Here is a 57,671-nt window from a genome sequence, read left to right on the forward strand (position 1 = left end):
CTTGGCGGCGAGATCGCCGACCGCTTCGACAAGGCGCTGATCGCGCGCCGGCTGAAATTCACCGAGATCGCCGCGGCCGGCGTCTCCGTCGTCGGCATCGCGCTGTCCTCGATCCCGGTGCTGATGGCGGCACTCCTGATGTTCGGCATCATCTCGGCGCTGTTCGGGCCGATCAAATACGGCATCCTGCCCGATCACCTCGAGCGCAAGGAACTGCCCAAGGCCAATGCCTGGATCGAATCGGCCACCTTCGCCGCGATCCTCGGCGGCACCATTGCCGGCGGCGTCGTCTCCGCCGACGGCATCGGCGTCGCGGTGTTCGGGCCGATCATGATGGCCTTGGCCGTCGGCTGCTGGGTCGCCAGCCGCTACATCCCCGCCACCGGTTCGGCGGCGCCCAACCTTGCCATCGACAAGAACGTCTTCCGCTCAACCTGGCGGCAGGTCGCCGAATTGCGCACCGACACGCGCATCTGGCGCGCCGGCCTGATGACCTCGTGGTTCTGGCTGGTCGGCGCGATCGTGCTTTCGATCCTGCCGGCGATGATCAAGGATTCGCTCGGCGGCAACGAGATCGCCGTCACCGCCTATCTCGCCGTGTTCGCCGTCTCGATCGCCATCGGCTCGGCCATCGCCGCCTGGATGTCGCAAGGCCGCATGGTGCTCCTGCCCGCACCGGTCGGCACCGCGCTGATGGCGCTATTCGGTCTGCTTCTGGCGTGGACCATCTGGAGCATGCAGCCGTCGCCCCGGGCCGACACGCTCACCGCCTTCTTCGCCGGCCCGAACACCATCCGCGTCGCCATCGACCTCGCCGGCATGGCGATTGCCGCCGCCTTCCTGGTGGTGCCGACCTTCGCCGCCGCGCAGGCCTGGTCGCCGGAAGCGCGCCGCGCCCGCGTCGTTGCCGCGGTCAGCATCGTCAATGCCGGCTTCATGACGGTCGGCGGCATCCTCGTCGCCGCGATCCAGGCCGCCGGCGTCTCCATCGCCGGCATCCTGCTCGGCCTCGTCGTCGCCAACGCGATCGCCGCCTGGCTGATGCTGAAATTCCTGCCGACCAATCCGTTCCGCGATTTCGTCTCGATCCTGTTCCGCGCCTTCCTGCGGCTGGAGGTCGAGGGCATCGAGAACCTCAAGGCGGCCGGCAAGGCGCCGATCCTGGCGCTCAACCATGTCAGCTTCCTCGATGGCCCGCTGGCGCTGACGCTGACCGACGAGGAACCGGTCTTCGCCATCGACTACACGATCGCCCAGGCCTGGTGGATGAAGCCGTTCATGAAGCTTGCCCGCGCTTTGCCGCTCAATCCGGCGAAACCGATGTCGACCCGCACGCTGATCAAGATCGTGCAGGGCGGCGATCCGCTGGTCATCTTCCCGGAAGGACGCATCACCGTCACCGGCGGGCTGATGAAGGTCTATGACGGCGCCGCCATGGTTGCCGACAAGACCGGCTCGATGGTGGTGCCGGTGCGCATCGAGGGGCTGGAGAAGAGCTATTTCTCGCGGCTGACCTCACAGCATGTGCGCCGCCGCCTGTTCCCAAAGGTCAAGGTGACCATCCTGGAACCGGTGAGGCTCGAAGTCGCGCAGGAATTGAAGGGCCGCCAGCGGCGCGCCGCGGCGGGTTCCGCGCTCTATCAGGTGATGTCGGACCTCGTCTTCCGCACCCAGGACATCGACAAGACGGTGCTTGAGAAGATCATCGAGACGGCCAACGAGCGCGGCATGAAGGAACTCGCCGTGCAGGACCCGGTCACCGGCTCGCTGAGCTACGGCAAGCTGCTGACCGCCGCCGCCGTGCTCGGCGAGAAGTTCGAGCACCTCTATGCCGGCCAGCAGGCGCTCGGCATCATGCTGCCCAACGCCAACGGCTCCTGCGCGACGCTGCTCGGCGTCATGTCGGCCGGCAAGGTGCCGGCGATGATCAACTTCACCGCGGGCGCTGCCAACATCCTGTCGGCCTGCAAGGCGGCGGGGGTGCGCACCGTGCTCACCTCCCGCGCCTTCGTCGAGCAGGCGAAGCTCGGGCCGGTGGTGGAGGAGATCGGCCGCTCGGTCGACATCGTCTGGCTCGACGATCTGCGCGCCACGATCGGCCTCAAGGACAAGTTGCTCGGCCTGTTGCGCAAGACGACGCCGCGGGTGGCGCGCAAGGCGGACGATCCGGCGGCGATCCTGTTCACCTCCGGCTCGGAAGGCACGCCCAAGGGCGTAGTGCTCACCCACCGCAACATCCTGGCCAATGCCGCCCAGGCCGCCTCGCGCATCGACTTCCATTCGGGCGACAAGGTGTTCAACGTGCTGCCGATCTTCCACTCCTTCGGCATGACGGCAGGCACGGTGCTGCCGCTGATCTCCGGCGTGCCGGTCTACTTCTACCCCTCGCCGCTGCACTACCGCATCGTGCCGGAACTGATCTACGGGTCGAACGCGACGATCATCTTCGGCACAGACACGTTCCTCGCAGGCTATGCCCGCACGGCGCACCCATACGACTTCCGCTCGGTGCGCTACTGCTTCGCCGGCGCCGAGCCGGTCAAGGCCGCCACGCGCCAGACCTATATGGAGAAGTTCGGCCTGCGCATCCTGGAAGGCTATGGCGTGACCGAGACCGCGCCGGTGATCGCCATCAACACGCCGATGTACAACAAGTCGGGCAGCGTCGGCAAAATCATGCCCGGCATGGAATACCGCCTCGAGCCGGTGCCCGGCGTCGAGGAAGGCGGCAGGCTCTTCGTGCGCGGGCCGAACGTCATGGCCGGCTACCTGCGCGCCGAGAACCCTGGTGTGATCGAACCGCTGGCCGACGGCTGGCACGACACCGGCGACGTCGTCACCGTCGACGATGCGGGCTTCATCTCGATCCGCGGCCGAGCCAAGCGCTTCGCCAAGATCGGCGGCGAGATGGTCTCGCTGGCAGCCGTCGAGGCGCTGGCGGGCGAACTCTGGAAGGGCTCGCTGTCAGCCGTCGCCACGGTGGCGGACGCACGCAAGGGTGAGAAGCTGATCCTCATCACCGAAGCCTCCGGCGCTACCCGCGCCGACTTCCTGGCCTTTGCCAAGGCCAACGGCGCCATGGACCTGATGGTGCCGGCCGAGGTGCGCGTCGTGCCGAAAGTGCCGGTGCTCGGCTCCGGCAAGCTCGACTTCGCCGGCGTCACCAGGATGGTGCGCGGCGAGGACGAGCTGAAGGTCAAGGCCGCCTAAAGCGGATGTAAGAACAGGCCGGCGGAGACACCGGCCTGTTCATTGCTCAGGGAACTGCGGGAGCGCGTGCGCACGGTGGTGCACTGACGCTCCGGATCTGCTCAGGCCGCGTATCGTGCCATTGCGGGCTGCCTCGACCATTGCGCGTACCAGGTGTCGAACAGCTTGAGCTGCTGCTCGGCGTAGCCGCGCTGGCTGTCGCTCAGCGCGTCCGTCTCGTTGAAGTGCAGCCTGTATTCGGGATTACCCTTCAGCACCATCATGTGCTTGAAATAGAGCACGAGGTCCGGTCCTTCGTCGAAGGAAGACAGTACCGCCAGCGCCGCGTCCAGCTCCTGCGCCAGCCGGCGCGCTTCGGCATCGCCTTTCGCCGCCGCCTGGCTGAGGCCCACGAGATGGAGCACTTCCTTCGGCAGCACGTTGCCGATGCCGGTGATGGCGCCGGAGGCGCCGCAATTGACGAAGCCGTGGAAGACCGCGGTGTCGACTCCGATCATCAGCGCAACGTCGTCGTCGCGGCTGGTGATGTTTTCCGCCGCGTAGCGCAGATCCGCCGGGCCGCCGAACTCCTTGAAGCCGACCAGGTTCGGGTGTTCGGCGCGCAGCGCGAAGAAGAGATCGGCGCGCGTAGCGAAGCCGTAATAGGGGCTGTTGTAGATGACCGCCGGCAGGTCGGGCGCGGCGGTCAGAATCGCCTTGAAGTGGTGACGCTGCGCCGTCACCGACGGCCCGCGCGACAGAACGCGCGGGATCACCATCAGGCCGCGCGCGCCGACCTTTTGCGCGTGGGCGGCGTGCGCCACGGCGCTGGCCGTGTTGACGGCGCCGGTGCCGACGATCACCGGAACGCCCGCCTTCACCAGGCGCTCGACGCCTTCCATGCGCTGCGCGTCGCTGAGCAGAGGCCAATCGCCCATGGAACCGCAATAGACGACGGCCGACATGCCGGCGGCGATCAGCTCGCGCCCCTTGCGCACCAGCGGGTCGAAGTCGGGCAGGCACTCATCGGTGCAAGGCGTCATCAGCGCCGGCATGCAGCCGGAAAAAACGTTGGCGGTCATTCGAGGTCTCCTTGAGCAGGCATGCAGATTGACCAGTTTGGCCCGACGCAGCACCGCTTGCCAAGCGGATAGTCGAGGTCGATCGCATCCGCAGGCCGACAAACGCCCCGATCATTGCGGCTTCGCCGCATAAGGAGGTTCTGGCATGAAAGAAAAAGGCCGGGCGCGAAAGCGGCCCGGCCAAGAATGAAGGTCATAACCTTCAGAGGGGAACATCGCCCGGCGCAATGGGAGGAAAACACCGAGCGATGCCCCTTATTTGGGGCCTGAGCAGTGTATTTTCCACGAACGGAATTCCAAAAAAGATCGAAATCGCGAAAAAATCTCGCTCAATCACAGGGAATCGTCAGCTGGCGGCCGATGCTTTTTCCAGAAGGTCGGCATAATGACGCCGCGCCACGTCGGGATGCGACCGCAGCCGGCCTTTCAGCACATTGGTCCCGACATTGCGGAAGAGCGGATTGTCGGGGTCGCTGGCCGGGCCGCGCGCCTGGGTCGCCAGTTCCTCGGGCAGGTCGAGCAGCGGGATGGTGGCGTCGAGCCGGGCGCTGAAGAAGAACGGCACCGAAATCCGTTCGACGCCGGGCGGCGGCGTGACGACGCGATGCACGGTAGCCCTGAGATAGCCGTTCGAGGCGAGCTCGAGCAATTCGCCGATGTTGACGACGAGCGTTTGCGGGATCGGGTCGACATCGACCCAGCTGCCGTCATACTCGACCTGCAGGCCCTTGTTCTCGTCCTGCAGCAGAAGCGTGAGGAAGCCGCCATCCTTATGCGCACCGACGCCCTGGTCGTCGCCGGTGGCATTGCGGCCGGGATAGCACACGATCTTCATGCGATGGTTCGGTTCGCCGCGATAGATCGGATCGAAGGCATCCTCCGGCTGGTCGAGCGACAGCGCGAAGGCCTTGAGCAGCCGGATCGCCACGTCGGTCGCCTTGGCCTGCCAGGCAAGCAGCGCGGGCTTGAGATCGGGGAGCGCCGCGGGCCACTGGTTCGGGCCCTGCAGCCGCGTCCAGGCCGGCACGCCCGGCCCTTGCGCAATGGCCGCGCGTTCGACGCCGATGTCGAGCTGCTCGCGCCAGTCGGCCTTGCCCCTGGTCAGCTCGCCGCCGGCGCGCGTATAACCACGAAACTGCGGCGACTTCACCATTTCGATGCCGAGCTTGTCGGCCTCCGGCAAAGCAAAGAAGCCTCGCGCGGCGCCCAGCACCGCATCGATCTCCGGCTGGGTGATGCCGTGGCCGCAGAGATAGAAGAAACCGACATCGCGGGCGGCGGTACGCAGATCGAACAAGAATGTCCGCAGTTCCGATGCGCCCTGCTCCAGGCGATCGAGATCGAGAACGGGAATTATTCTGGGCATTGACAGGTTCCTCTTGGCGAGACTCGCGACCCCATGTCACGATGACATGGGCGTCATTGCGGGTGAAGAAACGTACCAACCAATCTCATTGCAAACGGAGGAAGCTCGCGCTCAATTCCCGGCCGTCGCGGCAAATTGCGTTCGTCCCTTGCGCCCCAGCCTCATCCGCGGTGATCCAGCCGCGCGACCAGCCTGTCGCCGATCCACTGGATGCCGCAGACGAGCACAATGAGCACGACGACCACCGCGACCATCACACTGGTTTCGAAGCGCTGATAGCCGTAGCGTATGGCAAGGTCGCCGAGACCGCCGGCGCCAATGGCACCGGCCATGGCCGAAGCGCCGACCAGCGTCACCAGCGTCACCGTGAAACCGGCGACGATGCCCGGCAGCGCTTCCGGCACCAGCACCTCGCGGATGATCGTCCAGCGGTTGCCGCCCATGGCGCGCGCCGCCTCGATCAGCCCGTGATCGACCTCGCGCAGCGACACTTCGGCGATGCGGGCGTAGTAGGGCGTGGCGGCGATCGACAGCGGCACGATCGCCGCCCAGGTGCCGATCGAGGTGCCGACGATCAGCCGCGTCACCGGGATCAGCGCCACCAGCAAAATGATGAAAGGAACCGAGCGGAAGCCGTTGATGATGGCGCCGAGAATGCGGTTGACCCAAAGGCTCTCGGCGATGCCGCCGCGATCGGTGGCGACCAGGGCAAGGCCGAGCGGCAGGCCGAAGACCAGCGAGATCAGACCGGACGCCCCGGTCATCAGCACCGTTTCCCAGATCGAGCGGATGAGGAGTTCAAACAGGACCGGCGACATGGCCAAGCACCTCCACCCGCGCGCCGCGGTCTTTCAGGAATGTCGTCACCCGCGCAAGATGCGCGGCCTCAGCGCCGGCAACGGCCAGGAACAGCGTGCCGACGGGTTGGCCTTGGACATGATCGACGCCGCCCTGCACCAGGCGGAATTGGCCTGGCACCGCCGCGGCAAGATCGGAAAGCAAAGCACCGCGCGCGGCCTCGCCGGCGACATCGATCCTAAGGATCGTTTCCGCGCCTTCGCCCGGAACCAGCCGGCTGGCGATCTCGGGCGGCAATTGCGGCCGGATGCCGCCGAGCAGGCTGCGGGTGATCTCCGATTTCGGGTTGGCGAAGACCTGCCAGACGGCGCCCTCCTCCACGATCCGGCCGGCATCGATCACCGCGACGCGGTCGGCGATCGAACGGATCACCTCCATCTCATGCGTGATGAGCAGGATGGTGAGACCGAGCTTGGAATTGATATCTTTCAGCAGCGCCAGGATCGAACGCGTCGTCTCCGGATCGAGCGCCGAGGTGGCCTCGTCCGACAAGAGCAACGCCGGTCGGGCAGCAAGCGCCCTGGCGATGCCGACGCGCTGCTTCTGCCCGCCCGACAGCGAGGCCGGATAGGCCTTGGCCTTCTCCGACAGGCCGACGAGCTGCAGCAATTCCGCCGCGCGCGCCAGACGCTCGGCGCGCGGTCGGCCTTCGATCTTCAGCGGCAGCGCGACGTTCTCCTCGACTGTCTTCGCCGACAGAAGGTTGAAGTGCTGGAACACCATGCCGATGCGCCGGCGCAACGGCTGCAATTCGCGCTCGCCGAGGCGGCTGATCTCGCGGCCCTCGATGAAGACCTCGCCGGAATCGGGCCGCTCCAGCCCGTTCAGGCAGCGGATCAGCGTCGACTTGCCAGCGCCGCTGCGGCCGATGATGCCGAGGATCTCGCCCTTCTTCACCGTGAGCGAGACGCCGTCGAGCGCCGCCGTCGCGCCGAACCGGCGCTTCAGATCGACGAGGCGGACAACATCTTCCCGCCCGATCGGCTGGATGTGGACCGGACCGTCGCGTTCGGCCGTGACATGCTGGTTCATCTCTATGTCCGTTTCAGTGTCGCACAAACGCGACGGCGGCCCGCTCAGCAGCGGGCCGCCTATGTCTGCCAGCCAGGTCCCGATCAATAGGCGCTGATCCCCGTGCCCTTGTAGACCTTGTCAAACTCGGCCTTGACCGCCTCGTTCTGGTAGGAAGCGACCAGCGTCTTGACCCAGGGTTCGTTCTCGCTGCCGGCCTTGACCGCGATGAAGTTGCGGTAGGGATTGTCGGCCACCGGTTCCTGCGCGATGCGGTTTTCGGGGCCGAGCCCGCTCTTCAGCGCCCAGTCGGTGTTGACCACGGCGGCGTCGAGATCGTCCACCGAGCGGCCGACGATGCCGGCGTCGAGTTCCTTGATCTCGAGCTGCTTCGGGTTGTCAGCAATGTCGGCGGTCGTCGCCAGGATACCGGTGCCGTCCTTGAGCTTGATCAGGCCTTCATGTTCCAGCACATGCAGCGCCCGGCCTTCATTGGAGGGGTCGTTCGGCACACCGATGACGGCGCCTTCCGGCAATTCGGCGACCTTGGCGTGCTTCTTCGAATAGAGGCCGATCGGCCAGACGGCCGTGTAGCCGACCGGCACGATGTGGTAGCCTTGCGTCTTGATCTGGTTGTCGAGATAGGGCTTGTGCTGGAAAGCGTTGGCGTCGATCTCGCCGCGCTCCAGCGCCTCGTTGGGCTGGGTGTAGTCGTTGAAGACCACAGCCTCGATGGTCAGCCCTTTCTTGGCCGCCTCGGCCGTGACGACGCGCCAGACATCCTCATCCTCGCCGCTGATGATGCCGACCTTGATCGACTTCTTGTCCTCGGCGAAGGACTGCGACGTCGCTCCGAGGCCGATGATGGCCAATGTCGTGGCGAGAAACACGCCAAATCCGGCGCGCCTGGTGATTGACGTAACGAGAGATTTTGAAGCGTTGCCGCGTTCGGACATGATGCGTTCCTTGCGATCCTGAAATCATTTTGGCCTGGCGGGATGCGAAGCCTCGATATCAGCATCACCAATGCTGCCCGGCTGGGCAAAGAAGCGCTTTTCCTCTCAAGCAGGACGCGGAAAATATTCTCTCAAAGATTTTATGACCTGGAGAACGCCGGCTGCTCGCAAGCCGGCTTTGATCTGGTGGAGGCCGAAGCGGTAAAGCTTACGAGGCTCGCTGCGCAACGCGCCAGCTCGATCGGCCATTCCCGCGCAAGCGGGGCACCGTCGGCAGGCCCCGGGCTTCCTGCACGCCGAAGCCCAATCGTCTCAGGCTGGCTCGCGCCAGGGCCGCATTGCTGTCGATGACGATCAATCCGTTCGTATCGCCGAGGCTGGCCGCCACCACAGACAATTCGGTGCAGCCAAGAAGCGCCGCATCGGCGCCGGCCAGCTGCGCGAGATGAAGCGCGCGCTCGGTCTCGGCCGCGGCTTCCGCGATCGACCCAGCCTTGACGAGCATGATCGCGCTGTCGACGCGCTCCTGAAACTCGGCATCCTGCGGAAGGCATAGGTCGAACCCCGCCGCCGATATCCTGTGCTGGTAGAAGCCGGAAACCAGCGTGCCCCGGGTTGCGAGGTTCGCAACCCGGCCCCGGTCCAGGCTGCGGCGGATTTCCGCCACCACCGCGTCGCCGATGTGGATGATCTCTGCCCGCGAGTTCGCCGCCAGCTTGTCGTACCAATGATGGGCGGTGTTGCAGGGCATGGCGATATAGTCAACGTCGAGCGCGTTGAGCGCCGAGACCGCGGCCGTCAGCGGCGCCAGCGGCCCGTCATGACCGGCCAGGATCGCTTCGGTCCTGTCGGGAAGTTGCGGCACGCTGAGGATGACGCAGGGCAAATGCTCGTTGTCGCGCAGCGCTTCTGTCATCCGGGTCAGCTTGAAGTAGAAGTCGGCCGACGCCAGCGGCCCGAGACCGCCGATGATGCCGAGCTGTGGACGGATGCTGTCGTCGATCATCGCGCGGGCTCGGCTTCGAGCTCTTGCGCGACGGGTTCATCGGACTGCGCCGTCTCCCTGTGGCTGGGCGCGATCAAGGCCGTGCTCGCCGCCACGGTGCAGACGCTGGCCAGCGTCATGAACGTATCGAGGGCCGCATCGACCGCGACGAACAAGGCAAAGGCCGCCTCGAAGGGAAGCTTCAGATAGCCGCACACGATGGACATCTGCGACAGGATGAGCAGGCCGGTCATCCCGCTGGTGGTGAGCGCGAGAAGCGCGGAGACGACGCCGACGAGCAGGAGGTCCGGGATTGCGAGCGGATGGCCGTAGAGCTGGGCGATAAACAGGGAGCCCGAGGTGTAGAACAGCGCCGGGCCTGTTCGCAGCAGTGCCGCCTGCAGCGGCACGAGCAGTTCGACCACCACCAGGTTGAAGCGCAGCCGCTCGCTCAGCAGATTGATGATCCAGGGCAGCGAGGCGACCGTGGAGCGCGTCGTGATGGCCACCATGAGCAGAGGCTGCAGGGTCTTGATCGTGGCCCAGTAGCTCCGCCGCGAGCGTATGGCGATGACGGCAAATGCGCCGGCGAGGAATGTCAGGCAGCAAAGGCCCATCACCAGCAGATAGCCGCCCATCAGCATCAGAGGCTTGGTACCGGTCGAGGCGGTCTGGTCCGCGATCAGGACGAAGGTTGCAAAGGGCAATCCCCAGACGAACCAGTTGGTCAGCACCGTGCAGGCCCTGTACACGGCGTTGAGCGCCTGCGACAGGCTGATGGACGAGGGCTGAGGGATTTTCCCCATCGCCAGCCCGAAGAGCAGGCAGAACAACAGGACCTGGATGGTCTGGCCGGAGGCCAGCGCGTTGAAGACGTTGTTCGGCACCAGATCCAGGAAGATCGAATGTCCGGCGTCCGGGTCACCGGTGGACGGGGGCGGCTGGAACGGGAATGCGAGATCGGTGGAGACGCTGCCCTGGGAATTGATGAACTCGCCGAGCTCGATGCGCGATTGCGGGTTCTCGATCTGGCCGGGCTTGAGAATCAGCGAATATGTGCCGCTGACCAGCACGGCGAGGAACGACACGACCAGTACCGCTATCCCGACCTTGCCGAGATAGCGGACCGATTTCGGATCCTGGACCATGGCTGTGATCGAGAAGATCACGGACGAGACCAGATAGGGCAGGACGACCATCTTGAGGAAATTCAGGTAGACCTGCGCCACGGGGCTGATCGCATGGGCGAGGGCCGGATAATAGAGTCCGCACAGGATCCCGGCCAGGATCATGATGATCGTCATCGCCGGCGAGCGCAGGATGCGCTTTGCCGCAAGGCGCCAATCGAAAGGCATGGGTGCGGCTACATCCGAGACGGCCATTGTCAGGCTTTGCTCCCCTGGCGATAGCGCGCGATGATCTCGTCGGTGTTGAGGACCTGCTGGCCGCGCGCCAGATCGAGATAGAGATCGACAAAGGCCGCCAGATGCGGATTGTCCGGCCGCACGCCGACCGCGATCGTGTCGACCTTGTCCGTCAGCGTGATCGAGCGCGCGACCACAGTCATCGATGGATCGTCGACCATCAGCTTCTTGATCTCGAAATCGTCGCGATAGGCGAGGTCGATCGTGCCGTTGCGGATCGCATCGATGACCGTGTTCCAGCCCGCGAAGCGCTGGATCGTGGCGTGTGGGAAGGTCGTGGCCGCATAGGCGGCGAAGGACGAGCCTTCGATCACGCCGATCTCGCCGGAGAAATCGCGGATGATCTGTTCAGGCGGCTTGCCTTGCGCGATGCGCGCCAGGTTCAGGCGGTTGGCGAGCAGCCCTTGGTGCAGCATCGCGTAGGGCCGCGAATAGAGGATCGAGCGACCGCGCTGAAGGGTGCGGCTGAGCTTGCCGATCGCCAGGTCCGCCTCATCCGAGACCAGCTTTTGCACCATGGCGTCGAAGGTCACGGCGGACCGGTCGAACACCGGTTCGACGCCAAGCTCCGCGGCTATGCCGCGCGCAAGGTCCATATCGATGCCGCTGTTTCCAGAGCCGTCGGCTGGAAAGAACGGATCCGAGGCGAAGGCCGGCATGGCAATGCGCAGCTTGTTGTCGCCGACGATGGGTTTTGGGACGTCTTGCGCCTGGGCCGGCGTGGCCACGGCTTGCGCCTGCGCGATCAGCAGCCCTCCGCCTCCGGCTGCAAACAGCGTGCGACGTGTAAGCGGCATGCCCATTCTCAATTCGTGCAGGAGAGCCGGACAACTGATCTGACTAATCCGCAGTATGCACGCCGAAGTTAAGTAAAGGTATCTTTTATTTTGCGCTTTTTTACATTGCAGATCGCTAAAATGACACCAGGATATATGCAGACTTGCTAAAATAACAAGTCCGCGGCAGGGCGCGTTGTTGCACGGTTCGTGCGATGGGTCGTCAGAACGTCTCGACCCAGGGCCTCAACTCGACCTCGAAGCTCCAGGCGCTGCGATGCTGGCGATGGACGGCGAGATAGGTCTCGGCGATCGCGTCGGGCGACAGGCGGCGATCCGGCCGGTCCGCTTCGGCGGCCTGCCCTGCCGGCTCGATCTGGCCGTCGATGATGAAATGCGCGACGTGGATGTTCTTCGGGGAAAGCTCGCGCGCCATCGATTGCGCCAACCCGCGCAGGCCGAATTTCGGCATGGCGAAACCGGCCGAGCCGGAGAAGCCTTTGAGGCTTGCCGTGGCGCCGGTGAACAGGATCGAGCCGGAGCCGCGCGCGAGAAGCCGTCGCGCCGCCTGCTGGCCGACCAGGAAGCCGCCATAGGCGCCGACAAGCAGGGCTTGCTTGACCGCCTCCGGATCGAGCTCGGCGATCGGCCCGCGCGTGCGGCCGCTGGCGTTGAAGACGGCGATTTCGAGCGGCCCTGCCTTGTCGGCCGCCTCGAACAGCCGCTCGACGGAGGCCGCGTCCGACACGTCGGTCTCCACCGTCAGCGCGCCTGTTTCCTTGGCCAGCGCGGCCAGCTTGTCGACATTGCGGGCGGCAAGGACGATGCGGAAACCCTCCTTGCCGAGAAGCCGCGCCAGCGATGCGCTCAGTCCGGAGCCGGCGCCCGCGATCACTGCGACATTGGCTGCCATGCGTTTCCTCCTTGAGGTATCTCGATGTCGAAGCCACAGGCTCGCGCCTTCGGCGACAAGAGGCAAGAACGTGGTTGCTCGATTTTCGCCATTTGGCGCAAAAGGCGGCCTGGATGGCCCCGGCGAAAGACTTGCCTGCCGGGCCGATCCGTCCGACACGTGGATGAAGGGCGATTCGAGGAACGACCATGGAACCAATCTGGGCCGTCGGCCTGATGACCGGCACGGTGCTGGACGGCAACATCGACGTGGCGCTGATCAAGACGGACGGCGAGCGCATCGCTGACACCGGCACCTATGCTCTGGCCCCCTACCCGCAATCGATCCGCGCCCTGCTCGAACAGACGCTGCGCCAGGCGCGCGCCTGGAATTTTGAGGGGCCGGAACCGGCGATCTTCCGCGAGGCCGAGGAGGCGCTGACACGCGCGCAATCGGCGGCGGTCAGGGACCTGGTCGAAAGCCAGGGGATGAGCATGGCCGATATCGGCATCGTCGGCTTCCACGGCCAGACCGTGCTGCACCGCGCGCCGCAGCCAGGCAGGATCGGCAGGACTCGCCAGCTCGGCGATGGCGAGCTGATGGCCTCGCTGCTCGGCACTAAGGTCGCCTATGATTTCCGCTCTGCCGATGTCGCGGCCGGCGGGCAAGGCGCGCCCCTGGCCGCCGCCTATCATGCGGCGCTGCTCAAGCAGGCGGACGTCAGCGGCGATACCGCCGTGCTCAACCTCGGCGGCGTCGGCAACATCACCTGGTGGGACGGCAAGGGCGATATCGTCGCCTTCGACACTGGGCCCGCCAACGCGCCGGTCAACGATTTCATCAAGGCGAAGGGCCTTGGCGAGATGGACCGCGACGGCAAGCTGGCCGCCGCCGGCAAGGTCGACGAGGAACGGCTCGCCAGGCTCCTGCAGCATCCGTACCTGACGAAGCCCTACCCGAAATCGCTCGACCGCTTCGACTTCACCGCGGCGATGGCCGACGGGCTCGGCGCCGAAGATGGCGCGGCGACGCTCACGGCCTTCACCGTGTCGGCTGTCGGCAAGGCGCTCGACCTGTTGCCGCGCCGGCCGAAGCGGCTGGCGGTGAGCGGCGGCGGGCGCCACAATCCGACGATGATGGCGATGCTCGAAAGCCGCGCCGGTGTCGAAGTCGTGCAGGCCGAGACGCTTGGATGGAAGGGCGACGCGGTGGAAGCGGAGTGCTTTGCTTTCCTCGCCGTGCGCGTGCTGCGCGGCCTGCCGATCAGCTTTCCGAGCACCACCGGCGCGCCCGAGCCGATGCGCGGCGGAAAGCTGGCTGGCTGATCAGGGCTGCAATTTCTTCTGCAGGAAGATGCGGCTGCGGCCGACCGGAAAATCCGGCAACTCGCCGAACGACTTGTAGCCCTGGCGCCGGTAGACCTTCTCGGCGGTCGGGTTGAAGGTGTCGATCCAGGCGCCGTGGCAACCGCGCGCGATGGCTTCCTGTTCGGCGGCGTCGAGCATGTTCGCGGCGCTACGCCGGCCGCGCAGCTTTTCGTCGACCCACAGCCACTGCACATAAAGCCAGCCCCAAGCGGTATAGCCGGAAATGCCGGCAACGATGGCGCCGGTTTCGTCACGCACGAAAACCGCGAGCGACTTTCGGCCCGACGCGCCGACATCGGCATCGTTGAAGGCGGTGAGGTTCCCGCTCAGGCAAGCGAGGTCCTGCGGCAAGGGCTCGGCCGTGACTTCCAGGGTCGTCTTCATCGCACTTTTTGCTCCGGCCGATACTGCGCCAAGGCATATCGAAGGACCCAAGGTGTCTGCAAGCCAGCCACGGTCCGCAAATAATTTCCCCGGCACGTATCCCGGAGCGCATCTCGTACGTCCTAGGAGCGTCGTCCACGCAAGCAGGAGAAACTTTGATGAGGAAATTGATCGTCGGCAGCTTCGTTTCGCTCGACGGCGTTATCGAGGCGCCCATGAACTGGGCATCGCCCTTCTTTGTCGGAGACGCGCTGGACCATTCCTATGAGAAGGCCGGCGAAGCGGAATACTTCCTGCTCGGCCGCGTGACCTACGAGCTGTTTTCCAGCCGGTGGCCGCAGATCCAGGGCAAGTATATGGACCGCATGAACGGGCTGAAGAAGCTGGTCGCATCGCGGACCCTGACGGAGGTCGGCTGGAACGCTTCCCTGATCGAAGGCGACGTCGCGACGGGTCTCGCCGCGATCAAGGCGCAGGACGGCGGCGATATACTGAAATACGGCGTCAGCCAGCTCGACCAGACCCTGCTCGCCAACAAGCTCGTCGACGAATATCAGTTGTCGATCGTGCCGATACGGGTCGGTCAAGGAAAGCGCGCCTTCCAGGATGTCGATCCATCCCTGCTCAGATTGGAGCTCACGGACACGCGCCGGTTCGAGAGCGGTGTCGTGACGCTGACCTATCGCGTGCTGAAATGATCTTGGCGCCCACGTATCCTTTTCCAGCGGCCATCCGTCTTGGAGTCGGCTGGCGATCATGCCGGCCGCCAAACACCGAGACCGTCGGGCCATGTTGAAGACCTACGCAGGAAGCTGCCATTGCGGCAAGGTGCGGTTCGAGGCGGATATCGACCTCAGCCGGGGGACCGTCAAATGCAATTGCTCGACATGCACCAAGACGCGCTCCTGGGTGGGGTTCGTCGGTCCTCAGCATTATCGGCTGATATCCGGGGCCGAAGCGCAGACCGAATATCAATGGATCCCGCCGGGCCGGGAGGCGCCCAGCATCCAGTATCACTTCTGCGCGACCTGCGGCGTGCGCATGCCGGCGCGCGGTGACGTTCCGGCGCTCGGCGGTATCGTCTACGCCATTCCGATGGCGGCTCTCGACCGGATCGACCCGGAGGAACTGGCGGCGGCGCCGGTGATGCATGTCGACGGCAGGCACGATCGCTTCGACCGAACTTCCGACGACATCAGGACGATGTAACATGGCTGACCTTGCCTCGCGGAAAGCGCATAACGGTGTTCGTCTCGCCATGACGATGCAGCCAAGACCTGAGCCCAGCGGGCTCTTCGACATTCGCTATGCCGCGTTCCTGGAGACGGTTGCGCATCTGCGGGAGCGGCTGCACCGCTATTGCACGCGCATGACGGGCTCGGCGCTCGATGGCGAGGACGTCATGCAGGAAACGCTGTTCGAGATTTATCGCAAGATCGAGACGATCGACGATCCAGGCGCGCTTCGTTCCTGGATGTTTCGAACCGCGCATAACCGCTGCATCGACTTCCTCCGGAACCGGCAAACGCGCCAGCGCGCCGAGGCCAATTTCGCGGTCGATGAGATCGTTCTGCCGGGCGAACCCGCGGGCCAGGGCGCCGATCGCGCCATCGAGCGGCTGGTGATCCACCTGCCGCCGAAGGAACGTGCCTGCATTTTGCTGAAGGACGTCTTCGACCATTCGCTGGGAGAGACAGCCGATCTCGTCGGGTCGACGGTCGGCGGCGTCAAAGCCGCGTTGAGCCGTGGCCGCGCCAAGCTGGCCGCGCTGCCGAGCCAGCCTGTCATCCGTTCCGAGCCTTCGCCGGATCCGCAGCTTTCACGACTGCTGACGCGCTATGTCGAACTCTTCAACCGCCGCGACTGGGACGGCGTGCGGGCATTGACCAGCGCCGACGCGCAATTGCGGGTGTCGGACTGCTTCAGGGGATCCTTGTCGGAGTCGATCTATTTCGTCGAATACGAAAAGGGTAAAGCGAATTGGCGGGTGGCGATCGGCGCGGTCGATGACGAGATCGTGCTGCTCGTGCTCCACCGCGGCGACGCGGGCTGGGAACCGGCCTATCCGGTCCGGATCGAAGCCGCCGACGAGACCGTCATTCGGATTAGCGACTATTACGCATGCCCGTGGCTGTTGAGAGCGGCGCGCATGGTTGCCATCGCGAACCCGAACTGACTGGTCAGCCGGCTGAGCGCCACGCCGCGGCGCCGGCCGCCACCAGCATCAGTCCGGCGGCGATCAGGGCGCAATTGGCGAAGCCGAGGCTCGTGTAGAGCGGGCCGAAGCCTGCCGTGCCGACGGTGACCGCGAGATAGGTTACCGCGCTGTTCAGGCCCATGATGGTGCCGCGCCGCGAGGGATCGAGCGCGGTGAGCCGCATGACCAGCACGTTCAGTCCGAAATGGTTGGCAAGGCCCCAGACGGCGATCGTCGCGATCAGCAGGCCGAAGCCGGTGCTGGCCAGGGCAATCGCGACATAGACAGCGGCGACCAGCAGATAGGCGAAGGGCATGACGCGGCGGGCGCCGAGCCGGTCTATGACGCCGTCGAGCAGAGCTGCCGCGCCGAAGCCGAGGCCATAGGCGATGGCCGCCAGGCCGTTGGCGCTGACCGGCTCGCCGAGGGCTTCATGTAGATGATCGCCGAGATAGCCGTAGACGCCGTAAAACGCGGTCATGAAGGCGCCGCAGGCGATGAGCAGCGGCAGGATGCCGGGAACGGCGAGCGCGCCGAGCGGCGACGGCGCGGGGCCGCTTTTCCTGGTGTCGTGCAACGAACTCATCGCCAGGCCGGCAACGGCGGTTCCCGCCAGCAACGCCACGGCGGCGAAGACGGCGCGCCAGTGGATAAGATCGGCGATAACGGCCGACAGCGAGACGCCAGCGACCATCGAAAGCGTCCAGCCGGTCAGCACCACCCCAATGGTGCCGCTCTCGCGGCCAGGCGGCGCGATCGCGGCCGAGCTGGCATAGATCGCCGGCATGGCAATGCCTGCGGCAATGCCGGCGACGAGCTGGGCCGCAACCAGCAACGCAACCGTCAGCGCCAAAGCACTGGCGACCAGCGCCAAAGCCAGCAACAGTAATGCGCCCTGCAGCATGCGGCGCGCGCCGATCCGGTCGATGTAGCGGGCAAGGAAGAGCGCGCTGGCCGACGTGCCGAGGCCGAAGGCGGCGGCAGCCGTCATCACCGCCGGCACGCTGGCGCCGAACGACGCCGCCACGGCGGGCGCGATGGGTCCCAGAACCAGCGAATTGGAACCGATGACGGCGATGCAGCCGGTCAGCAGATAGGCGGCGGCCGGGATCGACGCACGGGGCGCCTCGGTTATAATTGCTGATTGATTGGTGTTCGACATATCATCATAATGGCCGAATTAAATTCCGTATCAATGGAGAATTTCCATATGGACGCAGAAACAGATGACATTCAGCGGAACAAGCATCCAGCCCGCGAGGCCGACCCGATCGACCGAAAGATATTAGGCGTTCTGGTCGAGGACGCGACCATCAGCTACGCCGAGCTCGGCGAGCGCGTCGGCCTGTCGCCGCCGGCGGCGCATGAGCGGGTCAAGCGGCTGAAGCGAAGCGGCGCCATCCGCGCCACATCGGCGATCATCGATCCCAGGGCCGTGAAGAAGCCGCTGCTTGCCTTCGTGCATATCGACACCAGGGGCTGGGGCAAGACACCGGAACTGATGGCGGTCTCCAAATATCCGGAAGTCGAGGAGATGCACACGGTCGCCGGCGACACCTGCATGCTGCTCAAGGTGCGCACCGAGGACACGCGCGCGCTGGAGGGCCTGCTCGCCCGCCTCTACGACACGCCCGGCGTCACCTCGACGCGCAGCTATGTGGTGCTGTCGACCTATCTCGAGCGGCCGGTGCAGCCGGAGATCACGAGCGAATGGCCGGCGCCGAAGCATATGGCGACGCCCATGTATTAGGTCGCCGCCAGCTGATGGCGCCTGGAACGCGCCAGCAGATAAAACGCCGCGACATGCGTGATCATCAAAAGCGGCACGTAAAGGATCGGGATCGCATAGGTCGCGCCCAACTGGCCGGCGTGGCCGGGAAGGTCGAGCATGACGCCGTGGTAGTAGTCGCCGACAAGGTCGACCACGCCGACGACATTGAAGGCGACGACCAACGGCCAGAAGATCGAAGGCCTCGCCACCGCGAATAGCGCCAGCATGGCGAGCAGGCCGGTGGCGAAGTCGCCATAAGCGGCGAAGCTTGCGAAGCCAGGAGCAAGGTCGGGGGCGACCACGCCCGGAATGAGGAAGACGAGCCCGAAGAAGCGGAAGCTGTGCAGCGTGGCGATGGCGCGCTGCGCCTCGATCGGCTCCATCGACTTGAGCTTTGGCCAGATATAGGCGCCGAAGCAAAGCAGCCACGGCACATAGCCGAGCGCGAGATGGATGTTGAAGATTACGGCTGGTGTCATCTTCGCCTCCTCTCAAACCTTAACCGGAATGGCTTCGAACACCGCCGTCAGGATGCCCAGCCGTCCCTCCATGAGGTTGCGCCCGAGATTGGTGGCGAGTTCGGCAAACCCCTGCCCCATGACGACGCCGAGATTGAGCGAAGGCGGCGGGCCGGAGGCGCGGAGCTCGGCGAACCAGGCCTTGGCGACGGCCGTGTCGTCGCGGCGAACGAGCGTGCCGAAGCCGGCGGCCTCGATCGCATCGCAGGTGGCTTCGGCCGGCAGCAAAAAACTTTCGCCGGGCGTCTTCGCCCACGGAACCGGATAGTGCGGATCGCCGCCGTTGAGCACGACATCGAAGGTCGCGAATTTTCCGCCCGGCTTCAGCACGCGCCTGATCTCGCGATAGAGCAGCGGCCGGTCGGTGATGTTCATCGCCACATGCTGCAAAAGCGCGGCGTCGAAGCGACCATCTTCGAAAGGTAGTGCCAGCGCGCTGCCGGTTTCAAACGACACTTTGTCGTCCTGGCCGGTTCGCGCCGTCAGGTAACGCGCGGCCTCGACAAAGGGTTCGCTGAGGTCGACGCCTGTCACCTCGCAGCCATAGGTCGCTTCCAGGAAGCGAGCCGGCCCGCCGACGCCCGACCCGACGTCGAGCACCGACATGTCGGCGGTGATGACGGCAAGATTGGCGAGTTCCGCCGTCGCGGCCAGCCCGCGGGTGTGGAACTGGTCGAGGGTCGCCAGTTGCTCCGGCTTCAGCCTCTGTTGCTCAGGCCCAAACACCGCCAGTGTGGTCTTCAATCGATCGGTCAGGCCCGTCGCGCGGTAGTGATCGCGCACGCGGTCGAGTTCATCGGTCATTGCCATTTCCCTTCGGGTTTCCAAAGTCACGGAAGAAATACGACCGCTTTCTGCGAACCACTATCCGCGATAATGTCGATGGGTCATGAAGCAGAACTTCACAGTCAGGCACGGCGCGCTCGATGGCGTCGAAGCGTTCTTGAGTGTCGCCAGGCACCGCAATTTCCGCAAGGCGGCGGCCGAGCTTGCCGTCACGCCGTCAGCGATCAGCCAGGCGATACGAACGCTCGAGGCGCGCATAGGCGCGGCGCTCTTCATCCGCACCACGCGCAGCGTCGGACTGACCGAAGCCGGCGAGCGCTTCTTTGCCCGTGCCCGGCCGGCCTTCGAGGAACTGATCGCCGCGAGCGAGATCGCGCGCGGGATGGGCCAGCGACCGGCCGGGCTGTTGCGCCTTTCGGTGCCGCCGGCCGTGGTGCCGATGCTGCTGGAGCCGATGATCGCCTCCTTCTGCCAGGCCTATCCGGAGATCGAGCTGGAGATCGTCGCCAGCGGCGAGCTGGCCGATCTCGCCTCCGAAGGATTCGACGCCGGCATCCGGATGGGCGACCTGATCGCGCCCGACATGGTCGCGGTCCGGCTGACGCCGTCCTTCCCGATGGTGGTCGTCGGCAGTCCGCATTATCTGCGCCGGCGCGCGGCGCCCGAGCGCATCGAGGACCTGCGCGACCATGCCTGCCTGCGCCTGCGCCGCTCGAACGGCTCGGTCGCGCCCTGGTCCTTTGTCGACGGCAACAAGATCGTCGAGGCAATCGTGTCGGGACCGCTCATCGCGCATGATTACCCGTCGCTGCTCGGCGCGGCGATCCAGGGAGTCGGGCTGGCGCAAGTGCCAGGCCCGACCGCCGAAGCGCCGATCGCCGACGGGCGCCTGCAGGTATTACTCGGCCATTTCGCGGTGACCACGCCGGGCGTTTTCCTCTATTACCCGGAACGGCATCAGGTTCTGCCCAAGCTGCGCGCCTTCATCGATCACATCAGGCAGCCGGGTGGCCCTGCTCCTTCCCCGAAGCGACCGGGCAGACGACGGCAGAGCTGACGCTTCAAATCCGACGATTCACTGGGTCGCCTGTTACTGGGCCGCCTGCGTCCGCGGATATTCGAGCTGCATGGCGACGAAATCCGTGGTGCGCGGGCCATAGCGCGCCGCGATGTCCCTGAGTGTTCGGTCCAAAGCCTTTGCCGGCGGCATGTCCACCATGGTCTGAACCTTCCGGTCCGCCGGCCAGTCGGCGGCGACCCGATCCGGCAAGATGCGGATGCCGTCGCGGCTGACGGCGGCGCCGTCCTTGGCGGCAAAGGTGACCGCGCGGGAGCGAAAGGTCCGCGACCAGGCATCGGCCGCCAACGCCAGCGACACCTCGTCCATGCCTGGCGTCAGCTGAATGCCGAGCTGCTCATGATTGAAGAAAGCGAGCGTGTTGCCGATCGCCGTCAGCGCGAAAGGCCGCGTGAACTTGAAGGCGCCGCTGTCGTGGCGCGCATCCCAATGGTCGAGGCCGAGATCGTTGGCGACGGCCTCAGCCCTCTCGCGGCCGGCTATCGCCTCGATCAGGGTCAGCATCATCGGCATCGACGCGGTGATGCCGGTGGTGGTCGCGACATTCTGGTCGACGACATAGCGGCGGTCGGCGACATAGCGGATCGTCGGATGTTTCTGGCGCAATTCCTTCAGCGAATACCAATGCGTCGTCGCGTGCTTGCCGTCGAGCAAGCCGCTGGCGCCGACCACCGTGGCGCCGACGCAGACGCCGATCACCATGGCGCCCTTGGCCGACTGGTCCCTGATCCATTTCAACACGTCCGGATCGTCGTCGCGCATCATGGCGGGAACGATGACATAGTCTGCGCCTTGCGGATGCTGGGCATCGAACGCCGCCGTCGTCGCATCGGGCTCGACGCGCAAGGCCGGGTGCAGCTGCACAGGTCCCGGCCGGGTCGCCAGCGCCACGACATCGGCGACGTCGGCGCGGCGCAGGATGCCGTAGGGCATCAGATAGTCGGTGGTCTCGGTGCCTTCATTGACGCCGATGATCGCGATCAGCGGGCGCGGCCGTTTTGGCTTCAGCGCCGCGAGCGTGGCTTCGGCCTCCCTGGCGTCGATCGGCGGCTGCACCGCGGCCAGCGATGCCGAGGGCAGCGACAGCAACCAGACAGCGCCGGCCGCGGCTAAAATCAGGAGGATGCCCACGGCGCTCCACAACACGATACGCAGGCTCATGGCTCAATCCTCCCGATCTTAGACGCTTGAACGGAAGCCTAGCTCCGTTAAGTTTTGTCCGAAATGACATATATCGGGCAAAAACTGCCATGCAGCGGACAATAGGTATTGTCATCCATCCCGGCTTCCAGCTGTTGGATACCGCAGGGCCGGCGGCGGCCTTCGAGCTGGCTGAGCATTACTGTCCTGGGAGCTACCGGCTGGCTATGCTGGCGCCGGGCGGCGGCGAGGTCGAGAGCTCATCGGGCATGCGGCTTTCGGCACGGCCTCTGTCCGATGCGGGGCCGCTCGACACGGCCGTCATCTCCGGCGGCGAGATCATCCGTTCGATGGCGGCGGCCCAGGAAATCGTGGCCTGGCTGCGGCAGGCAAAGCTGCGCCGGACGGCCAGCGTATGCACCGGCGCCTATCTGCTGGCGGAGGCAGGGCTGCTCGACGGCCGCAGCGCCACCACGCATTGGTGGAGCACAGACGATTTCGCCCGCCGCTATCCGAAGGTGAAGCTCGATGCCGATCGCATCTTCATCCAGGACGGCGGCGTGTGGACCTCGGCCGGCATCTCAGCCGGCATCGATCTGGCGCTGGCCTTGATCGAGGACGATCTCGGCCCGGCGATCGCGCGCCGCACCGCGCAGCAGCTCGTGGTCCACCAGCGCCGGCCTGGCGGGCAGTCGCAATTTTCCGGCCTTGTGGAATTCGGCGGGCGGTCGGGCCGCTTCGTCGAGCTGATCGAATGGATGCGCGGCAAGCTCGCCGAGACGCTGACCGTCGAACGGCTCGCCGAACGCGCCGCGATGAGTCCCAGGCATTTCGCCCGCGCCTTCACTGCGGAGACCGGCACCACACCCGCCAAGGCGGTCGAGCGGCTGCGGCTCGAGGCGGCGCGCATGGCAGTGGAGACCAGCAACGCGCCGCTGGACCACATCGCCGAGGACAGCGGATTCGGCGATGCCGGGCGCATGCGCCGCGCTTTCATGAGGAGCTTCGGCCAACCGCCACAGGCGCTGAGGCGCGCGGCGACACGAAGGTAGCCCTGGCGTGCGCTATTTTCTCCCATGCCAGGAAAGGAACCTGTCTATCTCTTCCCGTTTGTCTTGCGACAAACCGGCAAGGAGCTTCTCGTCGAGATACCCTTTCCGGATCAGACTGGCAAAGACAACTATTAGCTGCGAGTAGCGATAATCGAACATCTGTTCAAGGCTTCGCTGTTGCTGCCGCAGGTAGTCTTCGATCTCCCACATGTCGGAAAACGTCGCCGCATCGCTGGCCTTCTTTTTGAATTCGGCCAGTGTCTTGCCGAGCGCCACCTCCAGCGCCTTATCGAAGGCGCTACGGGCGACCTTCTTCTCGGACGAAGACCATTCCAAGCTCATGCAATACCTCCCTGATCCTGCGGCCCAACCTCAGGCGCACCGCGAAGCCAAGACAACGGACACGGCATCACCCGGAGCGGGATGCGATCAGCGATTGAATCCGCTCGGCGTCGGCGGGTGTCGCGGGGTTGTAGACGATCATGCCGAGCTCGGGCCGCCCGTCAACGGCAAAGACCGAGAACTCCAGCTCGATCAGTCCGATCTCGGGATGCCGGAGGCGCTTCACGCCCTCGCCGTGGGCCGGAACGATGTCACTGTCGCGCCAGAGCGCCTCGAATTCCGGACTGATCCGGCAAAGCTCTTCGACGAGCTGGGTGATTTCCGCGCCTGCGCCAGCCCTCGTGGCATCCGCCCTGAAGGATCCGACCACGAAACGAGCGACACTTTGCCAGTCGTCCTGCGCATCGCGCACGCGAGGATTGCCGAACATCAGGCGCAGGATGTTGCGCTGCTCGCGCGGCAATTTGGAATAATCGGTCAGCATTGCCGCGGCTGCACGGTTCCAGGCCACCACATCCCAGGTCGCGGTCTTGATGATCGCCGGGCTGGGGTCCAAGGCGTCAAGGACGCGCTGCAGGCGCGGCGTCACGCTGTCGACGTTTCTGTAGCGGACTTCCGGCGGCCGACCGAGACCCAGCATGAACAGATGCTCGCGTTCGGGTTCGGTCAGCATCAGGCCCGCCGCGATGCGGTTCAGCACATCGGCGGACGGGGCGCCGCCCCGCCCCTGCTCCAGCCAGGTGTACCAGGTCGGGCTAATGTTGGCGCGCTGTGCCACTTCTTCGCGGCGCAGCCCTCGGGTGCGCCGGCGACCCGTGGCAAAGCCGAACGCCACGGGGTCGAGACGCATGCGGCGGTCGCGCAGAAAGGTGCCGAGCTTGTTTGCGGCCTGCTTGCTGACGGTCTCCTGGGGCATGGCGATCCTGTTGACTATTATACCATGATAAAGTCACTACTTTAACAGGATGAGTTATAGCGCAAATAAGGCCTCCGAACAACCACAGGAGACCCTCCCATGCGTGTATTCCTTACCGGCGCGACCGGCTTCATCGGTTCCAGGATCGTGCCCGAACTTCTTGCCGCGGGCCATCAGGTGCTCGGCCTGACCCGCTCCGACGCCGGTGCGCGGTCGCTCGTCACCGCAGGCGCCGAGCCGCATCGCGGCGACCTCGAAGACCTCGACAGCCTGCGCGACGGCGCGGCGAAATCGGATGCGGTGATCCACACCGCCTTCGACCACGATTTCTCGAACTTCGTGGCGAATTGCGAGAAGGACAAGCGCGTCATCGAAGCGCTGGGCGGGGCGCTCGCCGGCTCGGACCGGCTGCTCATCATCACGTCGGGCGTCGGCATGGGCTCCGGCGAGCACGGAGAACCGGCGAAGGAAGACGTGTTCAACACCGAACATCGGAACCCGCGCATCCTGTCCGAGCTCACCGGCCTGGCGATGGCCGAGAAAGGCGTCAAAGTGTCGGTGGTGCGGCTGCCCCAGGTGCATGACGTGGTGAAGCAGGGCCTGATCACACCGCTGGTCGCGCAGACGCGTGCCAAGGGCGTGTCGGCCTATCTTGGCGAGGGCCGCAACCGCTGGTCGGCGGCGCATGTGCTGGATGTCGCGAAGCTCTACCGCCTGGCGCTCGACAAGCAGGAAGCCGGCGTGCGGTACAACGCCGTCGCCGAGGAAGGGATTGCTATGCGCGAGATCGCGGAAGTGATCGGCGCGGGCCTCAACGTGCCGGTGGTCTCGCTGTCGCAGGAGGAAGCGGCCGACCATTTCGGATGGCTTTCCATGTTCGCCGGCCTCGACATGCCGGCATCGAGCGAATGGACGCGTGCGCATCTCGGCTGGCAGCCGACGGGACCTGGCCTCATCGCCGATCTGGAGCGGATGGATTATTCGCAAGCCGCCGCGGCTTAGGCGGGTTCCGGGGTGGTTCGACAATCCTGTCGAGCCGCCTCGACGTTGCAAGTTGGTTTAGGCGCGAAGCAAATCCGCCAGGCTGTCGGACTTCTCAACCTTGTCGGTGAGATCCAGTCCCGACAGCAGGTCGACCAGATGGCTGTTCATCAGCGCGGCCGCGTCGGCGCTGTTGCCGGCCTCGATCGCATCGACAAGCGCGTGGTGCGCATGCTTTTCGCAGGTGGCGTCGCGGCGCTTCCAGTAAAGCGCGATGATCAGCGAGGAATGCGAGACGAGGTCGCGGACGAAGTTGGTGAACACCGAATGCGCGGCGATCTCGGCAATGCCGACATGGAAGCGTGCCGACAGCATGATGGCGTCGCTGTCGCGGCCGTCATGCAGCGCCTCGTGCTCCTTCTCCAGATGCGCCCGCAATTGCGCGATGTCGGATGGCACCGCGGCCCTGGCGGCAAGGGCTGCCACCTTGGGCTCGATCAGCGCCCTTGCCTCGAACACTTCCCGCGCCTCGATCTTCGAGGGCTGGGCGACGAAGGCGCCTCGATTTGGCTCCAGTCGTGCCAGCCGGTCATGCGCGAGCGCTTGTAAGGCGGCGCGAACGACGGTGCGGCTCACCGAATAGATCGATGCCAGTTCGTCCTCCGGCAGCTTGGTGCCGGGAGCGAGACGATGGCTGACGATGGCGTCCCTCAATCCATAGTAGATCGGCGACCAGCGTGCCGCCGGCTTGTCGTCTCGATCTTCTTCCCTGAGTACCGTCAACATACTTTCAATGCGCGGGCCCGAAATGGCCCGATCTGCCCCCAAATCGCCAGCAGCCCGTCCAATCTAGTATCGCTCGCGCGGCGGTCAATCCCACCTGTCCGGGCGCCGGCCAGTCGCCCCGCAGCCTGAAGCCGCCTAGACGATCTCAGCTTCCGCGGGCGACAGCGGTGCGAACATGCCGGCAAACCGCTTGCCGCGCGGAGCCGCATAACCGCCAATCTTCGATGTCTTCAAGCCGACCTTGAACAGGCTCTCGGCCAGCGTGACGGCGCAGACGACCCCGTCCAGCACCGGAACGCCGTGCTCTTCGGACAGGCTGTGCGCAAGGTCGGCCATGCCGGCGCAGCCGAGCACGATCGCCTCGGCATGGTCCTCGCGGATGGCGCGCGCGATCTCCTGCGAGATCCTGTGTCTTGCATTCGAGCCTGGACGTTCGAGCTCAAGCACGGCAACTTCCGACGAGCGCACTTTGGCGCAGCGCGAGGCGAGGCCGTATTTCGCCAGATTGTGCTCGATCGCCGGCACCGAGCGGGCAAGCGTGGTGACGACGCTGAATTTGCCGGCGACGAGGCTCGCCATATGGAACGCCGCCTCGCCGATGCCGATGACGGGAGCCTCGGTGGCGCAGCGCGCCGCGTCCAGCCCGGTGTCGTCGAAGCAGGCGATGACGTAAGCATCCGCGGCTGGCGCCTTGCCCATCTCGGCGATGATGCCCGGAATGGCGAAGACCTCGTCGAAATAACCCTCGATGCTCGGCGGGCCGTCAGCCGGATTGACGGCGACGATCTCTGTCGCGCCTGAGGCGACGCTTGCCGCCGCCTCGCCGATCTTGGCGGTCATCGATTGGGTGGTGTTGGGATTGATGACGAGAATGCGCATTCCGATAAGCCTCAGATCTCGCCGCCGAGATAAAGACGCTTGACCCGGTCGTCGGTCAGCAATTCGGCGGAGTTGCCGCTCAGCGCGACACTGCCGGTGGTCAGCGCATAGGCGCGCTGCGAGATGCGCAGCGCCATGCGCGAATTCTGCTCGACCAGCAGCACGCTGACCTTCTCGTCGCGGTTGATGGCGACGATCGAGCGGGCGATGTCCTGGACGAGCTTGGGCGCGACGCCGAGCGACGGCTCGTCGAGCAGCAGGAGCTTCGGCTTCGCCATCAGCGCGCGGCCTATGACCAGCATCTGCTGCTCGCCGCCGCTCATCGTGCCGGCGGCCTGCGAGAAGCGCTCCTTCAACCGGGGAAACCGTTCCAGCACCATCTCCATCGACGCGGCGATCTCGGCCTTGCTGGTGCGCGTGAAGGCGCCCATCAGCAGGTTGTCCCTGACCGACATGTAAGGAAAGACGCGGCGCCCTTCCGGCACCATGGCGATGCCCATCTTGACGATCTCGTCGGGGGCGGCACCATCGATGCGCTTGCCGCCATAGTGGATCTCGCCGGACCTGATCTTGCGCAGGCCGGTGATGGCGCGGAGGATCGACGACTTGCCGGCGCCGTTGGCGCCGATCAGCGCGACGGTCTCGCCCTCATTGACCTCGAGCGAGACGCCCTTCAGCGCGTAGACGTGGTCATAGTAGAGCTCGACATTGGCGAAGTTCAGGATCTGGTTCATAGGCCGATCGCCTCGTCTTCGCTGCCGAGATAGGCTTCGATCACCTTCTCATCGGCCTGGATTTCCGACGGCGTTCCCTCGGCGATCTTCTGCCCGAAATTGAGCACGACGAGCCGGTCCGAAATCTTCATCACGGCCGGCATGTCGTGCTCGACCAGAAGGATGGTCAGGCCGCGCTCCCGCAGGCGCCGCACCATTTCCACCATGCGCATGGTCTCGTCGTGATTCATGCCGGCGAAGGGCTCGTCGAGCAGCAGGATCGAAGGGTTGGTGGCAAGGCCGATGGCGATGCCCAGCGCCCGCAAATGGCCGTGCGGAAGGTTGCGTGCGGTCTCATTGGCGAGCGAGGAGAGGCCGAGCAGCGCCAGGATCTCGTCGGCCGATTGGCCGAAGGCCGCTTCGTCCGCCTTCGCCGTGCCGGTGCCGAGGAAGAAGCCGAAAAGGCTCGCCTTCGAGCGCAGATGGTGCGCGATGATGACGTTGTCGCGCACGCTCATGTTCTTGAAGATCGTCGTCTCCTGGAAAGTGCGCACCACGCCCCTGCGGGCGGCGATATACGGGGCGAGACCGGAGATGCGTTCGCCCTTCAGGCGCACCTCGCCCGTGGTCGGCCGCAGAAACGACGAGATCAGCTTGAACAGCGTCGACTTGCCGGCGCCGTTCGGCCCGATCACCGACAGGATTTCCTTCTCGCGCACCGAAAAGGAGACATTGTTGACCGCAACCAGACCGCCGAAGCGCTTGGTGATACCGGAGACTTCGAGCATTTCGGCCATGGCTCAACCCTTTTTCCGGGCCGTTTCGGCAAGGCTGAGCAGGCCGTTGGGCAGCACCAGCATCAGGACGATCATCAGGCCGGAATAGATGAGCAACTGGAACTGGCCGGTCTGGAACAAAAGGTCCCAGCCGAAATAGAGCACCAGCGTGCCGAGCATCGGACCGAACACATAGCCGAGGCCGCCGAGGAAGCAGTTCAGCATGAAGTTGACGGAATCGGTGACGGTGAAGCTCGACGGGTAGATCGACTGCGAGATGGCGGCAAAGATGGCGCCGGAAAGGCCGCCGAAGAAGGACGAGACGGCATAGGCGATGACGCGCAGATAAGCGATGTTGACGCCGATCGAGGACGCAAGCTCCTCATTCTGCTGCAGCGACTGGCAAAGCTTGCCGATGCGCGAATTGACGAGCCGGTACATGACCGCGAAGCAGACCACCATCAGCGTGACCGCCAGCAGATAGAAGGCGAGCCGCGAATTCTGCAGCGTGGCGAAATCGGGGATCAGCGTGATGCCGAACACCGAAAGCGCGCCGGGCAGCGGGATGCTGACGATGCCCTTGGCGCCGTTGGTGATCGGCAGCGCCAGCGCGAGCAGGCGCGCCACCTCGGTCAGCACCAGCGTGACCATGGCGAAATAGACGCCGCGCAGGCGCAGGATCGGCAGGCCGATCAGCACGCTTGCGGCGGCGCAGAACAGACCCGCGACTGGCAGCGTCAGCCAAAACGACCAGCCATGGTTCATCACCAGTATGGCCGAGACATAGCCGCCCATCAGCGCATAGGCGCCTTGGCCGATGTTGATGCGGCCGATATAGAAGGTGAGCCAGACACCGGCGCTGGCGATGCTGAGCAACGCCACCGAGGTCAGCGTGTAATAGAGGTCGAAGCGGCCGCTCGACGAGATCGCGGCCGGCACCACGACAAAGACGATCGTGAGAAAGGCGACGACCGCGGCGATCCTGGTGTTGCGATTGCGGGTCATGGCGCGATCAACCCCACGGCTTGCCCATCAGCCCGTTCGGACGGACCGACAGGAACACCATCAGGGCGGCGAAGATGACGAGGTAGGTGACGTCGCCATATTCGCGCAGCACGGTGAGGCCGACCGACTCCATCATGCCGAGGATGAAGCCGCCGGCGATCGCGCCGCCGACGACGCCGGCGCCGCCGATCATCACCATCAGGAAAGCCTTGATCGAGATCGGCCCGCCAATGCCGGAATTGACGCCGGTGATGGTGACCAAAAGCCCGCCGACGACGCCGGCGAGCATCGCGCCCATCGCAAAGCCGATCATCGAATAGCGGTCGACACGGACGCCCATAAGCTGGGCGGCGACGCGATCCTGGGCGAGCGCGCGCATCGCCCGCCCGACCCGGCTGTACTGCATGTAGAGCACGAAGGCGGCGATGAAGACGATGGCCAGCGCGCCGACGACCATACGATCGTAGGGCATGATGATGCTGGCGTCGTTGAAGACCCCCTTGACGATCTTGGGAACGCCGCGCTGCTTTTCGCCGAACAGAAGCAGGATGACGGCGTCGAAGAAGAAGGCCGTCGCGGCGGCGAGCAGCATCGTGCTCTCCTCGCGGTGGCTGCGCCTGATGACGGTGCGGAAGAGGAATTTCTCCATCAGCGCGCCGATGACGGCGAGCGTGACGCCGGAGGCGAGCAGCGCCACCACGAAAGGCAGGCCGAGCTGGCCGTAGACGGTATAGGTGATGAACCCGCCCAGCACATACATCTGGCCGTGGGCGAAATTGAGCACGTTCATCAGGGCGAAGATGAGGGTCAGGCCCAGCGCGATCAGCGCGTATTGGGCACCGAGATACAATCCGTTGGCGATGACCTGTTCCATGGATACCTTCGATCTCCCGCGGGGTCCGGCCTATCGCCCGGCCCCGCGGCAAGCCTGAGGAAATGACGCTCAAAGGTAACGCTAGTCGACGGATCCGACGAACAGGGTCTGGAAAGCGCCGTCCTTGTATTCGTTGACCACCATCGGCACCGACAGCTGGCGCTTCTGGCCGAAGGACGTCGTGCCGACATAGCTCAACTTCGCGTCACCCTTCAGGAACGGATTGGGGGCCGAGAAGCTGTCCATGGTCTTCTTGAATTCGGCGACGTCGTTGATGGCCGCCGGGTTGGCCTTCAGCGTGTCGATGATGTATTCGAGCGCATAGACCTTGGTGTTGGACTCGTCGTTGTATTCGCCGAACATCTTGGTGTAGCGGGTGACGAATTCCTTCATCTCATCCGAAGCGATCTCCGGCGTCGAGGCGCCGCCGACGGAGATGAAGCCATTGGCATATTCGCCAGCGCCCTCTTCCAGGACCTTGGCGTCCTGCGCGGTTTCGGTCGAGATCAGGCCTTCATAGCCGAGCTCACGGGCGGCGCGGATGAGCAGCGGCGCGTTGGCCGGCGCTACGCCGGACAAGACGAGAAGGTCCGGCTTCAGCGCGACGATCGGCGTCAGCACCGGCGTGAAGTCGCGCGTGTCGTTCTGGTAGGTGTCGTTCTGGGCGACGATCTCCAGACCGAGCGCCTTCGCCGCCTCGACGCCGCTGTCGCGCTGGCTGAGCGGATCGGACTCATTCGCCGCGACAAAGGCGATCTTCTTCACACCCTTGTTTTCCTTGAGATATTTGTAGATTGCCGGACCCGATTGGTAGTTGGCGATCATGCCTAGCACGGCGTTCGAAGCCGGCTTCTGATAGAGCGCTTTGGGGAAAGCGTAGGGGAAATAGATGATGCCGTTGGCCTCGGCGACGGGGCGGACTGCGGCGGCGCCGTCATCGACATTCGGGCCGACGACATAGTGGACGCCTTCCTGCGCCATCTTTTCCATGCCGGCGATGGCGCGCTTGGGATCCTTCTGGTCGTCGAAGGTGACGATGTTGATGTTGTAGGTGTCGTTGCCGATCTTGACGCCGCCGGTCTCGTTGAGCCAGGCGGCGCGCGTCTGCATCGAGCGCACGTTCGAGGTGCCCCAAGCGGCGGCCGGGCCGCTGGTGACGCCGACAAAGCCGATCTTCAGTTCCTTGTTTTCAGCCTGCGCGGACGAAATGCCGAGAGCGGCAAGCGCCAGGGTCGAGACGGCGCCGAGCACCATTGATTTCAGAGTCGAGCGACGGTTGATCATAGCTACAGTTCCCCTTGGTTATCGCGCTTTGTGTTTTGCTCGTAGGCTGCGCGTATAGCGTAAGGGAAACCGACCGAGATCGATTGTCAACATCTTTCTTAATTATTGTATACAATATTTGGATCGAATGTGTGCGATGACCCGTAACAGGATCGGTGTTCCAAGGAGGCTAGGCCCGGCCAACGACAGTCACCCCAGCGACTCCGACAATTTCGCAGGGACCATAAACGCTAAGCAAGGTCGCAGCTTACCGACGGCGGGCCAGGGTGAACGCCGTCGCTGGGGATCCTACTTCCCGCAATAGTGGTCGTTGATGTCGTTCACCGCATTCGCGTCCGGTCCGACGCGGTGATACGCGCAGGCGCCCGCCGCCGTGGTCGACATCTGCTGGTCGTAGTAGCGCGGACCGCCGAACAGTGTGTCGATGATGTCGTCGCTGGCCGGAACATAACGCTCATGCTCGACGACGCGGTAGCGATGTTCGCCGGCAACAGCAGGGCCCGCCATCGCGACTGCCGCGGCAAGTATGAGCGCGGCGATTGCAAAATGCTTCGTCATAGCAGCGACCTTCTGGCAATTTGGATCTGCAGCATATCCAAAATCGCCAACGGCGCAAAAGTTCCCATAGCTGCTTTCGGCCCAGCTAATGCAGATGCCGCAGCTTGTCGGGATTGCGCATGACATAGATCGCCGCGATCCTGCCGTCCTCGATGTCGAGGGCCGTGGTCTGGAGTTCGCCGTCGGCTTCCAGCGTGACGAAGCCGGGCAGGCCGTTGATGAAGCCGTAGCGCACCAGCTCCGAGGGGTTGTCCTTGAGCCACGCCACCACGGCCGCGTATTGCGTCATGACCGCTTCGAACCCAAGGGCCGGCTGGGTCGCCGCCGGGCGCTTGCCGCCGCCGTCGGCGTGGGCGGTGACATCGGCGCTCAGCATCGCGCCGAGCGCTTTCATGTCGCCGCTGCGCGAGGCGTTGAAGAATGCCTCGGCGATCTCCAATCCACGCTGTTTCTCGACCTTGAAGCGCGGCCGCGCCTCGCGGACATGCTCACGCGCCCGCGCAGCAAGCTGGCGGCAGGCGGCGGGGTCGCGCTCGATCTCGGCCGCGACCTCCTCGAACTGCAGGCCGAACACGTCATGCAGCAGGAAGGCGGCGCGCTCGAGCGGCGACAGGCGCTCCAGCGCCAGCATCAGCGGCAAGGTGACGTCGTCGGCCTCGTCTGCCTCGACGAGCGGCTCCGGCAACCAGGGGCCGACATAGGTCTCGCGCTGGCGGCGCGCGGATTTGAGCTGGTCGAGGCAAAGCCGCGTGACCGTGCGGCGCAGGAACGCCTCTGGCTGGCGCACCTCGGCGCGCTCGGTTCGCATCCAGCGGATGAAGGCCTCCTGCACCACATCCTCGGCATCGGCGACCGAGCCCAGCATGCGATAGGCTACCCGCATCAGCTTCGGGCGCAGCGGTTCGAATTCCGCCGCCGCGCCCGTGAATGTCGGCTCCGTCGTCAAGCCGCCGCCGCCTTGTTGGCAGCCTGGGCTACAGCCGCTTTGTTGGCAGCCTTGACGAGCGCCGGATCGACAAAGCCGCCAAAGCCGACGGCGATGCGGTTCCAGCCATTGATTATGTTGATCATCAATGTGAGCTTCACGCGCTCCTCCTCGGAGAAATGCGGCTTCAGCGCCTCGTAGGCCGCTTCATGCGTATGGCCTTCGCAGATCCTGGTCAGCGCCTCGGTCCAGCCGAGCGCGGCGCGCTCGCGATCGGTATAGCATGGCGCCTCGCGCCAGGCCGACAAGAGGTAGATGCGCTGCTCGGTCTCGCCGCGCTCGCGGGCATAGGTCGAATGCATGTTGATGCAATTGGCGCAGCCATTGATCTGGGACGAACGGATCTCGATGAGCTCGGCCAGCGCCGGATCGAGGCTGCCGGCGATGGCCAAAGAGGCACGGTGCCACTCTTTCATCAGCGAAGGGGCGGCGGCAAGGGGGTCAAGTCTGACAGTCATGGTCGGTTCCTTTCGTTGCTTCCGACCTCAAGACGAGCGAGGCTTGGGCTGGTGTGACATCGGCGCGGAATTTTTTCAGCGGCATACCGCCAATTGTCGAAAAATAACGGCAATCGCGACGGCGGATTTTCGACAATCGCAGAGCCCGATGCCGGATATCCTGCATTCGTTCGGCCACCAGCCCGGTGGCCTGAGGAATAGCCCGATGACAGCCAGAGTGATCGTCCTCGACGCCAAGCCGCTCAGCACCGGCGATGTCGCCGAGATCGCGCGACGCGGCGCCCGGCTCGTGCTCGGCGAGGAAGCCATGCGCCGCATCCGCGCAAGCCGGGCCCTCATCGAGCATCTGACCCAGCTCGGCAAGCCGCTCTATGGCGTCACCACCGGGCTCGGCGCCTGTGTCGACACGCCGCTGGCGCAGGCCGACCTGATCGCCTTCCAGCACAGCGTGCCGCTCAGCCACTCGATGGGCGCCGGGCCGTCGCTGCCCACCGAAGCGGTGCGAGCGCTGATGGTCGCGCGCATCTGCGGCATGGCCGCGGGCGGCACCGGCGCCTCCGAGGGCGTCGTGACCGGCCTGCTCGCCGCGCTCAATGCCGGCGTCCATCCGGTCATTCCGAGCTGGGGATCGGTCGGCGCCGCTGATCTCGCGCCGCTCGGCCATCTGGCGCGGGCGCTGCGCGGCGACGGCGAGACGGAGTATCAGGGCCGGATCATGCCGTCGGCCGAGGCGCTCAAGCTTGCCGGGCTGGAACCGCTCGACCTGCGCGAGAAGGATGGCCACGCCATCATCGTCGCCAACAGCCTTTCGACCGGAACGGCGTGCCTCGCCCTCGAGGAGGTCGCGTGCCTGATCGACTGGTCGCTGGCGGCGGTGGCACTGAACTACGAAGCCTTCCGTGCGTCGCTCAAGGCCATCGACGAGGATGCGCTTGCGGCGCGGCCGGCTTTCGGCCAGCAAGAGATCGGCGCGCGGCTGCGGACGGAGCTTTCGGGAAGCGGGCTGTGGCAGGACAACGCCGCGCGGCGGCTCCAGGATCCGCTCAGCTTCCGCTGCGTGCCGCAGGTTTGGGGCGGCCTGCTGCATGCCTATGGGCAGGCGAAGCTCGCGACTGAGATCGAGCTTGGCCATTCCGGCGACAATCCGGTCATCCTGCCCGAGGCCGAGCGCGTCGTCTCCAACGGCAATTTCGACCTGACCGCCTTCACGCTGGCCTGGGAGAACCTTGGCCAGGCGCTGGCGCATTGCGCGGTCGGCACCGCCAACCGCTCGATGAAGCTGATGTCGCCGACGGTGGCAGAGCTGCCGCGCTTCCTGTCGGCCAGAGGCGGCAGCCGGCAGGGATATGCGGAACTGCAGAAGCCGGTCGCCGCGCTCGAAGCGGAGATCCGCCACCTCGCCAACCCGATGTCGCTCAGCCCCTTGGCCATCTCGGATGGCGTCGAGGACCAGTCGTCGATGGCGCCTCGCGTCGTGGCCAAGACTGCGGGAATCATCGAGCGACTGCGCTATCTTGTGGCCATGGAGCTGATCTTCGCCGCCACTGGCGTCGAGCTGCGCGGCGTGCTGGACAGCATGGGCGAAGGCCCGCGGCGCAGCTATGAAGCCGTGCGCGCGCTGGTCGCCCCGCTCGACGACGACCGCGAGATGAGCGCCGACATGGCGCGCATCGCCAGGATGGTGGCGGGGCCAAGGTTCTAGGGCGGGCCACTAGTGCCGGATGAGGTCTGTTGGACCTGAAATCATCCGGCTCTAAATCAAAGAGATAGAGCATGATGTCGTCCGAAAACCGCTTCGCACTTTTCGGCATCATGCTCTAAGACGTCGCGATCTTTCAGATTCGCTCCATGCGCTCCAGGTTTTTGATTTTACGCATGTCTTTATCCCGAAACCGGTTCCCACTTTCGGGAGACATGCTTTAGAATTTATAGTTCACCCCGATATTGCCGCCCCAATTGCGATCGACATCCTTGCCGCCGGAATAGTCCATATCGGCATGGATCTGCAAGGCATCGTTGAGCTGATAGGCAAAGCCTGCACCCACTTCACCGCGCGTGCCGTTGAAGGCATTGTTGAAGGCGATGTCGTTGATCTTCAGCTTGTTGCTGTCTATGAACTCTTGCGCTACCGCAAGACGAACATAGGGTTGGAACACGGAACCGTTTTCAAGCTTGTGGTTATAGCCGAGGGTGGCGCCGAGACGACCCTGCACAGAACCATAGCTGTCGGCATCTGTCCGCATCCCGTTGTTCAGACCGTAGTCGAACGAAGATACGCGAAGCGCTGCAAGCTGAACGAAGGGTTCGGCATACCAGCCGTCGCCAAGCTGAAAAGTCTTGCCAATCTCGATCTGACCGCCAACGCCGGTGGCGCCGTAATCGCCTGACGCTCCGGTTCCGTCGCTCATGATGACACGGGCATCATTGGAGAAACGGTTAATCTTGAACAGGCCATCGACATAGAGCCCGTCATTGCCAAGCCAGGTGGCGTAGAGACCGCCATAACCGGAATCGACCTCGCCTTCTGAACCGCCGTCAAGCTTGACTTTGGAGCTCGAATAGCCGCCGAAGATACCGACGATGATCGGCAGACCACCAAGGTTCACTTCGCGCTCGGCACCTGCCTGCAGGCCCCAGATGTCCTGATCGAAATCGACGCCAGCCGCGGCATTGCCGCGGAAACCACGACCGTAGATACGTCCCCACAGACCGTTCTCACCCTTGCCCATGCGGACATCCCCCATGCGCTGGCGCAACGAACCAGTTTCCGCATACCAGATATTGGAAGCTGCGGCGTGAAGACCAATCACGGTTTCGGCGCTGTGCGACAGGTTTGGTGTCTCTCCGCCGCCTTCGCCCGGATCAGTTGGATCGGTCGGATCGGTCGGATCAGTCGGATCGGTTGGATCGGTCGGGTCGGTCGGGTCGACTGGCTTCGTGTTCTGACCGGCCAGAACCCAGTCGTCACCGATCTTGGCAAGCTCATATTCGTAAACGCCAAGATCGACGGCGCCGCCGACAACGTTGAAGGTTGCGTCGCCGCCATTGGTATCGACCACCGTCAACGCATTCTCAGCCGTCGGTTCGACACCGGAATTCTTCACATGCAGCATGTGGTCGCCACTGGCCCCGCCCGCTTCGGTCACAACCAGCTTGTCACCTTCCGGCAGACCAAGATTGGTGCCCATGACAAAGGTGCCGTTACCCGAAAGCGTGCCGACCGTCAGCGTGTGGAACGAATTGCCCGAGCCGTCAGAAATCTCCGCCGTGCCGCCGTCCATAACGAGGTTGGTCACTTCGCCATCGGCCACCATGTTCCAAGTGCCGCCAGAATTGAGCGCGAGGTTCTCCACGTTCACCAGATTGCCGGTCAGGCTGGCATTGTTGCGAAGCGTCACGTCGGCGCTGGAGCCGTCTTCCACCACCACATCGCCCGCCAGGGCCGAATCGTCGACCTTGAAATCGGCGTGATTGCCGAGATTGACCTCCAGAAGCCGGCCATTGCCGCCGGTCAGCGTCGAACCGTTCTGGATCGTGATATCAGCGTTGGCCAGTTCCAATCCTTTGCGGCCACCGACCAGAATGGCGGCGCCGTCGGTGCCCTCGATCGTGGACCCGTCGACGACCAGGCTGCCCTGATATCCGGGAACCTGGCCGCCGCGCGGGTCAGCCAGGAACAGCACGCCATGTCCGCCGCCGGTGATCGTGCTGCCGTCGGTGACGGTCGCGGAGCCATCGCCGATCCCCAGCCCGATACTGCCGCCTGGAATACCTGCAACATTGCCCGTTCCGGCAACCTGCGTTCCCGACAGGGACAGCACGCCATCGCCAAGAACCACAACCCCTCGGCCAATTGCGGAAATGTCGCTGTCCGTCACCGTTGCCGTTGGCGCTATACTGCCCCCAATCAACCCGGTAAGGCTGAACCCAGTCCCCTGAGTGTTCGTGATGGACGCGTAAGCGATGGTCGCGGTGCTGTTGCTAATCGTCACCCCCCCGCCGGTCGCCGCGTTGACCGTGCCGCCGTTGATAATCACGGTTGAACCGCTCTGCGCACTGATATCGTTCGTCTGGCCGCCGGTCTCCACCGTCAACCGCGAGCCGTTTCTGACGGTCCAGGATTCTACCGGCGAGCCCAACAAGACAACGCCTTGCTGACCGTTGTTGAGATCCCCGGCGTACGCCGCACCTCCGGTCGAAGCGAGCGCCAATGCAATGGCTGTTGAACGAAGCGCCGCATTCCTTGCGACCGCAAAGAAATTCATGGGCATATTCTCACCTCAGCAGAATTCGTATGAACGAAATGCATCACCGCCGGGCTCGGCGGCGTCCGATCCATCCAAACCGATGCACCAAAACTTATATTGAACTACAGGAAGTAGCCTAGCGTCGCATTGTTCATAACGCGGATTCCACAAAATATAAATTTATGTCTACAAACAACGATAATCATGTCTATCCGATATCCGCATGGAATTTACATAATTTACAGGTGATTTCAGTTAGATAGTTTAAATCCGCTTATAAATTAGTAATTTACTTTATCTTCTAGCATACCGATCGAGACTAATCTAGCGAAAGCCTGCATCGGCACGGATATGCGACCTAAAGCACGTTGCGATCCTTCAGATTCGCTCCATGCGCTTTAGGTTTTTGATTTTGCGCATGCCGTATCCCGAAACCGGTTCCCACTTTCGGGAGACATGCTTTAGTGGTTGCTTGATCGAAAAGAGAGAGCGGAGCCACCCATCCGTGGGCAGGCGCGTGCGAAAGGCCATGGTCGCACCGATCGCCTTGTCATCGACTTGGGCCTTGATGCCTGAAGCCAGCAGCAGGCCGAAAGGAAGGACCGGCTACGGCGTATGACAGCGGTGGGAGGAGATCACATCCGCCTCAGTACTATTAGCGGCTTTCCCGCAGGATCGAGCAATGCGAGCTTTTGCCGGATCGGATCGATCCGCCATTTCCTGATGTCCCGCAGTGCGGCAAAGAATTTGCCCTCCTGATCCATCGCGGCCGGGGTGCAGGCCATGTTGGTCGACGCGATCGGCCCGAACGTGATCTTGTCGCCGGTTATGGTCGCCTTGCCCCTCATATGGTTGCACCCTCCCGTGCCGGAAATCCCGCCGTCATCGGCGATCTCCAAAACGGTCTCGAGCCGGTCGATGACGCCGCCGCCACCGATGTCTTCGGCAAGCCAACGGCCGGCAGGGTTTTTCGCAGCCAGAGCGTGGGGCAGGCTTTTCCGGACTTGCTGAACAACAATATTCGTCTCGTCCTCGCCCTCGGTGAATACGGGGTAAGCTTCGGTAGACATGAACCAGAGCTCATCACCGATGAGGATACGCGCCCGTACCACATATCGGTGTCGGCGCTGGATCTTCGCGCTGTCGTAACGAAGCTTGTAGTGGACCGGCACTCCACCTTTCGGCCGGATTGTTGTTTTCGAAATGGTCGTCGCCGGCGCATCGGCACGTGACACCTCCAGCAACCTCACCTCGATCACGGCCGATGGCGGCAAGGCAATGCGCTCGCGGTACGTTACCGTGCCACTCAACGTTTTGGATTGCGCCAAAGCTGCCTCCGTGGGAGTGGCCAGGGCAAATGCGAGAGCGGCAATAAAGAAACGGCGGCTTCTTATCATCATGCAGATCGCCCTTCCGTGGGTTCAAAGCTAAAGCGTGTCGCGATCTTTCAGATTCGCTCCACGCGCTTTAGGTTTTTGATTTTACGCATGTCTTTATCCCGAAACCGGTTCCCACTTTCGGGAGACATGCTTTAGCTTCGACCAGCGCCGTACGCATGGGACGACCGTATCCTGGTGGTGACAGGTTGGTCGACGTCATTCGCGGGCCGCCCGCCGTTCAAAATCTTGTCGGCATCGACATGGGTGATCAGGGCGGCGAGCGCCAATTGCAGGTAGCGTGGGCACCTCTCGCGACTAAGCGATCGCAGTGCTCCGATCGAAAGGTCCAGTTCCCTCGCAATTTCCCTGTCCGACATGGAGAGGCTTTTGCATGCGTGGCTTATCACACCGTTGGTTGTCATCTTCTGCTCCTGTTCCAGCGGGGTTGCGAGCGCGATCGATAGCCGCCATGCGAGGGACGACGGCGACCGTGGACGCAAATGCGGCCGGACGCGGCCGATGGCTGCTTGAGGGCCAACCGCGCCCCGCGCCGCACCTTCTGTCCAACCAGAAGCCATCCAAACCAAGCTGATTTTGAGTTGGATGGGGTTGCTCAGAACCGCGTCGTGATGGCGGCGGTTGTTATTTGCCCATCGAAGCGGTTCTCGACGTCGAATTCCCAATAGTGCCGTATCGCGAAACTGAACGGACGCCCTCCGATCAAAGTGCTGTAGGAGAGAGCGGGACCGGCACCAAAATCCTGGCCGCGGAACGCACCGAGTGTCGCGCCACTGCCTTTGTCATCGGTGATCTGCTTGAAGATGAAGCCGGCCGCACCGAGGGTGAGACCATTGTCAAAGACCTTGCCGACAGCCGCCTCGGCGTTCAAGCCAAGTCCGTTGCGGTAGTCCGTCGCCGTGTTTTCGAATTCGCCCGTCAACCCGAAGCTAGCCGAAAGCTCGATGCCAGGATCCTTCCAAATCTTGGTGAAACCCCAGGAGACGTTCACACCATAGTGGTTCTTGCCCGCGTTCGGCGCGAAACCCGAGTCGTAGCGGCCCGTCGGCAGCCAGACCGTGGCGGAGACGGTGTTTGAAAAGTTATTCTCGTTGCTCCAGCCAAGCTGGGCCTTGAGGCTGATGTCACCCAAGCCCCACCCGCTTGTCTCGACATTCTGTCCAAGCGCATTGGAACCAGCCCTCAATCGAGTATAGCTGGCATAGGGCAACGAAACCGAAAGCCCGAGCCGGCCATCGAGAACCTCGCGGTCTGGAACCCACAAGAGATTGGCGATGAACGGCGCTGCGGTCTTTTGAGCATTCAGATCAAGCGTTCCGCCTTCAAGCGAAGCCGCCGCGTGGCCGTCATAATACAAGAACCCCTGAGTGAAATAGAGGCCATGAGGTGGCGTCACGCCCGCACCGAAAGCAGTTGAGCCAGGGACGTATAAGCCTGCGCCACTCTCACCCGCCAGAGCCGGTTCATTTGCTGCTAGCAACAACGCCGCCGTCCCCAGCAGCATAACCTTAGACATGGTCAAATCGGTGCCCTCGTCACAACCAAATTGAAGCGCGATCTGCGCGCCTTACAGGAAATCCCCGTCACGGAAATTGAGCGCTTGATAAATCTCGGTGCAAGAAATCGGATCGGCGATGCCAACCGCCATTACGAAGCCCAGTTCGGGATTCTGGTGGATATTTTGTAGAGAGCGACAAGCGGCCACTGCCGCTGTTGATGGCCGTGTTGATCCATCCAGCGAGACCGCTCGGGAGGGAAGAAGCTGGGAATTCCGCGCTGGAGGTAAGGACGTGCCTGCCACCAGATTGACTGGCGCAGCGGTAACAGCCACACCGCTTCTCATCAGAAAATCGCGCTACAGGAGGAAACTGGACCATCGGTCCGCACGGCCGCACACACAACCGGTGGAACAGACGCAACTCTGGTACGTCTTGCCAAGCGGATGACCACCTCCACCTCCAATAGCCAGCGGGTCCATCTCTCGGGAGCTGAATCTCACGTCGGTGGAGATAGCGCTATCCAGATCGCGCACGTTTCCTGAATTTGTCGGCCGATCAATTTGCCGGTCCCCACTTTTCGAGATCCTGCCCTAGGGGCGTCCGACCAGCGGCTAATGCGCGGACCGGCCGGCCGCGCCCGCCGGACCGAACAGCTGCACAATGATCGAAAACAACACCAAGGTTCCCGTTACCACCGCAAACATCGGAACTGGCCCGACGGATTGCAGCAACGGCAGCAAGGTCAACGGAACCAAAGTTGCGCCGATGCCTCTCGAAGCCCAGGACCACGACGTTGCCCGTCCACGCCGGGCGGTTGGAAAGAGTTCGGCCGCGTAGATGACGACGACGGGCAGGAAGATTGCAATGACCATGTTGAATGCCAATCCCAGCCCCATAAGCCAGACCGGCTGGAGAGCGAAACCGTAGCCCATGCCCAGTATAGCCATGGCTACCGCGCAGGCGACCAGCGTCGTTTTTCGTTCCAGCACGTCGATAACGAAGCCACATAGGATCGCGCCGACGATCGGCCCAAAGTTCGCAACTCCGACATAGAGGAGTGAATCCTCGATCGTCACGCCCTTCTGGACCAGCACGGCTCCCGACAGGAGGGGGAAACCCGACGTTGACCAGGGCACAAGAAAGTAGACGAGGATCAGAAATCCCATGCGGCGCATGAATTGCTGCATGTCGGATGGACCCGCTGCATCGATCGGCATCGTGAGGCCCCTCACCGCGCGTCCATCCTGTCTGCCACCCAACCGCGCCAGGACTGCGCCGGCCTCGGCAGTTCTTCCTTTGGCAGCAAGCCACCGCGGTGTTTCGGGAATGCGCCACGTCATGAGCAGGTTGATGAACGCAATCAACGCGCAGCTGATGAACGCCCAGCGCCATGCTTCGATTCCCAACGGCTGCAGCGGCGTCAGAAAGCGCACGAGGAAGATCAGCACCACCGGTCCGACATAACCCAAGGCTACTGTCAGCATGATCAGCGGACCTCGACGCCTGGCGGGCAAAATGTCTGTCAGATAGGCCGCGGCGAGTGGCGGATATGCCCCGAGCGCGAGACCGGAGAGCGCACGCATGATGATCAAGAACATCAGGTTCGGACTGGCCGCGGCAGCAATGGACGTCACAACGACGATCGCCGCGGCGAGAAGCAACATCGGGCGACGGCCATAACGGTCAGCCAGCCACCCGGCAGCCGGGGCGCCTACAATTGCCCCGAGGGAGGCAGCGGCAAGGAGCAAGGAAAGCCTTGCCGGCTCGATGGAATAGGGCGGAGCCGAAAAAAGAGTGGAGAACACCGCGCCAATGGCAAGCTCCGCGGTGTCGAAAAAGAGCCCTAGCGCGCAGGTTGCCAGAATGAACAGATGCAGGGGCCCGATTTGCGGTCCGTCGACGATTGTTGAAAGCGGCTCGGTTTCGAGAACTGCCTGCTCGGTCAAAGGTTTCCTCCAATCCACCTGCCAAGGAGGCAGTCCAACTGCATCTGGGAACGTCACCCGCCCAAGCTTAAGGGCCGGTCTTCCCGGCCGGAGTGAAACCCTCCGACAGGACCACGCGGGCTCGTCGGTCACGCGCCACGGCGACAACGGCCGCGGCCATCACGATCGCTTGAAAAAGCAGGCTCCAGATATTGGTGCCTGCATCGAGCAGCGATCGTCGAAGAGCGTCCCAGTCGCCCGGAACGTTCCCCCACCGCACCAGCCGCTCGATCGCACTATGCTGGATTTGCCCGCCGAAGGTCTGGAAGGCCTCAACGCCTATCTCGTTTTGTGCCAAGTCCGTTCCTGCCTGTGTCGACGGAACACAATTTATCTTCTTGTTTACTTATATGCCGCCCAACTTATATAGCTATGACTGCAGGAAGAATCGGGCCATCGATACACAATCAATCGGCAACGTGACTTTTAGTCAACCACCTCACTGACCTTTATTGACCTTTGTGGCCTCATTTCTGACGGCCATCTGATCCACGTACATCGAATAGGCGATGTAGTATTTGTAGATGTTGGAAACGTACTGGACCGTCTCCCGCCCGACAATCTTTGCGGCACCGTTCTCGACATTGCCGAACCAGACATTCGGGTCGAGCCCCATTTGGATCGCGGCGTTGCGGAATTTCTTGAGGTTGTTCGGTCCGGCGTTATAGGCCGCCAGCGTCATCAGCATGCGGTCGAGCGGCTTGGGTCCGTCATCGGTGATATAGACTTCCGACAGATGCCGCAGGTATTTCGCGCCGGCCTCGACATTGCGGTCCTCGTTGTCGGCGATGCCCTTGATGCCGACCGCCTTGTCGGCCGCCGTCGACGGCAGGAGTTGCATGATGCCCACGGCGCCGCGCGGAGAACGCTTGGTCTGGTTGAGCTGCGATTCCTGGAAGCCTTGCGCGACAAGCAGCAGCGGATCGAAGTCGTATTCCTTGGCATAGGTCTGGAACAGCAGCCATAGCGCCTTGAACTTGGCGATCTCGGCCGGTGCATAGGCGGTGCGCACCATCTTGTCGCTCTGATAGTAGCGTTTCTTCAGGATGTTGCCGAAGGTGGTGCCGACCTTGTGCTCCTTGACGAACGCATCGAGCACTTCTTTCAGCTTCGGGCTGTCCTTGCGCATACCGAAAGCGATGTCACCGCCGGTGGAGATGGCGATGTCGTCGTGCACGGTCAGCTTGTCGAAAACCTGCGCCCAGATACGGGCGTTGAAGCGGTCGACCACGCACCAGGGCAGCAACCCGGCATTGACCATTTCCAGTATATCCTCGTCCTCGAGGTTTTCATCGATCTCCTTGACGGCGATCTCCGGCTTGCCCTCTGCCTTGCGCTGCTGGTTCAAGGCGATCAGGTGCTCGTAGTAGCTGCTGGTCTTGCGGACATAGACCTCCTTGCCGCCAAGATCGTCCAGGGAGGCGACCGGAGAAGCGGCGGGGCCGGTGACCAGAGCCTCCGTGACACCGCCGGCGACCGCATCGCTGAAGTCGATCGTCAACTGCCGGGCCGGCGTGACGGTCAAGTCGGCGGAAACGATGTCGCCGAGCCCCGCTACCAGATCGGGGAGCAGGTCCTTGCGGGCAACCGGCACATAGGCGACCCGGATTCTCTCGACCTCTTTCGTCTTCTTCAGCCGCTTGTTGAGCCAGCTCTCGAGCGCCTGCCCCAATTCGACCGCCGTTCCAAGCTCCCTGCCCTTGTCGATGAAATAGATCGTCTTCGAATAAGGGACGAGGATGCGGATGACACGCCGCTTCTCCATGCCGTCGAAGTCGCCCGTCCAGGTCTTGATTGAAGCCGCTTTCGGCAGATCCTCGGCCGAAGCTGCCAAGCCTAAGAACGATACCGGAAGCGCGACCGAAAGAAGCGCTATCCAAACCCAGCGAAGAGCAAGCCGGATCTTCATTATCAAGTCCCCCCTTGCAACGGCAGTTGCATCACAGATGAAACGAAGAACGACAGTGTGCCATGAATCCAGCAAAGGGAATCCCTGCCGTTAGCATTAAGATTAGCGCCCGCAGGGCGCAAATCTTGTCAGCCCAATGTATTCTTATAAATTCGGCCGTCCTTCATGATAACCTTCAGGTTTTTGTCTGGATCAGCGATTAGTTTGATGTCGGCGATCGGATCGCCATCGATCAGCAGAATATCGGCATAGGCACCCGTTTCGATCACGCCGAGCTTTCCCGGGTAGGGATTACGCGGACCAGACATGGCCAGGAGCTCGGCATTGGTGCTGGTCGCGGTTTTCAGCACCTCGTCGGGGCTGTACCAGCGCACCATCTTGGAAAGCTGCTTACCATGCTTCTTCGTCGAAGCCGGATCGAACAGAATGTCCGTGCCCCAGGCAGTCTTGAGCTTGTATTGCTTGGCAAATCCGTAGGCCGTATCCGTCCCGTTCGAAACCTCGATCTGCTTGGCGCGATTTATCGAGCCCTCCGGTTGCGGGTTGGCGTCTTCATCGTCCAGGAAGGGTTGCGAGGAAAGCCAGATATCCTTGTCGGCCATGATCTTGGCGGTCTGCTCATTCATCAACTGGCCGTGGTCGATACAGCGCACACCACCACGGATCGCCGTCTGGATGGCACGAGACGTGTAGGCGTGAACCGTGACGTAGGTGCCCCAGTTCTCAGCGCAATCGACGGCGGCGCGGAACTCGGCTTCCGTGTACTGGGTGACGTCGATAGGGTCATAGTTCGAAGCCACACCGCCGCCAGCGGCCAGCTTGATCTGGCTGGCACCGAGCATGAGTTGCTCGCGCACGCGCTTCATGACCTGGTCGGGGCCATCGGCGATCATGCCGCCGTTGATGGCTTCGCCTCGGCTCAACGGCGCGTCCATCGCGGCAGGTACTTCGTAGGGCATGCGATAATCGCCATGGCCAGATGTTTGGGAAATCATCGCCCCTGAGGGGAAGATCCGAGGACCGGGCGTCAAACCGGTATCGATGGCCCGTTTGAGGCCGAAGGACGGTCCTGCCAGGTCTCGAATGGCGGTAAAGCCACGCATAAGGGTCTTCTCGGCCTGATCGGCGGCCACGAGATTGATGTAGCCGACATCGGCCGTCAGCAAGTCGTTGAAGCCGATCGCCGCCATCATCGAATGCCAGTGCGCATCGATTAGACCCGGCATCAGCGTGCGTCCGCCGCAATCGATGACCTCGACGCTTTCGGCAACCGGCTCAGCGGCGGGTTCAACGGCTTTGATCTTGTTGCCGTCGACGACGACGCGCTGGCCATCCAGCAGCTTGCCCGACTTGCCGTCGAAAAGCTTGATATTGGTGAAGGCAATGGGCTTTGCCGGCGCATCGGGAATACCCGCCCTCGCCTCCTTCGGCCAGAAGGCCAGCGCACCGGCCACCGCCATGGCGCCGGCACCGGCCAGAAAAGAGCGGCGGGAAAACTTCTGCGTCACAAGCGCATTCAGCCGTGCAAAGGCGGGGCTGTGGCAGATGCAGCCGAAAGCGGGCTCCGAAGCTTCGTCAGCAGATGTGCAGGTAAACATTGGCAGCTCCATCAGTTTGAATTTTCAGCGCATTATCTAGCATACACCGCAGAGCCACAGTCATGTCATGTTTATCTATTTTATATCTACATGACTATTACTTTTGTTCCGACGGGAGCTTTGTCGAACAGATCTATAACATCTTCATTTAGCATACGGATGCAGCCGGAAGAGGCCTTGGTGCCAATCGTCCAAGGCTCCGAGGTGCCATGAATCCGGTAAAGCGTGTCCTTGCCATTGGCGTAGAGGTACAGGGCTCGCGCGCCGAGCGGGTTTTGCGGGCCAGGTTCTATGCGACCAGGCAGTCCCGGCGACCGCGCGTGCATATCATCGGTAGGATACCAGGCTGGCCATTTCGCCTTGCGTTCGATTGCCGCCACTCCGTGCCAGTCCTGGCCGGCGGCACCGACCGCAATGCCATAGCGCCGGGCTGTCTGAGGCGTTTCGATCCAGTAAAGGAAATTGTTGGCCGTATCGATGACGATCGTGCCGGCCGGCTCTCCGGTCGTATTGGCGACATCGGTCGGCACGAAGCGTTTGTCGAATTTCGAACGGTTGATCAGACGAACCGGGAAAGGTTCACTGGCATATGCGTTCGCGGCAACGAAGGCGCCGTCCGTAGCGTTCGTCGTGCAGCCCACAAGCACCGCGACGCATATCAGGGCAAGAGCGGCACGCGGCATGTTTTTCTCTTTCATGAGAAAATGCGGAGCCGCCGGAACGGCGGCTCCGCATTCAACTGGTGGGCCGGGGCGGGGAGCATAGGGACAGCGCTCACCAGTTGAAACGCAGCCCGACATTGCCAGCGACCGTGTTATTGTCTCCGGCATTCTTCAGAGCGGTCGCGTATCGCGCCTCGCCATGGAGATCGAGCTTGTCGGTGAGGTTGACGGTCGCTCCCAAGCCGATTTCGCCCCAGAGGTCGTCCGCCGCCTGGCTGCTGAACTTGGTTCCGGCAACATTGGCGGACGATTTGCGATCCGCGAATTCGTAGTAGAGGTTGCCGATGCCGTAGATCGAGGCATGCCGCTTCTCGCCGCTGTCGCTGGTCCAGTCCAGCTGATGCTCGATGGCGAGACCGAGGCGGCCTCTCAGGCTTTCCGCATCGCCGGGTGTGACATGCGCGCCGAACCGATCGTCGAAGCTATCGAGGCTGACGCTCGAATAAATCAGCTGCGCTTGCGGAATGACCGTCCATGAGGGATTGAGCTGGAAGCGCTTTCCGGCCTCGATCGACAGGGCATAGCCGAAACCGCCAGCACCGTCGGCAACCGTTCCGGCCGGATCGGACTTGAGCTCGCTGTCATACCACGTCATCTGACCCTGGCCGTCGACATAGAAGCCGTTTGCTCCATACCAGGTCAGGCTTGCCCCCAGGCCGTAACCCTGGGTGTCGATCTTGCCGTCTCCGTAGAAGGACGACACGTCGGTGGAGGTCGTCCCGTAGTGAACCGACACGCCGCCGACGAGCAGACCGCTATCGGTCTCTGTCAGCAGCCCGTCGATACCGGCTTGCAGCTTCCAGATATCCTGGTCGTAGTCAGTGCCGCTTGTCGAATTACTCGGCTCGAAGCTGCCATGCGACGCCTCGATCCGACCCCAGACGCCGTTCTGCCCGGTGATGATGTTGCCGTCCTTGTAATAGCCGGACTGCTCGGGAGTGACCACGCACTGATAGTTCTGCTCGGGATCCTTGCAGAAGATCGTCTGCGGCGGCTGGTTCCAGTAGCGATTGCCTGCTCGCTGCTGGAGCGTGGGCAGGCTGTTGAAGCCGAGCAGCGATTGGGCATAGTCCTCATAAAGCGGAACGCCCGGCTGATAGAGCGGTCCGGGCGGATCAACCGCCGGCCCGCCCGGAGGGGGATTTGCGTCGGGATTGGTCAAAGTCGAACGCAGATACCAGTCGCCGTCCGTCGGCGTGGTGATGCCATTCTTGTAAAGCCGGTAGGAGAACGCGCCCCCGACAACGGCGGGATCGCCTTCGAACTCGTAGTCGCCCTGCAATGTGAAGACAGCGTTCGAATTCGCATCGTCATCGACCTGAACGACCTTGATGCCATTATAGGTCAATGCGCCGGGGCTTCCCGGGTCGACATTGACCTTGATGGATGTAGCGCCACTAGAGGCGCCGTTGATGATGAGCTTATCGGTCGGTGAATTGTCGAAGGCGAGATGGGTATTGAGCACAAGCGCGCTGCCCTCCGTGCCGACATAGTTGCCGGAGACGGTCGCGGTATCGGTAAGCGAATAGGCCCCATTGGTGAGATCAAGAATGCCGCGGTTGTCGAAAATCGAACCCGCCAGACCCAATCGCGGATTTACGTTGTTGCCCGCATGGATGACGCTGGTGTCGTCGAGGTTGAGTGTATCGCCGTAAAGCAGGTCGCCGGTCAGCGTGAAATCGGTGTTGTCGGTGAAGTTGATCGTCTCCCAATCCTGACCGAGATTGATGCCCTGCACGCGGTTCTGGAAGGCGTCATCGGCGGCGAAGGAGCCGCCATAATACTGGATGTTCGAGAAATTCAGCGTATCGCCCGCGCCTGCGCCGCCGTCGAGATGATAGACGGTCGAGAGATCGCGGCCCACGACGGTCAGTTGCTCATTGTCGCCGGCACCCATGTCGATGCTGCCGACGAGCGTGCCGGCGCTCCATTCGACGGTATCCGTCCCCGCTCCCGCGTCTACGACACCGGTGACGGCGCTGCTGAAATCGCCAACCTGGCCAAGCTTTATCGTGTCGGCACCGGCGCTGCCGAGAACGGCGGTGGCGTTGTAGGCCTTGGCTTCGATCGTGCCGTAATTGTTGAATGCGGTGCCCGTCGATGGGGACAGATCGACGACAGGCGCAGCGCTTGCCGAGATTAGCGAGCCAAGATTCGAAGCGTCGGTGTCGACATGTTCGACCACCAGCGCCGATCCGCCTTGCGCGCCCACCTGAACAGTGCCGCCCACAATCGCCCGCTCGGCGTTCTCGACATAAATGCCGGTGCCGCCCGACCCACTGTCCGTATTGACGGTGATGTTGCTGCTGATATTGGCCTGGGCGGCATTGGTGATGTGAACGGCGGTATTGCCGGTGCCGAGATCGTTCAGCGTGGCGCCGACCGCTACATTGCCACTGGTGTTGGTGTCGATGCCTCTGGCGTTGCTGCTCGATGCGGCGAGATTGATGTCGTACTTGTCGGTGAGCAGGAGATCCTTGTCCGTGGACGAGCCGTCGGCCAGTTGGAACAGGAAGCCCGTGGAGCCGGCGCCGTTCACATTGATGGTGGCGGTCGATGCCGTCGTGAAGCTGGTTCCGGTGCGAATGCCGGCGCCGCTGCTATTGACATTGATGGTGGTGCCCTGGAGCTCGACATTCTCGAGCTCGGCTTCGTTCTCGATGCCGTTGCCCGTGCCATTTGTCGTGATCTCGGTGCCGCCGAGCAACAGCCCGGAAGCATTCTGACCGATCAGCACGCCATGAGCGGTCCCATTGACGGTGATCGTGCCCGACAGGCCGCCGCCATCGAGAGCGGCTCCGTTGCGCACATGGATGCCGGCAATGCCGTCATTGACGACGATATCGGCCTGGTTGGTCACCTTGGAGGTGGATTGTGTGCCGTCGGTGTTCTCGACCAGGATACCGGTGCCGTTCTGGACGGTGATGTCGCCGCCGGACTTATTGTCGAAGATGCCGCTGTCCTGAACGATGACGCCCTGGCCGGACGCTATATCGACGGTGTTGGAATTTGTCGCCTGTCCGGTCTTGCGCACCAGAATGCCGGTGCCGTCGGCAATATCGATCGCGCCGGAATTGTTGGCCTTGCCGCCGATCTCGGCAATGATGCCGGTAGAATTGGTGCCCGTGAAGGAGATCGCGGCGTCGTTGGTCAGGTTACCGCCATGGCGTGCGATGAGGCCGGTTACGCCAGTGTTGGCCGATGTCAGCTCCGCATGGTTGTCGAGCTGGGAGGGGCGGCCTGAATCGATGGGCTTGCCTGCAAGATCCAGCTTGCGGCCATCGACGATACCGCCAATCGTGTTGTCACCGTTGAGACCCATTTGGGTTTCGGCGTCGACCGTGACGGTTGCCCCGCCTTCCGACTTGATGGCGACCGCGCCATCGCCGGTGAGATTGAGGATGGACGATCCGGTGCTGGCGTGCGTGTCGTTGCCCGTGACCTGCACGATGGTCGAGCCGGCTCCGGAGGCTGTCAAGGTGAGCGCGGTCGTGGCGGCCTCGCCATTGTAGGATGCGCCGTCCTCGATGCGGAACAGCGTCGAGTCGTCCGTGCTGACATCGAGGTCATGGGCGACATTGTTGATTGCCGAGCCCTTGCCATGGATGAAGTAGCCGATCTGGTCCGAACCGGTGACGAAGTTGACCTCCGCCGTGTCACCCAATGCGATCACCGCGCCTTCTCGCGCGTGGACGCCGATCCCGCCGACGCCATCGAGGTTGACGACGCCGTCGACATTGGCGGTCGCGTGCGATCCCTGCACCCAGACACCATAGTTGCGGGTGTTGGTGCCCGCGTTGAAGCCGCCGCCGACCAGGATGGTCGAATCCGCGGTCACATCGGCGTGCGTATCGACCCGGGTGCCGTAGATATAGACACCCCTCGCATTGACGCCATTCAGCTCGATGTCGCCGTTATGGACAATCGTGCCCTCGACGTTCTCGGCCGCGATACCATAGTTGATGTTCGGGCTGCCCGAGCGGTTGCCGTTGATGATGATCGTGCCGTTGTTGATCAGCTCGAGCGCGCCGGTGCCCGCCGCTTCGGTGCCTGCCGTGCCTGAACCGGCATACATGGCGGTGGCCCGCGCGGTGTTCGCGCCGATCGTGATCGTCGCGCCGGCGGCATTCTCCACCTTCGCGTCGCCAAGGGCACGCATGCCGTTGATGATCGCGGAGTTGTTGCTGGTATCGCTCTGGGCATCCGCCTTGTCGAATTGTGCGGTCTTGCCGATATTGATGTTGCCCTCATTGGTGAAGGACAACGTCCCCTGCAGGAACACGCCATCGACCAGGCTGATATTGCCGCCTGCGTCGTTGATGCCGACATTGATGACGCCGTTGGTCGTGTTCGTGGCAGTGGAATTGCCGGACAGAACGACACCGGCGTTCCAGAGGCCGGCATCCTCATCCTGCCGCGCGCTGTCGGGATTGTTCTCAGGAGCGCTCAGCCAGTAAGGCAGGTTCGTCGAGGCGGCCACGTTGACGATGCCGTCATTGGTAAAGTTGGCACTGCCGTCAAGAACAACGCCGCGCGAATAAGGGCCCGCAAGGCTCGGATCGACTTTGCCGTCGGCACCGGGAATGAAATTGGAGATCACGCCGCTGGCGGTGTTGTGGATGTCGGCATTGTCGTGTCCGACGATGGCATGCGCGCTGTAGCTGCTTGACAGCGTGCCGTTGTTTTCCAGCGTGGCGCTGTCCTCGAGATTGACGATCGAATGCGCATCGCCCGAGGTGACGTCTTCCAGCGTCTCGCCTGCCTTGATCGTGATGCCGGCGGTATCGGTTCCGTGAATCAAGGTCCGGTCACCAAGCGGCATGTCCTGAACGTATTTGGGCAAGGTAGCTTGACGGTATTCCACCTCGACATTGTTGTTGCTGTAGGCGGAGGCCAGCTGGTTCTTGTAGGCTTGCTCGAGCGCCATTCCCTCGGGAACCACGAACTGTCCCTTCTGGATCAGGCCCACCAGGTAATTGTTGTAGTTCTGGAACGAGGCGACATCGGTGACCACTCCCGCGGGAATGGCCTCTTCCGCATTGGTCGCCGGGTTGATCCAGGTCGCGCCGCCGGGAATGACCACGCCCTTGTTGAAGTTCACCCCGGCAACGGTCGCCGTGTTCGTCTCCTTGCCGGGCGTGGCATATTCGCCGAGATCGAACCGCGTGCTGGTGTCATATGACAAGGTCGAGGTGTCGTTCACCTCATAGGCGCTGATGATGTTGGTGCCGGTGTTCGGGCTCGCCTTCATCGGCATGTTGAGGATGTTGCCGGCGGCGGTCGCATCGCCGCCAGGCGTGCCGACCGTCACCGACAGGCTGGAACCGTTGGAAACGGTCGCCAGGCGTGGATCGAGATAGGCTTCCTGGTCATTCACGTCGTCCCAGATCGTGAACGTGCGGCTGTCTGGCGCGACGGTGAAATTGCTCGAATTGTAGACGTTGACGGTGACGCTTTCCTGGTCGGTCTCGTCGAAGAAGGTGACCGTCTGGTTCTGCTGGCCCGTGCTTAGGACGCCATCCGGCAGCACCGCGCCATTTATGATGCGCCCGTCGGCGCCGATTTGCTGAAGCGTCTGCTGGGTCCAGTTCGGCACACCGTTCTGGATGGTGCCGTAATCGCCACCAAGGGTGTTGCCGGAGCCATTGCCGACGGTCGTCTGGCCGACATGATCGTCGTTCTGGCCGCCTACAATTGCCGGAGGATTGCCGTCATAGTCACCGACCGGATAGTGGCCAGGAGCGTAGTTTCCCAACGTGAAATCATCAGCAAAGGAGCTTGCCGGAACACTAAAGAAGGCGGCGCTTGACAAGAGAATTGTAATATTTATTCTTCTGTTCTTGCGAACGTAGCCTACACCTGCCATCGCTGAGCAGCCTCCTCAATACAATCGCCAAGGACACACCAAGGGGCGCAGATAATCTCTGTATCGATCTTAGCCGCTCGACCAATATGCCGCAGGGCAAGTTATGCGTGCCCCAGCTTTTCGCTATCCACATCGCGCAGGTTTTTTCGGATTATCTGCCCGGATTTCGCCAAGTCTTGGCTTTTTCTGGATGTTCGAAGCTGTTTGTCGCTTGAGAGCGCCATCGTTCTCTTCCAGGAGGTTCGAAGGAACCCTCGCTGGATCATGGCGCACGCGACTGGAGAGTTTCCGGGGATCAATGGCTGTCCGGCGCACGATCGAGAGGGCAATGCTTGTGCCTGGGCGGAGCGAAACAACCTGACATCGCCCAGGAGCCTGATCGAGTTCTCGTCCAGGCCCAAAGCGCGTCGCGATCTTTCAGATTCGCTCCATGCGCTTTAGGTTTTTGGCTTTACGCATGTCTTTATCCCGAACCGGTTCCCACTTTCGGGAGACATGCTTTAGTATCCTCTAATTCGCCTCAAAGTAACGATCGGGCTCTCGCCGTATACCTGTCGGTATTGGATGGAGAACCTTCCGAGGTGTAGAAAACCGTTGTCCAGCGCCACGCGCGTAACGGCCGTGTGCCTGTCCGGATTGAGTAGATTGCGGCGCACGTTGGCCAGCCTGCGATGGCGAATATAGCCCACGGGAGACATGCCGGTTCGACTGCGGACAATGACTTCGACGGTACGCAAAGCCAATCCGGTGTTTTCGCATAGCTCATGCAGGCCAAAAGGAGAGTGGAGATTTTCTTCAATAAAGCGGTCGATCTTGGCCATTGAAATCGTCTGGAGCTGACGAGCCATGTGATCCGGCTTCAGAGGAGATACGACCAGGGAGGACACAAGGGCTGTAACGATGCGATCGCGGAGGACCTCGACGCCTGGCAAGGCGGTACCTCCGAGTTCCTTCGGGCTGAAGAAAGTGAGAAGCTCGCTGGCCTCGCGATATAAGGCGTTCAATCGCGAGAGAGGCGCCGGGTCCGCCTCGATTGTTGTGGCCGGTGACAGCAGCAATGCTCCATAATCGCGGCCGATCAAAGCGGCAGCGGCCCTGCGCAAGCTCTCTCTTATTATCGTGACAGTTCCCACTTCATGGGGGCCATAAGTCCTCAACAGGGGCGTATGCCCTTCGATGCGGGACGCGATGGAACGACCGGAGATTTCCCGCCCATCCAACAATGCGGCGTTGCCCAGGACGGAAGGGAGAATATAGACAGTGCTTGGGGGGTTTCTTCCCGTGAGCTCGGATCGGAAGACGATCCCGTTCTCGATGTTGAGGCTTCGAACCGCGAGGTCATGGCCGAGGTGCACGGACTGAACTCTGGCCTTGAAGGTGCGGCGGGCCAGTGACAAGGCTCCGAATTTGCCGCCCGGAATGGACGTCACGAACCGCTCAGGATCCTTGAAGTCGAGGCGGAATGAATCGACGGGATCAAAGCAATCGATCGGCAACTTTCCTTCTCCTCATCTTAATTAATTAGTTTATTCTAAAATATAACCAATAACAAAATTTGCGGCTTTGCCGAACATCCTATGCAATCATCTGTCGACGTGCTTTTGGCGCCGAGCGACAACGGCATAATATATTTCTCTGCGAATATCGGATAGCAGGCAAGGTGCGGAATAGCATACCTTCCCCTGCGGCATATCTAAGCCGCAGCCACCAGTCGTCGTGCCCCGATCACGGTCGGAGAACCTGGGGTGAAACCAAGCCGGCCAGGATCGTTTTCATCGCCGCAAAGGCGCACTCGACGTGCCACTCCATGCAAAGGAAGAACTCTTATGAAGACCTGTTCGAACTCCCGGTGGCGCGTCATGCGACCTGCCTCTTTGGGCCGCACCGTTGGCGCGCTTGTGTGTTCTGCTGCCATCCTGGCTGGCTCGGTTTCGTCCAGCCTAGCCTGCACAAGAGCGGTTTATGTTGGAGAAAACGGCCTAGTTCTCACCGGACGGACCATGGACTGGATGGAGGACATGAGCTCCAACATCTGGGCGCTGCCGGCCGGAATGAAACGGGATGGCGCCGCCGGGCCCAATTCCGTCACCTGGACATCCAAGTATGGCAGCGTCGCGGTCGCGGCCTACGAGGTAGGGACTGCTGACGGCATCAATGAAAAGGGGCTGGTTGCTAACCTTCTCTATCTGACGAGCGCCGATTTCGGCCAGCCGGCGAAGGGAAAGCCGGAAATGTCCGTCGCCGTCTGGGCTCAGTACGTTCTCGACAACTACGCGACCGTAAACGAAGCGGTGGCCGCACTTGAAAAGGAGCCTTTCAGGATCCTTGCGCCGAAACTGCCGAACGGCAAGGCATCCACGCTCCACCTGTCGATTTCGGATGCCACGGGCGATTCAGCGATCTTCGAGTATGTCGGCGGCAAACTGAAGATCCATCACGACAAGAAATACACTGTGATGACCAACGAACCGCCGTTCGATGAACAACTCGCGATCAACAAATATTGGAAAGAGGTCGGAGGGACCACCTTCATTCCCGGGACGACGACCGGCGCGGACCGGTTTGTGCGAGCTTCCTTCCTTCTCAGTTCCGTCCCGAAAAAGGTCGATCCGGCTTATATCAAGGGTGTGCCAGACCAATCATACGAGGTTCAGGCCGTGGCCAGCCTCATGGGCGTCATGCGTAGCGTGAGTGTGCCGCTCGGGATAAGCACTCCGGATAGGCCGAACCTGTCATCGACCATCTGGCGGACCGTATCTGATCAGACGAATCCGAGGCTTTATTTCGATTCTGCGACGCGAGCCGATACATTTTGGGTGTCGCTCTCCAAGCTTGATCTCAAGCCTGGCGCTCCGGCGCGCCGGTTGACGCTACAGAACGGCGAACTCTACGCGGGAGAAACTGCGGACAAGTTCGAGAAACATGAAATGTTCAAGTTCCTGCCGGCGACGGAGTGACGTTGTCCCGGCGCCGAGTTCTGGCGCCGGGATTTTTGGCGCTAAAGCGCGATCTTTCAGATTCGCTCCACGCGCTTTAGGTTTTTTGGTTCTACGCATGTCTCCCGAAACCGGTTCCCACTTCGGGAGACATGCTTTATTTCGCCAGCAACTCCAGCACGCAAACCGTGGCGACCTTGGCGCCCGCTGGAATTGAGGCGGGATCCACTCGATAGTGGGGACCGTGGGCCGCGAAGGCAAGCATCTCGCCCTTTTTCGTTGCCGCGGCCATAGCCCGCTCGTCGGCGACGCCAACGTATAGGTAGGCGATTTTCGTGTCCGGATGCGGCGCGACGAGAACGTGGGCATCTTCCGAGCCTGTCACGGGTGGAATACCGAGGAGGAGCTTATCTTCACCGATCAGCGTGCGAAGCGGCGTCACCATCCGTTCGATGAGAGCTTCATCATTCGCAAGCGGTGGGGAATTTCCTTTCATGACCATTGTCGGCAGCTGATCCTCCGGCATGCCGTAGGTCCGGGCGATACCCTCATTGATGGCACGGATGCCCTTGATCAGCTTCTGGCGTGTTTCTTCCGAGAAAAAGCGCAGGTTGACCTTCAAGAGAGACGTATCGGGGATGACGTTGTTGTCCGTTCCGGCCTGGAACGATCCCACGGTCACCACCGCAGTCTCAAGGGGCGGGATGGCGCGTGAAACCAGAGCCTGGTACTCGGTTATCGCGTAGGCGCCCATGACCACCGGGTCGCGGGTGAGCTGCGGTGTCGATCCGTGCCCGCCGACACCCCGGAACGTCACGTCGATCTGGTCGGTGCCGGCCTGCATCATGCCGCCGCGCATACCCACCATCCCGGTCGGTACCGGTGCGGTGTGCAGCGCAAGGAAGTAATCAGGCTTCGGCGCGACTTTGTACAAGCCATCGTCGACCATCGCTTTCGCGCCGGCGATCGGTTCTTCGGCCGGTTGCCCGACCAGCACGAGCGTGCCGCTCCATTGGTCGCGCATATTGGTCATGACGCGCGCCATGCCCAGCATCCAGGTCACGTGCGCGTCATGTCCGCACATATGCGCCACCGGAACCTCAAGCCCGTCATCGCGCTTCACACGCACCTTCGACGCGTAGTCGACGCCGGTCTCCTCCTGGACAGCATTGGCGTCCATGTCGGCGCGGAACATGACAACGGGGCCTTTGCCATTGCGCATGACGGCGACCACGCCGGTCTTGCCGATGCCTGTCACGACCTCAAAGCCGAGGTCGGAGAGCTGCTCGGCGACGATGCCTGAGGTGCGGACCTCCATGAATCCCAGTTCGGGATTCTGATGGATATCCTTGAAAATAGCGACCAAGCGATCCTTGTCGGCATCGATGGTTTCGTTGACCTTGGCAACCAGCTTGGAGGAGACCTTGCCTGCCGGCGCGGAAGCTTCGGAAGCCTGAGCGGCGGCCGGAGACGAACCCGCGGCCAGGATGACCGGCGCAGCGGCGACGGCCGCCCCGCCGCTCAGCAGAAAGTTGCGCCGGGAAAGAGCGCTCGCCCACTCTTGCGGGTTTCCGCAGACGCAGCCGTTTGAGCAGACGTAGTTTTGATATTTCTCGCCAAGTCGAAAAACCACCGCGGTTCCTCCGCACCCATATCTCAGGCTACCAGCGCGTCGCGCCGGGGTTTCATCATGGACGCACCGTCCAACCACCTTTCAATCAGCGACCGATCGAGCGCGCCTTTCGCTGCAATGAAAACGATACGGCTGCCGGGAGGCTCGTCGGCCCACGGCCGACCCACTGTGATCGATGCTCTGCGACCGGCAGCCTGGAGAATGCAGCGCGTTTGTGGTCGTTCGGCCAAGTGAAGGATGCCTTTGACGCGATAGACACGTTCAGGCAGTCGCGACAGCAAATCGTGCAGTCGTTGCACCTCGATTGGATCCGATCGTTCAATCACGATGCTTTCGAACGCCTCTTGCGCGAGCGCGGTAGACATATCGACAGCCTCGCACTTGAAGCCCGCTCCCGCATTCGACCCGGCCGGGCCCAGCACCACGGAAAGCGGCACTTCCGCGTCTGTGCAGCGAATGATCCGGATGCCGGGTGCCAATGCCATGAGAT

50 protein-coding genes (2 of these 50 running past the window's edge) are annotated in these 57,671 nt (G+C 62.8%); 12 read left to right on the forward strand and 38 right to left on the reverse strand.

The genetic code is table 11. The features are described from left to right. Positions 1-3,210, forward strand: the 3' portion of a protein-coding gene (locus RFM41_RS06495) for an acyl-[ACP]--phospholipid O-acyltransferase (protein ID WP_320246267.1). It extends 195 nt beyond the left edge of the window; 3,210 of the gene's 3,405 nt are visible here — the last part of the coding sequence; its start codon lies beyond the left edge, outside the window; the stop codon is at positions 3,208-3,210. Positions 3,211-3,311: 101 nt separating this feature from the next. Here the strand turns inward: RFM41_RS06495 and RFM41_RS06500 are convergent, their stop codons facing one another. From RFM41_RS06500 to RFM41_RS06540, 9 genes are all read right to left on the reverse strand, one after another. Further along, positions 3,312-4,271 carry a dihydrodipicolinate synthase family protein gene (locus tag RFM41_RS06500; protein WP_320246266.1) on the reverse strand — a complete coding sequence of 320 codons (960 nt, stop codon included), beginning with the start codon at positions 4,269-4,271 and terminating at the stop codon, positions 3,312-3,314. A 346-nt stretch (positions 4,272-4,617) separates the two neighbouring features. Beyond that, entirely contained in the window at positions 4,618-5,637 is a 1,020-nt protein-coding gene (locus tag RFM41_RS06505; protein WP_320246265.1) for an isopenicillin N synthase family dioxygenase, read from the reverse strand. A 161-nt stretch (positions 5,638-5,798) separates the two neighbouring features. Next, positions 5,799-6,455, reverse strand: coding sequence for a methionine ABC transporter permease (locus RFM41_RS06510; protein WP_040980259.1), 657 nt, complete (start codon positions 6,453-6,455; stop codon positions 5,799-5,801). Continuing rightward, positions 6,436-7,527, reverse strand: a complete 1,092-nt coding sequence (locus tag RFM41_RS06515; protein ID WP_320246264.1) for a methionine ABC transporter ATP-binding protein — start codon at positions 7,525-7,527, stop codon at positions 6,436-6,438. The genes RFM41_RS06510 and RFM41_RS06515 overlap by 20 nt, the downstream gene beginning before the upstream one ends. An 83-nt stretch (positions 7,528-7,610) precedes the next feature. Next, positions 7,611-8,462: a MetQ/NlpA family ABC transporter substrate-binding protein gene (locus RFM41_RS06520; RefSeq protein WP_320246263.1), complete on the reverse strand. Its 852-nt coding sequence runs from the start codon at positions 8,460-8,462 to the stop codon at positions 7,611-7,613. Positions 8,463-8,670: 208 nt separating this feature from the next. Further along, entirely contained in the window at positions 8,671-9,468 is a 798-nt protein-coding gene (gene cuyB, locus RFM41_RS06525; RefSeq protein WP_320246262.1) for a cysteate racemase, read from the reverse strand. Next, positions 9,465-10,802, reverse strand: coding sequence for a dicarboxylate/amino acid:cation symporter (locus RFM41_RS06530; RefSeq protein WP_320246261.1), 1,338 nt, complete (start codon positions 10,800-10,802; stop codon positions 9,465-9,467). The genes cuyB and RFM41_RS06530 overlap by 4 nt, the downstream gene beginning before the upstream one ends. 29 nt (positions 10,803-10,831) lie before the next feature. Continuing rightward, positions 10,832-11,668 (reverse strand): substrate-binding periplasmic protein, encoded by an 837-nt coding sequence (locus tag RFM41_RS06535; protein ID WP_320246260.1) that lies wholly within the window; start codon positions 11,666-11,668, stop codon positions 10,832-10,834. Positions 11,669-11,870: 202 nt separating this feature from the next. Further along, positions 11,871-12,560, reverse strand: a complete 690-nt coding sequence (locus RFM41_RS06540; protein WP_320246259.1) for an SDR family NAD(P)-dependent oxidoreductase — start codon at positions 12,558-12,560, stop codon at positions 11,871-11,873. A gap of 188 nt (positions 12,561-12,748) precedes the next feature. On the opposite strand from RFM41_RS06540, the gene RFM41_RS06545 reads away from it, so the two are divergent. Beyond that, positions 12,749-13,864 (forward strand): anhydro-N-acetylmuramic acid kinase, encoded by a 1,116-nt coding sequence (locus RFM41_RS06545; RefSeq protein ID WP_320246258.1) that lies wholly within the window; start codon positions 12,749-12,751, stop codon positions 13,862-13,864. Here the strand turns inward: RFM41_RS06545 and RFM41_RS06550 are convergent, their stop codons facing one another. Continuing rightward, positions 13,865-14,290, reverse strand: a complete 426-nt coding sequence (locus tag RFM41_RS06550; protein WP_320246257.1) for a GNAT family N-acetyltransferase — start codon at positions 14,288-14,290, stop codon at positions 13,865-13,867. A gap of 158 nt (positions 14,291-14,448) precedes the next feature. Between RFM41_RS06550 and RFM41_RS06555 the strand changes: the two genes are divergently transcribed. The 3 genes from RFM41_RS06555 to RFM41_RS06565 all read left to right on the forward strand — a co-directional run bounded on the left by RFM41_RS06555 (position 14,449) and on the right by RFM41_RS06565 (position 16,466). Then, on the forward strand, positions 14,449-14,988 hold the full coding sequence (locus RFM41_RS06555) for a dihydrofolate reductase family protein (RefSeq protein ID WP_320246256.1): 540 nt from the start codon (positions 14,449-14,451) through the stop codon (positions 14,986-14,988). A gap of 91 nt (positions 14,989-15,079) precedes the next feature. Then, positions 15,080-15,499, forward strand: a complete 420-nt coding sequence (locus RFM41_RS06560; RefSeq protein WP_320246255.1) for a GFA family protein — start codon at positions 15,080-15,082, stop codon at positions 15,497-15,499. 1 nt (position 15,500) lies between these two features. Beyond that, a complete protein-coding gene (locus RFM41_RS06565) occupies positions 15,501-16,466 on the forward strand; it encodes a sigma-70 family RNA polymerase sigma factor (protein WP_320246254.1) in 966 nt (321 codons plus the stop codon). A gap of 4 nt (positions 16,467-16,470) precedes the next feature. Here the strand turns inward: RFM41_RS06565 and RFM41_RS06570 are convergent, their stop codons facing one another. After that, positions 16,471-17,649: an MFS transporter gene (locus RFM41_RS06570; RefSeq protein ID WP_320246253.1), complete on the reverse strand. Its 1,179-nt coding sequence runs from the start codon at positions 17,647-17,649 to the stop codon at positions 16,471-16,473. Positions 17,650-17,697: 48 nt separating this feature from the next. Between RFM41_RS06570 and RFM41_RS06575 the strand changes: the two genes are divergently transcribed. Continuing rightward, positions 17,698-18,237, forward strand: a complete 540-nt coding sequence (locus RFM41_RS06575; RefSeq protein ID WP_320246252.1) for an Lrp/AsnC family transcriptional regulator — start codon at positions 17,698-17,700, stop codon at positions 18,235-18,237. Here RFM41_RS06575 and RFM41_RS06580 read toward each other — a convergent pair. Both RFM41_RS06580 and RFM41_RS06585 read right to left on the reverse strand, forming a co-directional pair. Continuing rightward, positions 18,234-18,737 (reverse strand): DUF8737 domain-containing protein, encoded by a 504-nt coding sequence (locus tag RFM41_RS06580; protein ID WP_320246251.1) that lies wholly within the window; start codon positions 18,735-18,737, stop codon positions 18,234-18,236. The two genes, RFM41_RS06575 and RFM41_RS06580, sit on opposite strands and share 4 nt — an antisense overlap. 12 nt (positions 18,738-18,749) lie before the next feature. Continuing rightward, entirely contained in the window at positions 18,750-19,580 is an 831-nt protein-coding gene (locus RFM41_RS06585; protein ID WP_320246250.1) for a class I SAM-dependent methyltransferase, read from the reverse strand. Positions 19,581-19,665: 85 nt separating this feature from the next. Between RFM41_RS06585 and RFM41_RS06590 the strand changes: the two genes are divergently transcribed. Continuing rightward, positions 19,666-20,619, forward strand: a complete 954-nt coding sequence (locus RFM41_RS06590; protein WP_320246249.1) for a LysR family transcriptional regulator — start codon at positions 19,666-19,668, stop codon at positions 20,617-20,619. 33 nt (positions 20,620-20,652) lie between these two features. Here the strand turns inward: RFM41_RS06590 and RFM41_RS06595 are convergent, their stop codons facing one another. Further along, positions 20,653-21,801, reverse strand: coding sequence for a DJ-1/PfpI family protein (locus tag RFM41_RS06595; protein WP_320246248.1), 1,149 nt, complete (start codon positions 21,799-21,801; stop codon positions 20,653-20,655). An 89-nt stretch (positions 21,802-21,890) separates the two neighbouring features. On the opposite strand from RFM41_RS06595, the gene RFM41_RS06600 reads away from it, so the two are divergent. Next, positions 21,891-22,832: a GlxA family transcriptional regulator gene (locus RFM41_RS06600; RefSeq protein ID WP_320246247.1), complete on the forward strand. Its 942-nt coding sequence runs from the start codon at positions 21,891-21,893 to the stop codon at positions 22,830-22,832. A gap of 12 nt (positions 22,833-22,844) precedes the next feature. On the opposite strand, the gene frp is transcribed toward RFM41_RS06600, so the two are convergent. Then, a complete protein-coding gene (gene frp / locus RFM41_RS06605; RefSeq protein WP_320246246.1) occupies positions 22,845-23,174 on the reverse strand; it encodes a fluorescence recovery protein in 330 nt (109 codons plus the stop codon). 67 nt (positions 23,175-23,241) lie between these two features. Further along, a complete protein-coding gene (locus tag RFM41_RS06610) occupies positions 23,242-24,090 on the reverse strand; it encodes a helix-turn-helix transcriptional regulator (RefSeq protein ID WP_320246245.1) in 849 nt (282 codons plus the stop codon). Positions 24,091-24,189: 99 nt separating this feature from the next. Here RFM41_RS06610 and RFM41_RS06615 point away from each other — a divergent pair, with 99 nt between their 5' ends. Further along, complete coding sequence (locus RFM41_RS06615; RefSeq protein WP_320246244.1) at positions 24,190-25,092, forward strand: SDR family oxidoreductase; 903 nt, start codon at positions 24,190-24,192, stop codon at positions 25,090-25,092. Between the two features lie 57 nt (positions 25,093-25,149). Here RFM41_RS06615 and RFM41_RS06620 read toward each other — a convergent pair whose 3' ends face one another. The 10 genes from RFM41_RS06620 to RFM41_RS06665 all read right to left on the reverse strand — a co-directional run bounded on the left by RFM41_RS06620 (position 25,150) and on the right by RFM41_RS06665 (position 33,389). Beyond that, positions 25,150-25,857 carry a GntR family transcriptional regulator gene (locus tag RFM41_RS06620; RefSeq protein ID WP_201414030.1) on the reverse strand — a complete coding sequence of 236 codons (708 nt, stop codon included), beginning with the start codon at positions 25,855-25,857 and terminating at the stop codon, positions 25,150-25,152. 135 nt (positions 25,858-25,992) lie between these two features. Next, positions 25,993-26,736 carry an aspartate/glutamate racemase family protein gene (locus RFM41_RS06625; RefSeq protein WP_320246243.1) on the reverse strand — a complete coding sequence of 248 codons (744 nt, stop codon included), beginning with the start codon at positions 26,734-26,736 and terminating at the stop codon, positions 25,993-25,995. Between the two features lie 11 nt (positions 26,737-26,747). Continuing rightward, on the reverse strand, positions 26,748-27,470 hold the full coding sequence (locus RFM41_RS06630; protein ID WP_320246242.1) for an ABC transporter ATP-binding protein: 723 nt from the start codon (positions 27,468-27,470) through the stop codon (positions 26,748-26,750). After that, positions 27,467-28,246 (reverse strand): ABC transporter ATP-binding protein, encoded by a 780-nt coding sequence (locus RFM41_RS06635; RefSeq protein ID WP_320246241.1) that lies wholly within the window; start codon positions 28,244-28,246, stop codon positions 27,467-27,469. Before RFM41_RS06635 ends, RFM41_RS06630 begins: the two co-directional genes overlap by 4 nt. Before the next feature lie 3 nt (positions 28,247-28,249). After that, positions 28,250-29,230 (reverse strand): branched-chain amino acid ABC transporter permease, encoded by a 981-nt coding sequence (locus tag RFM41_RS06640; protein ID WP_320246240.1) that lies wholly within the window; start codon positions 29,228-29,230, stop codon positions 28,250-28,252. 7 nt (positions 29,231-29,237) lie between these two features. Continuing rightward, complete coding sequence (locus RFM41_RS06645) at positions 29,238-30,104, reverse strand: branched-chain amino acid ABC transporter permease (protein ID WP_320246239.1); 867 nt, start codon at positions 30,102-30,104, stop codon at positions 29,238-29,240. A gap of 81 nt (positions 30,105-30,185) precedes the next feature. Continuing rightward, the gene (locus tag RFM41_RS06650; protein WP_320246238.1) at positions 30,186-31,388 is read right to left on the reverse strand and encodes an ABC transporter substrate-binding protein; all 1,203 of its coding nucleotides are present in this window, start codon (positions 31,386-31,388) and stop codon (positions 30,186-30,188) included. A gap of 288 nt (positions 31,389-31,676) precedes the next feature. Continuing rightward, positions 31,677-31,946, reverse strand: coding sequence for a hypothetical protein (locus RFM41_RS06655; protein WP_320246237.1), 270 nt, complete (start codon positions 31,944-31,946; stop codon positions 31,677-31,679). 85 nt (positions 31,947-32,031) lie between these two features. Continuing rightward, the gene (locus RFM41_RS06660; RefSeq protein ID WP_320246236.1) at positions 32,032-32,892 is read right to left on the reverse strand and encodes a sigma-70 family RNA polymerase sigma factor; all 861 of its coding nucleotides are present in this window, start codon (positions 32,890-32,892) and stop codon (positions 32,032-32,034) included. Further along, entirely contained in the window at positions 32,889-33,389 is a 501-nt protein-coding gene (locus RFM41_RS06665) for a carboxymuconolactone decarboxylase family protein (protein WP_320246235.1), read from the reverse strand. The genes RFM41_RS06660 and RFM41_RS06665 overlap by 4 nt, the downstream gene beginning before the upstream one ends. 205 nt (positions 33,390-33,594) lie before the next feature. Between RFM41_RS06665 and RFM41_RS06670 the strand changes: the two genes are divergently transcribed. Further along, a complete protein-coding gene (locus tag RFM41_RS06670; RefSeq protein ID WP_320246234.1) occupies positions 33,595-35,091 on the forward strand; it encodes an HAL/PAL/TAL family ammonia-lyase in 1,497 nt (498 codons plus the stop codon). 217 nt (positions 35,092-35,308) lie between these two features. Here the strand turns inward: RFM41_RS06670 and RFM41_RS06675 are convergent, their stop codons facing one another. The 3 genes from RFM41_RS06675 to RFM41_RS06685 all read right to left on the reverse strand — a co-directional run bounded on the left by RFM41_RS06675 (position 35,309) and on the right by RFM41_RS06685 (position 40,549). Next, the gene (locus RFM41_RS06675) at positions 35,309-37,654 is read right to left on the reverse strand and encodes an autotransporter outer membrane beta-barrel domain-containing protein (RefSeq protein WP_320246233.1); all 2,346 of its coding nucleotides are present in this window, start codon (positions 37,652-37,654) and stop codon (positions 35,309-35,311) included. 617 nt (positions 37,655-38,271) lie between these two features. Further along, a complete protein-coding gene (locus tag RFM41_RS06680) occupies positions 38,272-39,036 on the reverse strand; it encodes a YbaY family lipoprotein (RefSeq protein ID WP_320246232.1) in 765 nt (254 codons plus the stop codon). A gap of 592 nt (positions 39,037-39,628) precedes the next feature. Further along, on the reverse strand, positions 39,629-40,549 hold the full coding sequence (locus RFM41_RS06685; RefSeq protein WP_320246231.1) for a SphA family protein: 921 nt from the start codon (positions 40,547-40,549) through the stop codon (positions 39,629-39,631). A 30-nt stretch (positions 40,550-40,579) separates the two neighbouring features. Here RFM41_RS06685 and RFM41_RS06690 point away from each other — a divergent pair, with 30 nt between their 5' ends. Continuing rightward, entirely contained in the window at positions 40,580-40,720 is a 141-nt protein-coding gene (locus RFM41_RS06690) for a hypothetical protein (RefSeq protein ID WP_320246230.1), read from the forward strand. 423 nt (positions 40,721-41,143) lie between these two features. On the opposite strand, the gene RFM41_RS06695 is transcribed toward RFM41_RS06690, so the two are convergent. The 7 genes from RFM41_RS06695 to RFM41_RS06725 all read right to left on the reverse strand — a co-directional run bounded on the left by RFM41_RS06695 (position 41,144) and on the right by RFM41_RS06725 (position 54,108). Beyond that, positions 41,144-42,478 carry an MFS transporter gene (locus RFM41_RS06695; protein WP_320246229.1) on the reverse strand — a complete coding sequence of 445 codons (1,335 nt, stop codon included), beginning with the start codon at positions 42,476-42,478 and terminating at the stop codon, positions 41,144-41,146. A 67-nt stretch (positions 42,479-42,545) separates the two neighbouring features. Continuing rightward, complete coding sequence (locus tag RFM41_RS06700; RefSeq protein ID WP_320246228.1) at positions 42,546-42,815, reverse strand: hypothetical protein; 270 nt, start codon at positions 42,813-42,815, stop codon at positions 42,546-42,548. Positions 42,816-42,956: 141 nt separating this feature from the next. Beyond that, positions 42,957-44,351 (reverse strand): MltF family protein, encoded by a 1,395-nt coding sequence (locus RFM41_RS06705; protein WP_320246227.1) that lies wholly within the window; start codon positions 44,349-44,351, stop codon positions 42,957-42,959. Positions 44,352-44,554: 203 nt separating this feature from the next. Then, on the reverse strand, positions 44,555-46,024 hold the full coding sequence (locus tag RFM41_RS06710) for a metal-dependent hydrolase family protein (protein WP_320246226.1): 1,470 nt from the start codon (positions 46,022-46,024) through the stop codon (positions 44,555-44,557). Between the two features lie 86 nt (positions 46,025-46,110). Then, positions 46,111-46,722, reverse strand: a complete 612-nt coding sequence (locus tag RFM41_RS06715; protein ID WP_320246225.1) for a L,D-transpeptidase — start codon at positions 46,720-46,722, stop codon at positions 46,111-46,113. Between the two features lie 76 nt (positions 46,723-46,798). Beyond that, complete coding sequence (locus RFM41_RS06720; protein WP_320246224.1) at positions 46,799-52,501, reverse strand: autotransporter outer membrane beta-barrel domain-containing protein; 5,703 nt, start codon at positions 52,499-52,501, stop codon at positions 46,799-46,801. A gap of 611 nt (positions 52,502-53,112) precedes the next feature. Then, positions 53,113-54,108 (reverse strand): helix-turn-helix domain-containing protein, encoded by a 996-nt coding sequence (locus RFM41_RS06725; protein WP_320246223.1) that lies wholly within the window; start codon positions 54,106-54,108, stop codon positions 53,113-53,115. A gap of 363 nt (positions 54,109-54,471) precedes the next feature. Here RFM41_RS06725 and RFM41_RS06730 point away from each other — a divergent pair, with 363 nt between their 5' ends. Further along, positions 54,472-55,569 (forward strand): linear amide C-N hydrolase, encoded by a 1,098-nt coding sequence (locus RFM41_RS06730; RefSeq protein WP_320319253.1) that lies wholly within the window; start codon positions 54,472-54,474, stop codon positions 55,567-55,569. 136 nt (positions 55,570-55,705) lie between these two features. On the opposite strand, the gene RFM41_RS06735 is transcribed toward RFM41_RS06730, so the two are convergent. Both RFM41_RS06735 and RFM41_RS06740 read right to left on the reverse strand, forming a co-directional pair. Continuing rightward, positions 55,706-57,181, reverse strand: a complete 1,476-nt coding sequence (locus RFM41_RS06735; protein WP_320246221.1) for an amidohydrolase — start codon at positions 57,179-57,181, stop codon at positions 55,706-55,708. A gap of 23 nt (positions 57,182-57,204) precedes the next feature. Further along, a protein-coding gene (locus RFM41_RS06740) for a CobW family GTP-binding protein (RefSeq protein ID WP_320246220.1) crosses the window boundary here: on the reverse strand, positions 57,205-57,671 show its 3' portion. The gene runs 514 nt beyond the window's last position; 467 of the gene's 981 nt are visible here — the last part of the coding sequence; the start codon falls outside the window, past its right edge; it ends in the stop codon at positions 57,205-57,207.

Source organism: Mesorhizobium vachelliae, assembly GCF_033977325.1.
Taxonomy (GTDB): Bacteria; Pseudomonadota; Alphaproteobacteria; order Rhizobiales; family Rhizobiaceae; genus Mesorhizobium; species Mesorhizobium vachelliae.

Excerpts from the sequence above, each read along its gene's own strand:
- RFM41_RS06665 (WP_320246235.1), bottom strand. The coding sequence starts at position 33,389 with ATGACTGTCAGACTTGACCCCCTTGCCGCCGCCCCTTCGCTGATGAAA.
- RFM41_RS06630 (WP_320246242.1), bottom strand. The coding sequence starts at position 27,470 with ATGAACCAGATCCTGAACTTCGCCAATGTCGAGCTCTACTATGACCAC.
- RFM41_RS06600 (WP_320246247.1), top strand. The coding sequence starts at position 21,891 with ATGCAGCGGACAATAGGTATTGTCATCCATCCCGGCTTCCAGCTGTTG.
- RFM41_RS06580 (WP_320246251.1), bottom strand. The coding sequence starts at position 18,737 with ATGACACCAGCCGTAATCTTCAACATCCATCTCGCGCTCGGCTATGTG.
- RFM41_RS06710 (WP_320246226.1), bottom strand. The coding sequence starts at position 46,024 with ATGTTTACCTGCACATCTGCTGACGAAGCTTCGGAGCCCGCTTTCGGC.
- RFM41_RS06530 (WP_320246261.1), bottom strand. The coding sequence starts at position 10,802 with ATGCCTTTCGATTGGCGCCTTGCGGCAAAGCGCATCCTGCGCTCGCCG.
- RFM41_RS06645 (WP_320246239.1), bottom strand. The coding sequence starts at position 30,104 with ATGGAACAGGTCATCGCCAACGGATTGTATCTCGGTGCCCAATACGCG.
- RFM41_RS06625 (WP_320246243.1), bottom strand. The coding sequence starts at position 26,736 with ATGCGCATTCTCGTCATCAATCCCAACACCACCCAATCGATGACCGCC.
- frp (WP_320246246.1), bottom strand. The coding sequence starts at position 23,174 with ATGAGCTTGGAATGGTCTTCGTCCGAGAAGAAGGTCGCCCGTAGCGCC.
- RFM41_RS06590 (WP_320246249.1), top strand. The coding sequence starts at position 19,666 with ATGAAGCAGAACTTCACAGTCAGGCACGGCGCGCTCGATGGCGTCGAA.
- RFM41_RS06620 (WP_201414030.1), bottom strand. The coding sequence starts at position 25,857 with ATGTTGACGGTACTCAGGGAAGAAGATCGAGACGACAAGCCGGCGGCA.
- RFM41_RS06610 (WP_320246245.1), bottom strand. The coding sequence starts at position 24,090 with ATGCCCCAGGAGACCGTCAGCAAGCAGGCCGCAAACAAGCTCGGCACC.
- RFM41_RS06540 (WP_320246259.1), bottom strand. The coding sequence starts at position 12,560 with ATGGCAGCCAATGTCGCAGTGATCGCGGGCGCCGGCTCCGGACTGAGC.
- RFM41_RS06545 (WP_320246258.1), top strand. The coding sequence starts at position 12,749 with ATGGAACCAATCTGGGCCGTCGGCCTGATGACCGGCACGGTGCTGGAC.
- RFM41_RS06730 (WP_320319253.1), top strand. The coding sequence starts at position 54,472 with ATGCGACCTGCCTCTTTGGGCCGCACCGTTGGCGCGCTTGTGTGTTCT.
- RFM41_RS06575 (WP_320246252.1), top strand. The coding sequence starts at position 17,698 with ATGGACGCAGAAACAGATGACATTCAGCGGAACAAGCATCCAGCCCGC.
- cuyB (WP_320246262.1), bottom strand. The coding sequence starts at position 9,468 with ATGATCGACGACAGCATCCGTCCACAGCTCGGCATCATCGGCGGTCTC.
- RFM41_RS06550 (WP_320246257.1), bottom strand. The coding sequence starts at position 14,290 with ATGAAGACGACCCTGGAAGTCACGGCCGAGCCCTTGCCGCAGGACCTC.
- RFM41_RS06555 (WP_320246256.1), top strand. The coding sequence starts at position 14,449 with ATGAGGAAATTGATCGTCGGCAGCTTCGTTTCGCTCGACGGCGTTATC.
- RFM41_RS06670 (WP_320246234.1), top strand. The coding sequence starts at position 33,595 with ATGACAGCCAGAGTGATCGTCCTCGACGCCAAGCCGCTCAGCACCGGC.
- RFM41_RS06650 (WP_320246238.1), bottom strand. The coding sequence starts at position 31,388 with ATGATCAACCGTCGCTCGACTCTGAAATCAATGGTGCTCGGCGCCGTC.
- RFM41_RS06615 (WP_320246244.1), top strand. The coding sequence starts at position 24,190 with ATGCGTGTATTCCTTACCGGCGCGACCGGCTTCATCGGTTCCAGGATC.
- RFM41_RS06560 (WP_320246255.1), top strand. The coding sequence starts at position 15,080 with ATGTTGAAGACCTACGCAGGAAGCTGCCATTGCGGCAAGGTGCGGTTC.
- RFM41_RS06570 (WP_320246253.1), bottom strand. The coding sequence starts at position 17,649 with ATGTCGAACACCAATCAATCAGCAATTATAACCGAGGCGCCCCGTGCG.
- RFM41_RS06685 (WP_320246231.1), bottom strand. The coding sequence starts at position 40,549 with ATGTCTAAGGTTATGCTGCTGGGGACGGCGGCGTTGTTGCTAGCAGCA.
- RFM41_RS06640 (WP_320246240.1), bottom strand. The coding sequence starts at position 29,230 with ATGACCCGCAATCGCAACACCAGGATCGCCGCGGTCGTCGCCTTTCTC.
- RFM41_RS06675 (WP_320246233.1), bottom strand. The coding sequence starts at position 37,654 with ATGAATTTCTTTGCGGTCGCAAGGAATGCGGCGCTTCGTTCAACAGCC.
- RFM41_RS06635 (WP_320246241.1), bottom strand. The coding sequence starts at position 28,246 with ATGGCCGAAATGCTCGAAGTCTCCGGTATCACCAAGCGCTTCGGCGGT.
- RFM41_RS06535 (WP_320246260.1), bottom strand. The coding sequence starts at position 11,668 with ATGCCGCTTACACGTCGCACGCTGTTTGCAGCCGGAGGCGGAGGGCTG.
- RFM41_RS06655 (WP_320246237.1), bottom strand. The coding sequence starts at position 31,946 with ATGACGAAGCATTTTGCAATCGCCGCGCTCATACTTGCCGCGGCAGTC.
- RFM41_RS06595 (WP_320246248.1), bottom strand. The coding sequence starts at position 21,801 with ATGAGCCTGCGTATCGTGTTGTGGAGCGCCGTGGGCATCCTCCTGATT.
- RFM41_RS06510 (WP_040980259.1), bottom strand. The coding sequence starts at position 6,455 with ATGTCGCCGGTCCTGTTTGAACTCCTCATCCGCTCGATCTGGGAAACG.
- RFM41_RS06520 (WP_320246263.1), bottom strand. The coding sequence starts at position 8,462 with ATGTCCGAACGCGGCAACGCTTCAAAATCTCTCGTTACGTCAATCACC.
- RFM41_RS06585 (WP_320246250.1), bottom strand. The coding sequence starts at position 19,580 with ATGACCGATGAACTCGACCGCGTGCGCGATCACTACCGCGCGACGGGC.
- RFM41_RS06715 (WP_320246225.1), bottom strand. The coding sequence starts at position 46,722 with ATGAAAGAGAAAAACATGCCGCGTGCCGCTCTTGCCCTGATATGCGTC.
- RFM41_RS06565 (WP_320246254.1), top strand. The coding sequence starts at position 15,501 with ATGGCTGACCTTGCCTCGCGGAAAGCGCATAACGGTGTTCGTCTCGCC.
- RFM41_RS06500 (WP_320246266.1), bottom strand. The coding sequence starts at position 4,271 with ATGACCGCCAACGTTTTTTCCGGCTGCATGCCGGCGCTGATGACGCCT.
- RFM41_RS06680 (WP_320246232.1), bottom strand. The coding sequence starts at position 39,036 with ATGATGATAAGAAGCCGCCGTTTCTTTATTGCCGCTCTCGCATTTGCC.
- RFM41_RS06505 (WP_320246265.1), bottom strand. The coding sequence starts at position 5,637 with ATGCCCAGAATAATTCCCGTTCTCGATCTCGATCGCCTGGAGCAGGGC.
- RFM41_RS06515 (WP_320246264.1), bottom strand. The coding sequence starts at position 7,527 with ATGAACCAGCATGTCACGGCCGAACGCGACGGTCCGGTCCACATCCAG.